At 41.9% G+C, this 57671-nt stretch carries 49 protein-coding genes (1 of these 49 running past the window's edge); 28 read left to right on the top strand and 21 right to left on the bottom strand.

Annotated features, from left to right (window positions below; translation table 11 throughout):
• Positions 1–110 carry the 5' end (the start) of an acetolactate decarboxylase gene (gene budA / locus C6Y01_RS12355; protein WP_034660225.1) on the bottom strand. The gene continues 661 nt to the left of window position 1, outside the view, so only the first 110 of its 771 coding nucleotides appear in the window; it begins with the start codon at positions 108–110; its stop codon lies off the left edge, out of view.
• Positions 111–145: 35 nt separating this feature from the next.
• On the bottom strand, positions 146–1846 hold the full coding sequence (gene alsS / locus C6Y01_RS12350) for an acetolactate synthase AlsS (protein ID WP_106038263.1): 1701 nt from the start codon (positions 1844–1846) through the stop codon (positions 146–148).
• 150 nt (positions 1847–1996) lie between these two features.
• Between alsS and alsR the strand changes: the two genes are divergently transcribed.
• Entirely contained in the window at positions 1997–2893 is an 897-nt protein-coding gene (alsR, locus tag C6Y01_RS12345; protein ID WP_034660223.1) for an acetoin biosynthesis transcriptional regulator AlsR, read from the top strand.
• 55 nt (positions 2894–2948) lie between these two features.
• A complete protein-coding gene (locus C6Y01_RS12340) occupies positions 2949–3566 on the top strand; it encodes a flavin reductase family protein (RefSeq protein ID WP_106038262.1) in 618 nt (205 codons plus the stop codon).
• A 37-nt stretch (positions 3567–3603) separates the two neighbouring features.
• On the opposite strand, the gene rbsB is transcribed toward C6Y01_RS12340, so the two are convergent.
• From rbsB to C6Y01_RS12295, 9 genes are all read right to left on the bottom strand, one after another.
• A complete protein-coding gene (gene rbsB, locus C6Y01_RS12335; protein ID WP_066031634.1) occupies positions 3604–4521 on the bottom strand; it encodes a ribose ABC transporter substrate-binding protein RbsB in 918 nt (305 codons plus the stop codon).
• A gap of 13 nt (positions 4522–4534) precedes the next feature.
• On the bottom strand, positions 4535–5488 hold the full coding sequence (gene rbsC / locus C6Y01_RS12330) for a ribose ABC transporter permease RbsC (protein WP_012011497.1): 954 nt from the start codon (positions 5486–5488) through the stop codon (positions 4535–4537).
• Between the two features lies 1 nt (position 5489).
• Positions 5490–6971, bottom strand: a complete 1482-nt coding sequence (locus C6Y01_RS12325; protein WP_034660218.1) for a sugar ABC transporter ATP-binding protein — start codon at positions 6969–6971, stop codon at positions 5490–5492.
• Positions 6972–6986: 15 nt separating this feature from the next.
• Complete coding sequence (gene rbsD / locus C6Y01_RS12320; protein WP_034660217.1) at positions 6987–7379, bottom strand: D-ribose pyranase; 393 nt, start codon at positions 7377–7379, stop codon at positions 6987–6989.
• Complete coding sequence (rbsK, locus tag C6Y01_RS12315; protein WP_106038261.1) at positions 7376–8254, bottom strand: ribokinase; 879 nt, start codon at positions 8252–8254, stop codon at positions 7376–7378. The genes rbsD and rbsK overlap by 4 nt, the downstream gene beginning before the upstream one ends.
• Complete coding sequence (locus C6Y01_RS12310) at positions 8251–9237, bottom strand: LacI family DNA-binding transcriptional regulator (protein WP_034660215.1); 987 nt, start codon at positions 9235–9237, stop codon at positions 8251–8253. The genes rbsK and C6Y01_RS12310 overlap by 4 nt, the downstream gene beginning before the upstream one ends.
• Before the next feature lie 117 nt (positions 9238–9354).
• Entirely contained in the window at positions 9355–10497 is a 1143-nt protein-coding gene (locus C6Y01_RS12305; protein ID WP_106038260.1) for a Ger(x)C family spore germination protein, read from the bottom strand.
• Positions 10487–11584 (bottom strand): GerAB/ArcD/ProY family transporter, encoded by a 1098-nt coding sequence (locus C6Y01_RS12300; protein WP_034660213.1) that lies wholly within the window; start codon positions 11582–11584, stop codon positions 10487–10489. The genes C6Y01_RS12305 and C6Y01_RS12300 overlap by 11 nt, the downstream gene beginning before the upstream one ends.
• A complete protein-coding gene (locus C6Y01_RS12295) occupies positions 11574–13055 on the bottom strand; it encodes a spore germination protein (protein WP_106038259.1) in 1482 nt (493 codons plus the stop codon). The genes C6Y01_RS12300 and C6Y01_RS12295 overlap by 11 nt, the downstream gene beginning before the upstream one ends.
• A gap of 747 nt (positions 13056–13802) precedes the next feature.
• Between C6Y01_RS12295 and pgsB the strand changes: the two genes are divergently transcribed.
• From pgsB to C6Y01_RS12270, 5 genes are all read left to right on the top strand, one after another.
• The gene (gene pgsB, locus C6Y01_RS12285; protein WP_034660210.1) at positions 13803–14984 is read left to right on the top strand and encodes a poly-gamma-glutamate synthase PgsB; all 1182 of its coding nucleotides are present in this window, start codon (positions 13803–13805) and stop codon (positions 14982–14984) included.
• A gap of 15 nt (positions 14985–14999) precedes the next feature.
• Positions 15000–15449, top strand: coding sequence for a poly-gamma-glutamate biosynthesis protein PgsC (pgsC, locus tag C6Y01_RS12280; RefSeq protein ID WP_012011488.1), 450 nt, complete (start codon positions 15000–15002; stop codon positions 15447–15449).
• An 18-nt stretch (positions 15450–15467) separates the two neighbouring features.
• Entirely contained in the window at positions 15468–16634 is a 1167-nt protein-coding gene (locus tag C6Y01_RS12275; RefSeq protein WP_034660209.1) for a CapA family protein, read from the top strand.
• Positions 16631–16801: an extrachromosomal elements maintenance protein EdmS gene (gene edmS, locus C6Y01_RS18960; protein ID WP_003213661.1), complete on the top strand. Its 171-nt coding sequence runs from the start codon at positions 16631–16633 to the stop codon at positions 16799–16801. Before C6Y01_RS12275 ends, edmS begins: the two co-directional genes overlap by 4 nt.
• Before the next feature lie 106 nt (positions 16802–16907).
• The gene (locus C6Y01_RS12270; RefSeq protein WP_034660208.1) at positions 16908–18131 is read left to right on the top strand and encodes a C40 family peptidase; all 1224 of its coding nucleotides are present in this window, start codon (positions 16908–16910) and stop codon (positions 18129–18131) included.
• A 56-nt stretch (positions 18132–18187) separates the two neighbouring features.
• Here C6Y01_RS12270 and C6Y01_RS12265 read toward each other — a convergent pair whose 3' ends face one another.
• Entirely contained in the window at positions 18188–19069 is an 882-nt protein-coding gene (locus C6Y01_RS12265; RefSeq protein ID WP_189318701.1) for a Cof-type HAD-IIB family hydrolase, read from the bottom strand.
• A gap of 256 nt (positions 19070–19325) precedes the next feature.
• Positions 19326–20291, bottom strand: coding sequence for an LCP family protein (locus C6Y01_RS12255; RefSeq protein ID WP_034660205.1), 966 nt, complete (start codon positions 20289–20291; stop codon positions 19326–19328).
• Positions 20292–20562: 271 nt separating this feature from the next.
• On the opposite strand from C6Y01_RS12255, the gene C6Y01_RS12250 reads away from it, so the two are divergent.
• Complete coding sequence (locus tag C6Y01_RS12250; RefSeq protein ID WP_095285705.1) at positions 20563–21927, top strand: sugar porter family MFS transporter; 1365 nt, start codon at positions 20563–20565, stop codon at positions 21925–21927.
• Between the two features lie 137 nt (positions 21928–22064).
• Complete coding sequence (locus C6Y01_RS12245; protein ID WP_106038351.1) at positions 22065–23462, top strand: bifunctional glycosyltransferase family 2 protein/class I SAM-dependent methyltransferase; 1398 nt, start codon at positions 22065–22067, stop codon at positions 23460–23462.
• Positions 23463–23474: 12 nt separating this feature from the next.
• On the opposite strand, the gene C6Y01_RS12240 is transcribed toward C6Y01_RS12245, so the two are convergent.
• The 5 genes from C6Y01_RS12240 to kduI all read right to left on the bottom strand — a co-directional run bounded on the left by C6Y01_RS12240 (position 23475) and on the right by kduI (position 28898).
• Positions 23475–24620 carry a Ger(x)C family spore germination protein gene (locus C6Y01_RS12240; RefSeq protein WP_034660201.1) on the bottom strand — a complete coding sequence of 382 codons (1146 nt, stop codon included), beginning with the start codon at positions 24618–24620 and terminating at the stop codon, positions 23475–23477.
• Positions 24617–25717 (bottom strand): GerAB/ArcD/ProY family transporter, encoded by a 1101-nt coding sequence (locus tag C6Y01_RS12235; RefSeq protein ID WP_034660200.1) that lies wholly within the window; start codon positions 25715–25717, stop codon positions 24617–24619. The genes C6Y01_RS12240 and C6Y01_RS12235 overlap by 4 nt, the downstream gene beginning before the upstream one ends.
• Before the next feature lie 3 nt (positions 25718–25720).
• Positions 25721–27187, bottom strand: a complete 1467-nt coding sequence (locus tag C6Y01_RS12230; protein ID WP_034660198.1) for a spore germination protein — start codon at positions 27185–27187, stop codon at positions 25721–25723.
• 105 nt (positions 27188–27292) lie between these two features.
• Positions 27293–28066: a 2-dehydro-3-deoxy-D-gluconate 5-dehydrogenase KduD gene (gene kduD / locus C6Y01_RS12225; protein WP_106038255.1), complete on the bottom strand. Its 774-nt coding sequence runs from the start codon at positions 28064–28066 to the stop codon at positions 27293–27295.
• 4 nt (positions 28067–28070) lie between these two features.
• Positions 28071–28898, bottom strand: a complete 828-nt coding sequence (gene kduI / locus C6Y01_RS12220; RefSeq protein WP_066031644.1) for a 5-dehydro-4-deoxy-D-glucuronate isomerase — start codon at positions 28896–28898, stop codon at positions 28071–28073.
• A 262-nt stretch (positions 28899–29160) separates the two neighbouring features.
• Here kduI and C6Y01_RS12215 point away from each other — a divergent pair, with 262 nt between their 5' ends.
• The 12 genes from C6Y01_RS12215 (at position 29161) to C6Y01_RS12160 (ending at position 43403) form a co-directional block, all read left to right on the top strand.
• Positions 29161–30171, top strand: a complete 1011-nt coding sequence (locus C6Y01_RS12215; protein ID WP_095285707.1) for a LacI family DNA-binding transcriptional regulator — start codon at positions 29161–29163, stop codon at positions 30169–30171.
• A gap of 85 nt (positions 30172–30256) precedes the next feature.
• Positions 30257–31273 carry a sugar kinase gene (locus tag C6Y01_RS12210; protein ID WP_034660193.1) on the top strand — a complete coding sequence of 339 codons (1017 nt, stop codon included), beginning with the start codon at positions 30257–30259 and terminating at the stop codon, positions 31271–31273.
• Positions 31245–31844, top strand: coding sequence for a bifunctional 4-hydroxy-2-oxoglutarate aldolase/2-dehydro-3-deoxy-phosphogluconate aldolase (locus tag C6Y01_RS12205; protein WP_034660192.1), 600 nt, complete (start codon positions 31245–31247; stop codon positions 31842–31844). Before C6Y01_RS12210 ends, C6Y01_RS12205 begins: the two co-directional genes overlap by 29 nt.
• 118 nt (positions 31845–31962) lie before the next feature.
• On the top strand, positions 31963–32418 hold the full coding sequence (locus C6Y01_RS12200) for a GNAT family N-acetyltransferase (protein ID WP_034660191.1): 456 nt from the start codon (positions 31963–31965) through the stop codon (positions 32416–32418).
• A gap of 91 nt (positions 32419–32509) precedes the next feature.
• Positions 32510–33487 carry a sugar-binding protein gene (locus tag C6Y01_RS12195; RefSeq protein ID WP_106038350.1) on the top strand — a complete coding sequence of 326 codons (978 nt, stop codon included), beginning with the start codon at positions 32510–32512 and terminating at the stop codon, positions 33485–33487.
• Positions 33484–34926, top strand: a complete 1443-nt coding sequence (locus C6Y01_RS12190) for a sensor histidine kinase (RefSeq protein WP_095285709.1) — start codon at positions 33484–33486, stop codon at positions 34924–34926. Before C6Y01_RS12195 ends, C6Y01_RS12190 begins: the two co-directional genes overlap by 4 nt.
• Positions 34920–36338, top strand: coding sequence for a response regulator transcription factor (locus C6Y01_RS12185; RefSeq protein ID WP_095285710.1), 1419 nt, complete (start codon positions 34920–34922; stop codon positions 36336–36338). Before C6Y01_RS12190 ends, C6Y01_RS12185 begins: the two co-directional genes overlap by 7 nt.
• A 101-nt stretch (positions 36339–36439) precedes the next feature.
• The gene (locus C6Y01_RS12180; protein WP_106038254.1) at positions 36440–37705 is read left to right on the top strand and encodes an ABC transporter substrate-binding protein; all 1266 of its coding nucleotides are present in this window, start codon (positions 36440–36442) and stop codon (positions 37703–37705) included.
• Positions 37706–37760: 55 nt separating this feature from the next.
• Positions 37761–38732 (top strand): carbohydrate ABC transporter permease, encoded by a 972-nt coding sequence (locus tag C6Y01_RS12175; protein WP_170938414.1) that lies wholly within the window; start codon positions 37761–37763, stop codon positions 38730–38732.
• On the top strand, positions 38729–39550 hold the full coding sequence (locus tag C6Y01_RS12170) for a carbohydrate ABC transporter permease (protein WP_106038253.1): 822 nt from the start codon (positions 38729–38731) through the stop codon (positions 39548–39550). Before C6Y01_RS12175 ends, C6Y01_RS12170 begins: the two co-directional genes overlap by 4 nt.
• Positions 39551–39696: 146 nt before the next feature.
• The gene (gene manA / locus C6Y01_RS12165; protein WP_034660184.1) at positions 39697–40647 is read left to right on the top strand and encodes a mannose-6-phosphate isomerase, class I; all 951 of its coding nucleotides are present in this window, start codon (positions 39697–39699) and stop codon (positions 40645–40647) included.
• A gap of 125 nt (positions 40648–40772) precedes the next feature.
• Positions 40773–43403: a glucosaminidase domain-containing protein gene (locus C6Y01_RS12160; RefSeq protein WP_106038252.1), complete on the top strand. Its 2631-nt coding sequence runs from the start codon at positions 40773–40775 to the stop codon at positions 43401–43403.
• 17 nt (positions 43404–43420) lie between these two features.
• Here the strand turns inward: C6Y01_RS12160 and C6Y01_RS12155 are convergent, their stop codons facing one another.
• Together C6Y01_RS12155 and C6Y01_RS12150 are read right to left on the bottom strand one after the other, a co-directional pair.
• Positions 43421–44608 (bottom strand): CDP-glycerol glycerophosphotransferase family protein, encoded by a 1188-nt coding sequence (locus C6Y01_RS12155; protein WP_095285714.1) that lies wholly within the window; start codon positions 44606–44608, stop codon positions 43421–43423.
• A gap of 11 nt (positions 44609–44619) precedes the next feature.
• Positions 44620–45390, bottom strand: a complete 771-nt coding sequence (locus tag C6Y01_RS12150) for a WecB/TagA/CpsF family glycosyltransferase (protein ID WP_106038251.1) — start codon at positions 45388–45390, stop codon at positions 44620–44622.
• 371 nt (positions 45391–45761) lie between these two features.
• Between C6Y01_RS12150 and tagD the strand changes: the two genes are divergently transcribed.
• The 6 genes from tagD to tagH all read left to right on the top strand — a co-directional run bounded on the left by tagD (position 45762) and on the right by tagH (position 55198).
• Positions 45762–46151 (top strand): glycerol-3-phosphate cytidylyltransferase, encoded by a 390-nt coding sequence (gene tagD, locus C6Y01_RS12145; protein ID WP_008343212.1) that lies wholly within the window; start codon positions 45762–45764, stop codon positions 46149–46151.
• A 97-nt stretch (positions 46152–46248) separates the two neighbouring features.
• Entirely contained in the window at positions 46249–47715 is a 1467-nt protein-coding gene (locus tag C6Y01_RS12140) for an alpha-glucosyltransferase N-terminal domain-containing protein (protein ID WP_095285716.1), read from the top strand.
• 48 nt (positions 47716–47763) lie between these two features.
• Positions 47764–50025: a CDP-glycerol glycerophosphotransferase family protein gene (locus C6Y01_RS12135; protein ID WP_106038250.1), complete on the top strand. Its 2262-nt coding sequence runs from the start codon at positions 47764–47766 to the stop codon at positions 50023–50025.
• Positions 50026–50207: 182 nt separating this feature from the next.
• Positions 50208–52574 carry a CDP-glycerol glycerophosphotransferase family protein gene (locus tag C6Y01_RS12130; protein ID WP_106038249.1) on the top strand — a complete coding sequence of 789 codons (2367 nt, stop codon included), beginning with the start codon at positions 50208–50210 and terminating at the stop codon, positions 52572–52574.
• A gap of 172 nt (positions 52575–52746) precedes the next feature.
• Entirely contained in the window at positions 52747–53574 is an 828-nt protein-coding gene (locus C6Y01_RS12125) for an ABC transporter permease (RefSeq protein WP_060597419.1), read from the top strand.
• Between the two features lie 19 nt (positions 53575–53593).
• A complete protein-coding gene (gene tagH, locus C6Y01_RS12120; protein WP_106038248.1) occupies positions 53594–55198 on the top strand; it encodes a teichoic acids export ABC transporter ATP-binding subunit TagH in 1605 nt (534 codons plus the stop codon).
• Positions 55199–55224: 26 nt separating this feature from the next.
• Here the strand turns inward: tagH and galU are convergent, their stop codons facing one another.
• Positions 55225–56106 carry a UTP--glucose-1-phosphate uridylyltransferase GalU gene (galU, locus tag C6Y01_RS12115; RefSeq protein ID WP_034660174.1) on the bottom strand — a complete coding sequence of 294 codons (882 nt, stop codon included), beginning with the start codon at positions 56104–56106 and terminating at the stop codon, positions 55225–55227.
• A 269-nt stretch (positions 56107–56375) separates the two neighbouring features.
• Here galU and wecB point away from each other — a divergent pair, with 269 nt between their 5' ends.
• On the top strand, positions 56376–57515 hold the full coding sequence (gene wecB / locus C6Y01_RS12110; RefSeq protein ID WP_095285720.1) for a non-hydrolyzing UDP-N-acetylglucosamine 2-epimerase: 1140 nt from the start codon (positions 56376–56378) through the stop codon (positions 57513–57515).
• Positions 57516–57671: the final 156 nt, after the last annotated feature.

The raw sequence follows: 57671 nt of genomic DNA, 5'->3' as shown, positions 1-57671 counted from the left end.
TCATATACGGCTTCCAGCAAAGAGGTCATCGTCGATACTTGATAAACCTCTTGCTGTTTGTCATGTTGTCTTGTGTCGTTCTGTTGATTCATTGGGTGCATCATACCCATATCCGCTCACTCCTTTGATGTAATGTATGGACATCTTATCTGACGTTCAATGTGTGTTTTTCACGAAAGACTTCTGGCCATTTTTGACTGGCGAGGTCTGGGTTGTCTTGATAGTCAATCGGAATATCAATAATAACGGGTCCTTCTATGTTTATACCCTTTTGAAGGACAGTTGAAAGCTCTTCAGGTGAGTTAACCCGTAATCCAGTCGCTCCAAAGCTTTCCGCATATTTCACTAAGTCGATCTGTCCGAATTCAACGCAGGATGTGCGGTCATATTTCATTTCCTGCTGAAACGCCACCATGTCGTATGTGCTGTCATTCCAAACAAGGTGAACGAGATTTGTTTTCATGCGGACGGCTGTTTCAAGCTCCATTGCAGAGAAGAGAAAACCGCCATCACCTGAGACCGAAATGATCTTTTCATCTGGATTCAGTATGGAAGCCGCAATTGCCCATGGTAAGGCGACGCCTAATGTTTGCATTCCGTTGCTCACCAGGAATGTGTTCGGCTCATAGACGCGGAAGTGACGCGACATCCAAATCGCGTGAGATCCGATATCACACGTGACCTTCGTGTCATCAGGAATTAGGCGTCTTAATGTATGAATGACATTCAGCGGGTGAGATAGATGACTGTCTCTTTCTGGTGCTTTTTCAATGTCGCTTAACAGCTCCTGTAATTCAGTGACTAAATCAATTTGTTCTTTGCATAGAGAAAGTGGAACACTGTCATGGGCTAGATGTTTAACGGTTTCAGCTATATTGCCTACAAGCTCAAGCGCTGGCTCATAAAAATGATCAATATCTGCCTGCATGTCATCCACATGGATGATCTGGCGCTGCTGCGGCTGAATATTCCAATGCTTCGGATCATATTCGATTGGATCAAAGCCGATGGTCAAAAGGACATCTGCTTGTTCAATGAGTAGATCCCCCGGCTGATTCCGGAATAAGCCGATTCTGCCTGCATATTGAGACTCAAGCTCTCTTGAGAGAACGCCGGCTCCTTGGTACGTTTCGACAAATGGAATCCCAAGTGTTTTCAATAATGTTCTAGTGGCGTTTGCAGCAGCTGGACGACTTGCTTTCATTCCCACAATCGCAACAGGTAAGTGTGCATTTTGAATTTTGGCGATGGCCGAACTGATGAGAGCATCCGGTGCAGGACCTAGTTCTGGAGAAGGGTGAGCAGACACTGGTGTTTGTGTGGTGTGTTCTGTCACGACATCTTGTGGAAAGCTGATAAATGCTGCTCCAGCCTGCCCCTTTTGTGCCGCGCGAAAAGCATTTGTTAAGGCTTCAGGTATATTATGAACGTCTTGTACTTCAACACTGTATTTTGTGACTGGTTTGAATAATGCCGCATTGTCGAGTGATTGATGTGTTCGTTTCAGCCGATCCGCACGAATGACGTTTCCAGCGATTGCGACAACAGGGTCACCTTCTGTATTGGCTGTTAATAGACCTGTTGCTAAATTAGATGCGCCAGGACCTGATGTGACGAGACAAACACCTGGTTTGCCGGTTAAGCGGCCGACAGCGGCTGCCATAAAGGCTGCATTTTGTTCGTGTCTGCATAGGACAAGTTCTGGACCTCTGTCTTTTAATACATCAAATACGGCATCAATTTTTGCACCTGGAATCGCAAAAACATGGGTCACACCTTGAGCAATCAGCGTATCGACAATCAATTCTGCTCCTCGTCTTGTTAGGGGTTGTGCTTGAGAATTCATTTACCCCGCACTCCTTTCGGCAAGTAAAATTTTTTATGAAAATATATTTTCATGATATGATTTACTATACATTTCAAAAAGAAAATTTTCCAATATATGTTTAACGTGGTTTTAATATGTTTCACGAATAAGTGTGCGAGGAGTGAAAGGATGGAACTGAGACATTTGCAGTATTTTGTCACAGTAGCGGAGGAGCTGCATTTTGGCAGAGCAGCCGCACGGTTGAATATGACACAGCCTCCACTTAGTCAGCAAATTAAGCAGTTTGAAGAAGAATTGGGGTTTCCTTTGTTTCACCGGTCGAAGCGAGTGGTGGAGTTAACAGCTGCTGGAAAGGTCTTTTTACATGAGGTGCGTGGTGTGCTGCATCAGCTTGATAAAGCCGTTGATCATGCCCGGCATACAGCAAGAGGAGAGCTGGGGAAAATCATCATAGGGTTTGTTGGAACAGCGACGTATGATATTCTGCCGCCAGTTGTACGCGAATTCAGAGAGCTGTATCCCTCTGTCAGTATTGAGCTGAAGCAGCTTTCTGTTCCGCAGCAGCTAGGGGCGCTTTTAAATGGGGAGATTGATATCGGTTTTTTACATCCTACATCTCCGCATGAAGAACTTGTCAGCCGTTTGATGAAGCAAAGTGAATGTATTTTTGCGATTCCGAAAAATCATCCGCTGGCGAAAAAAGAGGCGGTCACGATCGAAGATATCCGTCATGAACCGATCATTTCTTTATCAAAGGAATCATGGCCGTCCCTTTATCAACACTTTGTCCTGCTATGTGAAAAGTACGGATTTTCTCCGAATATTGTGCAGGAAGCAGCGGAATATCAAATGGTTATTGGCCTTGTCACAGCTGGTATCGGTATTGCGGTCATTCCAAAATCAGCCCGGCGTTTATTTAATCTAGATGTTGTGTATCGGTCCATTGAAGGTGAACAGCTTCTGGCGGAATGGACGATTTCCTATAGACGAGAGAATCATAATCCTGCTTTATTTCATCTTGTCCACCATATCCTGCATCGCACCGAGCCGGAATCAGAGGCATAGAAAAAGGGGTATGGTATGATATGATGTCGTTACACTAAAAGGAGGCGTGTCTGAATTGATTACGTTGCAAATGGATCAGCTGTCACGAAAAGAAGCATATAAATTATTATCTGGCTCTATTGTTCCAAGACCGATTGCGTTTATGACAAGTCTGTCTAAAGACGATGTCGTCAATGCCGCACCATTTAGTTTCTTTAATGTCATCAGCGGACATCCGCCGCTCATCGCAGTTTCGATCGGACGGCGTCAAGGAGAGATGAAAGATACAGCAAAACATATCATCGACAGGGAAGAATTTGTTGTCCATGTGAGTGATGAAGCGATGATTGAAGACATTAATGAAACAGCTGCTACTTTGCCAGAGGAAGAGAGTGAGCTGAATCGCACCGGTCTTCATCAAGTGAAGAGCAGTGTGGTCTCAGTGCCGGGAATCAAGGAAGCACGCATTCGCTTTGAATGTCAGCTGGAAAAACATCTGACCTTTCAAAATGATGAAGGGGAGATCACAGTCGATCATATCATTGGTCGGGTTGTGTGTGCGCATTTAGATCAGGCAGTTTATGATGCGGAAAAAGGATATGTTTCTTCTCATGAATTGAAGCCAATCGCACGTTTAGCGGGAAATGATTATGCCCATTTAGGGACGTCATTTGTGCTGAAAAGACCAGAATAATAGGAAAAACCCCCGAGAGCTATCGGGGGTTTTGTGTTTATTTTTTCTGTTCTAGTTTCAGTGGAGCTGCGATGTTCTTTTCTACTTTTTTCCCTTTTAGGACGTCGTTTGCAGCGCCGACTGCCATTTTTCCGATCAGCTCTGGCTGCTGGGCGACTGTGGCAGATAGTTTTCCTGCTTTGATCGAGTTGAGTGCATCTTCGTTTCCGTCAAAGCCAACGACGAGAATGTCTTTTCCAGAGCTTTGAATCGCCTCTAGAGCGCCAAGTGCCATTTCATCATTATGGGCAAAAACGGCTTTGATGTCAGGGTTTCCTTGAAGGAGGTTTTCCATGACATTCAGTCCTTTTGTCCGGTCGAAGTCAGCCGCTTGTTTTGCTGTCACTTTTAGATCTTTATCCGCTATTTGATGGAATCCTTTTCCGCGCTCACGTGTAGCAGAAGCGCCTGGTACACCTTCTAGTTCAGCGACTTTTGCTCCTTTACCGACCTTGTCGATGATAAAGTTAGCTGCCATTTCGCCGCCTTTGACGTTATCTGAGGCGACCAGTGCTTCTACCTTACCGCTTTCTGCTGAACGGTCTAATGTGATGACAGGAATATCTGAAGCATTCGCTGATTCGACAGCGGTTGAGATAGCAGATGAATCCGCTGGGTTGATGAGTAATGCGTCGACTCCTTGCTGAATTAAATCTTCTACGTCACTGGTTTGTTTAGCTGAATCATTTTGTGCATCTGCAATGACCACTTCGATGCCGAGCTTTTTCGCTTCTTTCGTCACACCATTTTTGAGAGAAACGAAAAATGGATTATTTAAGGTCGAGATCGAGAGCCCGATTTTGATGTCTTTTTTCTTTCCATCTTTTGTTGATTTGGCCCACTCTGGCGGTTCTAGCGAGCAGGCAGAAAGCATGAATAATGAGAGAGTCAGAATGAGAATGAGATATTTTTTCATAGCAGCTGCCTCCTTAAGCAGATTTCTTTCTGTCTAGTAGGACTGCAATCAAGATGACAATCCCTTTCACAACAGATTGATAGAATGATGATACACCAAGTAAGTTCATACCATTGTTCAAGACACCGATGATGAGCACCCCGATCAGTGTGCCGACAATTCGCCCTCTTCCGCCAGACAGGCTTGTCCCGCCAAGTACAACAGCAGCAATCGCATCAAGCTCATAGGATGTGCCAGCTGTTGGCTGAGCTGAGTTTAGGCGAGAGGTCAAAATGGCACCCGCTAAAGCAGACATGAAACCTGCCAATGAATAGATCATAATTTTTACGCGTGGTACTTTGATTCCTGAAATAAGCGCAGCTTTTTCATTTCCGCCGATGGCATACGTTCTTCTGCCGAAAGGTGTTTTATGAAGCAGCACCCAAAGTACGATAAAGGTGAGAAGCATCGTGATTGCTGGAACAGGAATGCCTAAGAAATACCCGCGGCCGAATAACTGAAAGGCATAGTTAGAACCGAGTCCTGTAATCGGGTTTCCGTCTGTATAAACAAGTGTTAATCCTCTGAAAATGGTCATCGTGGCAAGTGTTGCGATAAAAGGAGCCATTTTTCCTTTTGTGATTAAAAGACCGTTGACCATCCCAAGAATAGCGCCGATGATACTGCCAACGATAATAGCTAAAATCGGGTCCATACCAGACACGATAAATCCGGCAGTCAGCGCACTAGAAAGTGCTAAAATGGCACCGACAGACAAATCAATTCCTCCGGTTAAAATAACAAACGTCATTCCAAAGGCAATGAGGGCATTAATGGAGATTTGTCTCAGTAAGTTTAAGATGTTTAATGGCTCTAAAAAGGCTGGGTTTAAAATAGAAACAATGGCGACAAGGATGATGAGTCCTAAGAATGGCCCAAGCTTTTGCATGATGTTGTCAAATCGTCCATTTGAAGTAAGTGGTTTCATGTTACTTCCCTCCTGTAGCTAGTGTCATAATTCGTTCTTGTGTTGCGTCTGCTTTATTTAATTCTCCGCTGATGGTTCCTTCATGAATGACAAGCACTCGATCGCTCATCCCTAGAATTTCTGGGAGCTCAGAGGAGACCATTAAAATGGCAACACCTCGATCAGTCAGTTCATTCATTAACTGGTAGATTTCTCGTTTCGCTCCGACATCGACACCTCTTGTCGGTTCATCTAAAATTAAGACCTTCGGCTGGATGCCGATCCATTTGGCGATGACGACTTTTTGCTGATTTCCACCAGAGAGATTTCGAGCAGAGATTTCAGAGGAAGCCGTTTTAATCGTCAGTCTTTTGATGAGCAGGTCGACAAAATCCTGTTCGTTTTTCTTATCAATCAGTCCTTTTGGAGAGAAGCTTTCTAAGTTTGGCAGACCAATGTTTTCTCGGATGGATGCATCCAGCATGAGTCCTTCATCTTTGCGATCCTCTGTGATAAAGCCGATGCCGAGCTTGACGGCATCACTTGGTTTTTTAATGACAGCCTTTTTCCCATGGACCCAGATTTCACCTTGATCAAGAGGATCAAGACCAAACAGCGACCGCATCATTTCGGTTCTGCCAGCGCCCATTAAGCCTGCAACACCGACGATTTCTCCAGCTTTGACTGAGAAACTGATATCATGAAATTGTCCTTTTCTTGTCGCTTGCTTCACCTCAAGGACAATATCTCCTAGAGAAGGCGATCTCTCAGGGTATCGATCTGTTAATTCGCGGCCGACCATTTTTTTGACGACCTCATGGAAATTCGTTTCAGGTATGGCTTTCGTATCGACTGTTTTCCCATCGCGCATGATGGTAATCCGGTCACAGATCGCAAAGATTTCCTCCATACGGTGAGAAATATAGACAATGGATACGCCTTCTTTTTTGAGAGATTCAATGACCTGAAAGAGCTTTTCAATCTCACGGTCTGTTAAAGCTGCTGTTGGCTCATCCATGATGATCACCTTCGCATCAGTCATTAATGCCTTTGCAATCTCAATCATCTGTTTTTGTCCAACAGAGCAGCTGCCTGCCTCTTGATCAAGCGAGAGGTTCACAGACAATCGGTCCAGCTGGCTTTGGGCAAGAACCTTCATTTTCTTTGTGTCTAGCAATCCAAACTTCGTATAGATTTCTTTCCCGATGAATAGGTTTTCCAAGACGGTCATATCCGGCCATATGTTGAGCTCCTGATGAATAAAGGCGATGCCGTGTTGTTCCGCTTCCTTCGGATTTTTGAAAGCGGTTTCTTTTCCATCGATATGAATCGTTCCTTGATCTAATGAATAAAGACCTGTGAGCAGGTTCATTAAAGTTGATTTTCCTGCGCCATTTTCGCCCATGAGCGCGTGGACCTCACCTGTGACGAGGTCAAAGGAGACCCCGGAAAGAACGTTGTTTTTTCCAAAGGCCTTATGGATGTTATGCATCTCAATGTTCATATCTGGCTCCTCCTTTTAAAAGATGACACCGGCATGAAGAATGCAGTTTGCGTATGGGGTGGCTTCACCCGTGCGAATGACTGCTTTTGCCTGTTTGGTCATGTTTTTGAACGTCTCGTGGTCTACATCATGTAATGGCTGTGAGAACGCTCTCTTTAGAAATAGATGATCTCGCTCATTGGCTTCTTTGATTTCACTAGCCACAGTAATGTGTTCAACCGCCATTTCCTGAAGAAGGAGGGAGGTGACCTCCTGAAAGGACGGTGTGCCGATTGATAACGCCAGGTCGATTTTGACTGGACCTTCTGGAATAGGAAGACCGCAGTCTGCGATGACGATTGTATCTGTATGACCAAGGTCAGCAAGTACCTTGGCGATATGACTGTTTAAGATGCCGTTTTTTTTCATTTCTTTTTCTCCAGTTCTTCTCTTGTTGGCATGCCGCCTTGTGCACCGAACTTTGTGACAGACATTGATGCTGCAAGGTTGGCATAGGCAAGTGCGTCATAGAGAGATTTGCCCTCTGTTAAGGCTACAGCCAAGGCTCCGTTAAAGGTATCGCCTGCTCCTGTTGTATCAACTGCTTCAACAGGAAAGCCTGGAACTAGCACTTCTTTCAATCCGTCAAAAAATCGAACCCCATTTTTCCCTTCTGTGATGAGTAATTTGTTAGGGTATTGACGCAAGGCATCTTCAATTGGGAGTCCATCAAACATGAGAACAGCTTCGTGCTCATTCGGTGTAATATACGCAGCCTGGTCTAAAACCTGCTGCGATACTTTGCGGGCAGGTGCAGGGTTTAAAATCACAGGGATTTCTTTGTCGCTGCAAATGGCGCATACAGCTTCGACTGTTTCGTCAGGTATTTCCTGCTGAATGAGAACTATCCCAATATCATCTATTGTAGAAAGTGCCTCTCTAACATAGTCAGGAGTGACCTCGTCATTTGCTCCTTTGACCACGACAATGCTGTTATCACCTTCTGCTAAAATGATATGAGCGGTGCCGCTTTCCATTTCGGTAACCGGTTTCATATATGGGGTGCGGACCCCTTGATCTTGTAGATTGCTGACAATATCCTGACCATAAGCGTCATCACCGACCCGGCCGACCATGTATACATCTGCACCGAGTCTGGCACTTGCGACTGCTTGATTGGCGCCTTTTCCCCCTGGGACGGTTTTAAATGATTCGCCTAACACCGTTTCACCGGCATTTGGCCGTTTATCCGATGTGACGACTAAATCCATAGAACAGCTTCCTACTACGACAATATGACTCATTGTGAATCCACCTTTCTTGTGGTCTCTCGTTCAATAAAAGAGACGGGCATTTGGATAACTGGTTGATCTATAGGTTGTTTCTGAATCGCTTTGATTAACAGCTGTGCCGCTTCTTTTCCCATCTCATAGGCAGGCTGCCTAATCGTAGATAAGGAAGGGAAGAGCAGCTCGCTTTGCGGAATATCATCAAACCCAATGATTTGAACATCATCTGGAATGGCTTTTCCGATCCGAAGCGCTTCGTGTATGACCGCTGTTGCGACGATGTCATTGCTGGCAATGATGCCATCTGTTTCAGGGTACAGCTGGAAAAGAGCCTTGGCGCTCTTGCGGGCTTCTTGAAAGGAAAATGAAGCATTAGACATCACATGAAAGTCGACTCCTTTTTCCGTCAGTACATCGAGTGCGCCCTTGAATCGCTGCCTCGCTGTTTGAAGGTGGGCAGGTCCTTTTAGCAGTGTGATCTGCCGGCTGCCGCGTCTGATTAATTCCATTGCGGCCATTTTCCCGCCAGCTGCAGCATCTGCAAACACAGAAGGTGCATGTGGAACGGTTCGATCTAAGAACACAACCGGTAATTCTTCATCATTGTATATATCTGATTCAGGTTCGTTTGTGACAGCGATGACACCGACCACTTGATTTTGTTTAAAGGTTTGTAAATAGGCCATTTCCTTCTCTCGATCTTCATCACTGTTTCCGAATAATAACCGAAAACCATGCGCATGAATTTCGTCCTCAACGCCTCTAGCGAGCTGAGGGAAGAAGGGATTCGTAATATCAGGTAAAATCAAACCGATTAAGCGTGATTCTCTTTTGAAAAGGGATCTAGCCACTTCATTGGGAAAGTAGTTCAGCTCCTGCATCGCTTGTGTCACGCGGGTTTTCGTATCTGTATGGACATATCCAGTATCGTTAAGCACGCGTGAAACAGTGGCAACAGACACTTGTGCAGCTTTTGCAACATCTTTAATTGTAGCCAATGGAGTGCCTCCCTTCGTGAATGTGTAACCGTTTACACAGATAGATTATCATGAAAGCATTAAAATGACAATCTTAAAAAAATAAAAAAATAAAAGAAAGATGCTATCTTCCTTTTATTAACTAGTAATCCCTGTTTCTGTAATGTTCACTTTGATTTTTGGGATGATTTTTACATTTGGATAATCAGTTTTCCAATTCATTTTTACATATTCATCATAATTTTTAACGCGATACTTTCTTCCAAGACTTAACACGTCGGAGTTTGATTTCTGCAAAACAGAGATTACTTTTTCTGCTTCCTTTGTGAAAATAGCTGATAATCGTTTGTTTAGTTCATCGATCTTTTTCGTACTATCTAAATTGTCTTTCGGATATTCAACGACAGCTGTTTTGAATTCGAAATCTAGCCCAATTGTCACGTTTCGATGATCAGAATTGAGAATGCGAATATCTCGTTTTAAGTCGGTGACTTGGATGGTAATATAGTTATTTCCCTTCAACTCCATATCATTTCTGATCTTTTTAGTGAAATTTGCATATTTCCCGATTTTATTATTCATGAGATTGAGAAGCATGGCATCTTGACCATAAAGCTCACCAGTTTTTTTCTCATTATCGAATAAAGCCACACCTGCTACTTTGATTAGTTGTTTAGACTGATCAAATACAATTAAAGGCAGGGTAAAGTCTTCTCCTGTTTGGAGCATCTTTGAGCGTATGCTTTGAATATTTCCAGCGGTCACTTGTGAACCTTTTGATGCAGTTGTAATGAGATTGTTTAAATAGTCACTGACAATGAGCTGTTCTTTTAGTAATTTGTTGATCACATCAATACTTGAACCGCCTTTCACAACGGCTAAATTGGCAAGCAAAGGACTTTTCGGATCGCGATAGAACATGTCTAAGTAGGGAAGAAGTTGATTTTGAGAGAATTCATCACCGATCAGTAAAATCCTCATTTTTGACATATCAATCTTTTGGTCAACCATTCGGCCGAAGTCTGTTCCCGCTTTACGTAAAGTTGGAGCATTGGTTGTCAGTACAGTGGTTGAATAAGTACTTGAACTTCCTTGCTGCATACTTTGAGACTGTTGTACTTTTCGGTAGGTAATCGATACTTTTGCGTTATCATCTTCCCCTTGATCAATGGCGGAAGTAAGGACAAGGGAGATGTTTTTTAATAGGTTTTGATCCCAGCAGCCAGGCATCATGGTGAGAGACACGCACATGAGGAGAGTCAGGACATATTTATGACGCATGTGATTTCACCTTCTTTTTACGTTGTTTGATAAAGATAATGATCGCCATGAATGCTGGAAGTGTGTAAATGAACGAATACTGAGCAATCGTTGTAAAATCATTGAAACGCTGAATGCGAAAGTTATCGACTGCCAAAAAACAGCTAGACGCATATATCAGAATGGCGAAACAATAAACATATTTTTTGTGATCCTTTTTCTTCAGTAAACTGGAAATGCCATTTGCACAAAAGTACAGATAGTTACTCAATGTGGCAAGAATTATAAACACCCAGAAGCTAAGAAAAATTAAATCTGTCCGCTCAATGATACCGAAGGAAATGGTTTTTAATAAGTAAAGAACAGGGTTGGGAATCACATCAAGCTCAATTGGACTAAAAAACATAAAACAAATCAATGTAATAAATAGGTAGTAAAGCGTCGTGCATATATTTGAAATGGTCATGATTTTATACCGTTCCTTAATAGTGCCTTTCATAAAGGGAGAAAGAATAAGGATCATCTCAAATCCATTCATCGATAGGACGACGTCCTTCAGCCCAAGCTGAAACTGAGAAATGTCTGTTTGAAAAAAAGGCATCAGATAATCGATATTGGTCCCTTTTAATGAATAGAACATCAGCAAGGAAAGCAAAAGGAGAAGGGGAGTTAAGATAAAGTTAAACCTGACAATAGCTGTAATTTGCTCCTTCGCAATATAAACAATGGAAGTAATGAGTAATAGATTGATGACCCAGTTTGGCGTCAGCGGCAGAACCCACATACCAATAATTCTGGTGAAAATGGATAAAACGACAATACAGACGGAGGCAAAATACAGTATATACAGTGCAATCAGTAATTTCCCAATCCATTGACCAAATACATCAATTAATGCTTGGAAGAATGATGTTTCTGGATATTTATGAATGATGTAAATGAAAATGGTATTGATGATTTGGATAAAAAAACAGGCGACAATGATCGCCATCCAGCCATCGTGTCCCATGTCTTTCATCAAAAAGTGGGGGAGCGATAAAATACCGACACCAATTTGAGATTGAATGAGAAAAAAGACAGCTTGAGGTGGAGATATTTTATTTTTCATTTTTCTTTTTCCATCCTCTCAAATGTTCAATTTGCTTTTTCTTTTGCGGATTTAAATAAACAGGGCGATTTTTGTACATCCACATTGGGAGGCGAATTACAGTATCTTTTAAATCCTGCCAGTTAAATGGAGCAACAGGTGATAAGTATGGCACCCCTAGTGATTCAAGGCGGCATAAATTCATGAGAATGATGGATAATCCAAATGAAATGCCAATAAAACCAAACATTGATGCCATGAACATGAGCGGGAAACGCAGCATCCTAATCGTGGCCGTCATTTCAAATGACGGAAGTACAAATGAAGCGACAGCGGTCACAGCGACTACAATGACAAGAACATTTGAGATGAGTCCTGCTTGTACAACAGCATCCCCAATGACCAAACCACCTACGATACCAATGGTTTGACCAATTGGTCTAGGCAGACGCACCCCTGCCTCACGAATGAGTTCAATGGTAATTTCCATCAGCATCGCTTCAATCAATGGAGGAAAGGGAATTCCAATAATAGAGTTCTTCATCGTAATAGCTAGTTCATCTGGGACAACCTCATAATGAAACCCAATAACAGCAATATAAAAAGATGGCAATATGACTGCGATGATACAGGCAAGATATCGAAGCATACGGATAAACGTTGCTGGTATCCAGCGGCTATTATAATCATCTGGTGATTGAAAGAAGCTAAAGAAGGTGACAGGAAGAATGATGGCCATCGGACTGCCATCCATCATCACCACAATTCGCCCTTCAAGGATTGCAGATCTCACCTTATCAGGGCGCTCTGTATCAATAAGCTGCGGGAAAATAGAAAATGAATCATCCTCAATCGCCTCAACAATAGAGCCAGGACTTAGCAGCGTGTCTACTTTAATAGAAGAAATCCGTTTGTTTACCTCTTCTACCTTTTCTTGATTAGCGATATCAGATATATAAACAGTCGCAAGCTTTGTTTTTGATTTTGTACCGATCTTATGATACTGAATGGCGAGCTTTCGATCATTTAAATGCGAACGCAGTAAGTAGATGTTGGTATCAAGACTTTCAACAAATCCGTCATGTGCTCCAGCAATAATACTTTCAGATGAAGGTTCAGAAATAGAGCGCAGCGGCGGCTGACCGACAGAAAACAATTTGATCTGTGAGGAATTTTCATCAAGAAACGCAATGCTTCCAGCAATAATACTGTCAGTGATCAGCGTCAAGTCACCTGTTTCGAGTGTGCTGAGAGATTTCGTATATTCCTGCTTTCCAGGAGGACCTAACAAGTTGCCGATAATGAAATCATTTAGTTTGCCTTCATCTACTCTTGTTTTAATAAAAAACAGGACAGATTTCGTTTCATTCACCATTAACTCTCGGTATTCAAAATCCCCGCTTTGCTGAAATGTCTTTTTCAGAATCCGGATTTTTTCCTCGAAGCTGCCTGATAAAAAATGCAAGCGTGTTTGCTCATTGGAGTTTGGCATCTTTAGCCTCCTCTCACAGTTTTTTTAACCATAGTGTAAGCGGAGAAGCTGATTTTATTCGTCATCTTTGGGGAAAGCATGACATGAATTGACAACTTTCAACTAAAATCATATTAAAAATGTTAAGAAATGATGAATCTTGATAAAAACAAATGAATAATGTTTCATTGTTTAGGTCATAAGGAGCGAATATCGTAAAAAGCAGGTATTTCGAAATGATCAATAGTTTACATCTTATCCCAATTTTTTGTGACCCATAAATAAGCATATGACTTGATTTTTTTAGAGGTGACCTTTGTCATAGGTCAACGCGTAGCATTCTGACCGATGAGAATGACTTTCTAACCTGTTCCTTCAAAAATCGAAAACATTCCAAAACACGCACTATTCATTTAAAGCGCTGATATGACTGATGTTATAGAGTTTAAAGGGCTATAAAACATTGATTCAAAATACATCTTAATAATTGTCAAAAAATTTAGGGAGAAAAGGACAAAAGATTTTCCGATGCTTGATGGTAACGCTTTCTCTTGATTGAAGCCGAAATTCATATCGATTTTTGTCCGCCTTTTGGCCTTTTCATTTAAAGAAGAGCTAGGCAAATCCGCCTTCTGATTAGAGGAATTTGGCATACGAGGAAGTGAAAGATTATGTTACATAATACCGATTGTGATTTTATGCTGAACCTATATACTGTTGATTGAATTTACATATCACACTCATAAAAAAAGGAGATGTAGATAAGCGATGTGGTTAATCGTTATAGCCTGTGTCATCATGTTAGGGATTGGCTTTATTGAAAAGAAGCGTCACCAGAAAAATATCGATGCCTTGCCGGTGCGCGTCAATATTAATGGTATTCGCGGAAAGTCTACCGTTACAAGATTGACAACCGGTATCTTAATGGAGGCAGGTTATAAAACTGTCGGCAAAACAACGGGAACAGATGCAAGAATGATTTATTGGGATACGCCAGAGGAGAAACCGATTAAAAGGAAACCGCAAGGACCGAATATCGGTGAGCAGAAGGAAGTTATGAGAGAAACCGTTGAAAGAGGAGCAAATGCCATCGTCAGTGAATGTATGGCAGTAAATCCAGATTACCAAATTATCTTTCAGGAAGAGCTGCTTCAAGCGAATATTGGCGTGATCGTAAACGTTCTTGAAGATCATATGGACGTAATGGGGCCGACACTTGATGAAATAGCAGAAGCCTTTACAGCGACAATTCCTTACAATGGACACTTGGTTATTACGGATAGTGAATATACGGAATTCTTTAAAGAGATTGCGAAAAAACGCAACACAGAAGTCATTGTTGCAGATAATTCCAAGATTTCTGATGAGTATTTACGGAAATTTGAGTACATGGTCTTCCCAGATAATGCCTCACTTGCACTTGGTGTTGCACAGGCATTAGGAATTGATGAAGATACGGCATTCAGAGGAATGTTAAATGCGCCACCTGATCCAGGAGCGATGAGAATTCTTCCATTAATGGACGCGAAAACACCTGGACACTTTGTAAATGGTTTTGCGGCAAATGACGCATCATCTACATTGAACATTTGGAAGCGTGTGAAAGAGATTGGATATCCAACAGATGAACCGATTATTATCATGAACTGCCGTGCGGATCGTGTAGATAGAACGATCCAGTTTGCGGAGGATGTACTTCCTTATATTGAAGCAAGTGATCTTGTCTTGATTGGTGAAACAACAGATCCAATTGTGAAGGCATATGAGGATGGGAAAATTCCGGCTGACCACTTACACAACCTTGAATATCAATCTACAGAAGAAATTATGAATATGCTTGAGAAAAAGCTTCATAATCGAGTGGTTTATGGAGTCGGCAATATTCATGGTGCCGCTGAACCGTTAATCGAAAAAATTCAAGAATACAAAATTAAGCAGCTTGTCAGCTAGGAGGAAATATAGAAAATGTTCGGATCAGATCTTTATATCTCGTTAATTTTAGGTGTTCTACTTAGTTTAATCTTTGCAGAAAAAACAGGAATCGTACCAGCTGGACTTGTTGTCCCAGGTTATCTGGCGCTTGTATTTAACCAGCCAGTCTTTATTTTAGTCGTCTTATCTGTCAGCTTGCTTACGTATGTCATCGTTCGCTTTGGTCTATCGAAATTTATGATTTTATACGGACGCAGAAAGTTTGCTGCGATGCTGATTACAGGGATCGCCTTAAAGCTTGTATTTGATTTCTTCTATCCAGTGGTTCCATTTGAAATAGCAGAATTCCGCGGAATCGGTATTATCGTTCCTGGATTGATTGCAAATACGATTCAAAAGCAAGGTCTTACGATTACCCTTGGAAGCACGTTACTTCTAAGTGGTGCAACATTTGCCATCATGTATGTTTACTATCTATTTTAAGATAAGGTGTGTCCAATGATGAATAAAAAATTGAGCTTTCAGGAAAAGCTGCTGAAAATCACAAAGAACCAAAAGAAAAAGACGAATAAACACGTACTGATTGCTTTACCGATTGTCATTGCTTGTACATTTCTATTTACGTTTATCGGGAAAGCACAAGTGCCAACTGTACAAAAGAATCCAGAAAACATCCTGACCGCTTCGTTTGTCGGTGACATTATGTTTGGAAGAAACGTAGAGAAAGTAACAGACCGTTATGGAAAACAGCATCTCTTTCGTTACGCCAAGCCATATTTTGATGTGTCAGATTATGTGACTGGTAACTTTGAGCATCCAGTCGCATCAGATAAAGAACAAGCGGCACAAAAGAATATTCATTTGAAAACAGACGAAGATTCTGTCAAAGCATTGAAGGATTTGAATTTCTCTGTATTAAACTTTGCGAATAACCATGCGGCAGACTATGGTGAAAAAGGGCTGAACAACACGATTGATGCCTTTGAACATGCTGGCATGGATTATACAGGCGCAGGCCGTAACCTTCAGGATGCGAAGCAGAACATTTCGTACAAAGAAGTAAATGGTGTCAAAATCGCTACACTTGGTTTTACTGATGTGTATGGGAAAGATTTTAAAGCAACGAATCGCCAGGCGGGTATCTTGCCAGCCGATCCATCTATCTTTATTCCGATGATCTCGCAGGCTGCTGAAAAGGCAGATATCGTCGTTGTTCATGCTCACTGGGGACAGGAGTACAACAATGAGGTAAACGATAGACAAAGAGAATTGGCAAGAGCGATGTCAAAAGCTGGTGCTGATATCATTATCGGTGCTCATCCGCACGTTCTTGAGCCAATGGAAGTCTATAACGGTACGGCGATCTTCTATAGCTTAGGGAACTTTATTTTTGACCAAGGCTGGTCAAGAACACGTGATTCTGCACTTGTTCAGTATCATCTGAATGAAGATGGAAAAGCGACATTTGAAGTTGTCCCAATGTACATCAAGGAAGCAACACCTGCTCCGGTTAAAGCAGGATCTTTTGAATCAAAATCCATTATCCGTATGCTGACAAATGGTACGAATGCGGATTGGAAAGAAAAAGACGGACACATTTTCTTTGAAGTAGATCACGCTGATAAAGTTAAACACTTAAAAGAAAACGGAGGGAAAGAGAAGAAATGAAATTCCTAAAAGCAAGCTGGCCGTTTGTTGCGTTAATTTTAGTCTTTGTCTTTATGTCTGCTTTTAAATTTAGTGACAGCCTCACAGATCATGAAAAACAAAAGATCTCGGTTGAAATGCAGAAAATCGAACAGCAAAAGCAGTCAAAAACGGAAGCAAGTAAATAATTTTAAAGAGCATAGAGGGCGCGCATTGCGTGCTCTTTTTTGTCGAAAAAAGGTGTAAAATGAAAGGTGTCATGCCGAAACTATAGAAGAAAGGAGGGGAAAGATCATGAAATGGAAAGAAATATTGATTGGTGGGTGTGCGCTCGTAGGGCTGATGTTCATGTCTCAATCAGAAGTATCTGCTCAAACAGCGTCTCCTTTGGAGCAAGCGGAAAAGCTGATCGGAACACCTTATCATAAAGGAGGAACCGATCCAAAAACGGGCTTTGACGCATCTGGATTGATTCAATATGTGTACAAGACATCAGGAGCATTTGATTTGCCGCGGAAGGTGATCGACCAGTATCAGATTGGGGAAAAGGTATCATGGGACAAAGCGCAGCCCGGTGACCTTGTATATTTCCGCAGCATTGAAGAAACAAAGGATATCCCGACACATGTGGCGTTGTACGCTGGTAACGATCAGATCATCCACATCACGCTCAGTCAAGGTGTGGTGAAAACAGATGTCAGCAAAAGCAAATACTGGACAGACCGATTTTATGCAGTCAAACGACTGCCCGGTACACCGGAAATCTCTGATGACCGTCTTGTGAAAGATGCGATGAAATATTTAGGTATTCCTTATGTATTTGGTGCAGCAGACCCTAAGGTTGGCTTTGATTGTTCAGGCTTTTTACAATATTTATTTGAAAAATCACTAGGGATTTATTTACCTCGAAGTGCTGAACAGCAGTGGATAGTTGGAGAAAAAGTGGCATTAGCGGATATACGTCCAGGGGATTTTGTCTTTTTTAGCAACACATATAAGCGAGGTATTTCTCATGTAGGGATGTATATTGGGGGCGATCGTTTTATTCATGCGAGCCGTTCGGAAAGTGTCACGATTTCTTATTTGTCTGAATCGTATTGGCGCGAGAAATGGACAGGTGCGAAACGATTAACGGACCTGAAATTATCAAAAGAAGATCCGGTTGTATCAAAAGCGGCAACGTATATTGGGGAAGTCCCTTATGTCAAAGGCGGGACGAATCCAGAAGAGGGATTTGACACAGCAGGGTTCACACAATACGTGTATCGAGAAGTGCTTGGTATTGATCTGCCTCGCTATGCGTCAGGTCAAGTCAAGACAGGTACGCCTGTGAAACGTTCGGAGCTGAAGCCAGGAGATCTCGTTTTCTTTAGTGGAACGTCATTGGTGCCGGCGATTTATGCAGGGTCAAATCAAGTCATTCATGTGACCGTCTCAAATGGTGTCGTGCTTACGAATATGAAAACAAGTACGTACTGGAAGGATAAGTATGAGACGGCTGTTAGAATCAAAAAATAAAGAAAAAGCCCGATCCACGCTCGTATCGGACTTCTAGACTTCTCTCTAGGCGCTGATCAGACTAGCGTCTTTTTTTCGTGGAATTGATTTTGTAAAAGCAGATCAATAAAGTAAGCAACACCGTCTTCATGATTGCCTTTTGTGATGTAGGTGCTCTTTTCTTTAATAACATCTACGGCATTTCCCATTGCAATGCGGTGGCTTGCTTCCTCAAACATGGATAGATCGTTGGGGCTGTCGCCAATCGCATAAATATGTGAGCGGTCTACGCCATAATGAGCTGCGAGCTTTTTGAGAGCATGTCCTTTCCCAGACTCTTTTGGCAGTACCTCAATGATATGTTTTCCAGAAGAGGTCAATGAAAGCTCAGGCATTTCCGCTAGAAGATTTCGTGCTTCCTGTAGTTTGTTCATATCAAATGAGAAGCAGAGTAATTTATAGGTCGCTTCATTCGACTCAAAAATCTGGCGAATATCATCTACTGGTTTGATGCCAAATTGTTTGAATTGAGTCATCGCTCCTTCCCATAAATCAGCTACATCCTCATTTGAGTTCGCACTTTTGATGACATCAAATTCTGCTTTCAGCTTCTCTTTTCCATCAAAAGGAGAGAGGAGCGCATCGTCCGTATAGACCTCAAAGTAAATGTTTCGTTCTACTAATGCCTTAGCCGCTTGTTTTCCTGCTTCTTGGTCAAGTGTGATACGGCTGAAAAGTTCGTATCCTTCGGTATGAACGGTTCCGCCGTTTGCTGCAATAATGGGGATGTCCAAATCGCCAAGCAGTTCCTTTACATCAAAAGTCGCCCGCCCTGTACAGATGGTGACAATATATCCCGCTTCCTTCGCACGAATCAATGCCTCCCGGTTTTGAACAGATATTTCACTTTTTGTATTTAAAAGTGTACCGTCTAAATCAATCGCAATCATTTTTTTCATCGCTGTCAAATCCTCCTTCATGCATGCAATAGCCTTTTTAAAGTATGTACGATTTCCTTCATTCTCATGAGCAATGGGATGCTTGTTCCTCTCTATCAAGGCTAAACAAAAATGATCGAATGATCAAGGGAATAAGCCAAAGGGTTAAAATCTACATCATCGTCTACACGCTGAAAAGAAGACAAAGAGCTAAAATAAAAACCATTTTAGCCCTTTGTCAACAAACAGAAAGCGCCCCCTTAGGGACGCTTTCTGTTTATGATAATTCAAGCTGTTTCTTCAATTCAGTCTTCACTTCGTTTAGCTGGTTTTGATCCAATTGGTAATAATAAACCCCGTTTGGCTGGTAATCAGAGCCTTTTAGCTGAATGGTATCAACCGATTTCAATGACGTCAGAAGCGGGAACAGCCCGACTAGCTCTTTCATTGAAAGATTGGTTGAGACATTCTCACCAAGTGTATCAATGATATTGTCATATGACGGAATAGACGTTAACGATTTTGATTTATCAAAAATGGCTTTTAATACTTCCATTTGACGCTGTCCGCGCATTAAATCACTATCTGCCTTTCTTGTTCTCACATATGCGAGAGCTTGATCACCGTCTAGTGTATGAGTTCCTGTTTGAAGCTGTACCTTGCCCTTTGTATCTTTTAGAACCTGTTTGACCACATATTCATCCTTGACGTTAATAGAGACTCCGTTTAGTTCATTGACGATCTCTTTAAATGCTTTGAAATTACTTTGGATCACAAAATCAACCGGAATATCTAGTAAATCTTCGACTGTACTCAAGGTTAAATCTGCACCGCCAAATGCGTGTGCATGTGTAATTTTGTCATAGCCATGCCCTGGAATATTCACATATGAGTCCCTTGGAATGCTTAATAATTTCACGGTTTTATTTGTACGATTGACTGTTGCTAAGACCATTGCGTCGCTTCGTGCCTGTTTCACTGTTTCGCCCGGTCTGCTGTCAATGCCAAGCAGCAAGACAGAAAAGCTGTCTTTCCCAGGATCGAATGCTTCAATCCTTTTGACAGATTGAGCGCCGCGATCTAAAGATACTTGCGCTTTTTTGGCAGCGCTTGTCACTTTATAGTAGGCATAGCCTGTGACAGAAGCGGTTGTCAGTAAAAGAATACCGACTATAAATAGAGTGACTTTCACCCATGGCTTTAAACGCTTTTTTCCTTTGCGTTTGCTTCTTGATTGATCCATATATTTTAAACCCTCGCTATGATTTTTATAGTAAAGATGTCCTTCTTTTTGCTTACAAACTAAAACAAATATACCTTAAAACGGGATATAGTGCGACATTTTTTTCACTAACGCTTAATTGACGTTTTCTTATCTTAAAAAGTTTCAATGATACGCAAATGAAATATATTTGTCATAAAACATCGAAATGTTTGAAATGACAGGAAGTGAGGAAAATGATTTTCCAAAGAGAAACATCCAGTACATACAGAACAAAAGAGGGGTTATGAACATGAAAAATCGGAATGGATGGCTTTATTTCTTCGGCGCACTTGGCGGCGCCTTATATGGCTATGATACAGGTGTCATTTCTGGCGCCATCTTATTTATGAAAGAGGATTTAGGGTTAAACGCGTTTACAGAGGGACTTGTTGTCAGCTCGATTTTAATCGGGGCGATGCTCGGTTCCTCTCTTTCTGGAAAGCTGACAGACCAATTCGGGCGGAAAAAAGCCATCATCGCCGCAGCGATTTTGTTTATTATCGGCGGATTTGGTACAGCCCTTGCTCCGAATACGGAAGTGATGGTCTTATTCCGAATTGTACTAGGGCTTGCTGTCGGTTGCTCGACAACGATTGTTCCCTTATATTTATCTGAACTTGCTCCAAAGGAATCTCGAGGTGCACTGTCCTCATTAAACCAGCTCATGATCACATTTGGTATTCTTCTCGCCTATATTGTGAACTACGCTTTAGCGGATGCAGAGGCATGGCGCCTGATGCTTGGAATTGCGGTCGTGCCTTCTGTGCTTTTATTATGTGGGATTTTGTTTATGCCGGAAAGTCCCCGCTGGCTGTTTGTCCATGGACAGGCAGACCGTGCGAAAGAGATATTATCTAAACTCAGAAAGAGTAAGCAAGAAGTTGAAGAAGAAATTTCAGATATTCAACAGGCAGAAAGTGAAGAAAAAGGCGGTTTTAAGGAATTATTTGAGCCATGGGTACGCCCAGCATTAATTGCTGGTGTCGGTCTTGCCTTTCTGCAGCAGTTTATCGGAACCAATACAATTATTTACTATGCACCAAAAACATTCACAAGCGTTGGCTTTGGTAATTCAGCGGCAATTTTAGGAACCGTCGGAATTGGGGCAGTGAATGTCGTCATGACGTTTGTGGCGATTAAAATCATTGACCGTGTAGGGCGTAAAGCGCTGCTCTTATTTGGAAATGCTGGCATGGTCCTAAGTTTAATTGTCCTGTCAGTGGTCAATCGATTTTTCGAGGGGTCAACAGCTGCAGGATGGACAACCATTATTTGTTTAGGACTCTTCATCGTCATCTTTGCTGTCAGCTGGGGTCCAGTCGTTTGGGTGATGCTTCCGGAGCTGTTCCCGGTACATGTAAGAGGAATCGGTACAGGCGTCTCTACTTTCCTCCTTCATACAGGGAATTTAATCATCTCGCTTACATTCCCAGCTCTATTAAGCGCGATGGGTATCAGTAATCTTTTTCTCATTTACGCGGTCATCGGCGTAGGCGCCTTCTTGTTTGTGAAATATATGGTGACTGAAACGAAAGGGAAAAGTCTTGAAGAAATTGAAGAAGATTTAAAAAAGAGGAACCGTGCCGTCACAGGTGAGGAAGGAAAAACGGTGTGAACAACGACCAGCTGCCCGCATGCAGCTGGTTTTTCTTTGTTAAACAAACGTTTAATCAAGAAAGGACAATCTCTCATCTTCTGAACGTGCTGCATATGACATACATATGGAACAGGCGAGCGAAAGGTGGAAATGAGATGAAAGGGAAAACGAGCATTGTCATGCTGACGTACAATGAACTGCATTTAACGAAAAAATGTATCGACAGCATCAAGCACCATACCCGAAGTGACCAATATGAACTCATCATCGTTGATAATGCGTCAACCGACGGTACGAAGGAATATGTGAGAGAACTGAAAGATGTGATTTTCATTGAAAACACAGAGAATCAAGGCTTTGCAAAGGGATGTAATCAAGGAGCGAAAAAAGCGACAGGAGATAGCATTCTCTTTTTAAATAACGACACGATCGTAACGGAAAACTGGCTTTCTCCATTAAAAGAGGCGTTATTTGCATCAGAACGTATTGGGATGGTAGGACCAGTCTCCAATTATGTGAGCGGTCCTCAAATGGTCGAGCCATCGTATACAGATGTGAAGGAGCTCTCAGTATTTGCGAAGAATTATACGGCTGCGAAAAAAGGTCAGAGAACTTATGTACATCGACTTGTGGGGTTTTGTCTGCTTGTGAAAAGAGAGCTCATTGAAGAGGTGGGGTTATTTGATGAGCGGTTCGTGTATGGATCTTTTGAGGATGACGATCTTTGTTTGAGATCCTTGCTAAAGGGATATCAGCTGCAAATCGTCCACGATTCATTTGTGCATCATCACGGTCATGCAACCTTTCGTGCGAATCAAGAAACGAACATCTCTACACTGTTTGCTGAGAACAGGCTTCGGTTTTTAGATAAATGGGGCATTGATCTCAATCTGATGACCCCCCATCCGTACTTTGCGGCTTTGCTGCCTGAAGACGCTGTATGTGTGCTTGATGTGGGATGCGGTGCAGGGGCCACAGGGCTTGAACTAATGAATCGGCAGTCTGTTGAAATGTACGGGGTAGAGAAAGATCCATTAAAAGCAGCCATTGCAAAGGCATATTATGAAGAAGTCATCGAGGCAAAAGCAGATGAATACCCGTGGTTAGAGAAAAAAGCTTTTTTTGATGCGATTATTTTTTCTGATGTTTTAGAGCATGTGTCAGATCCTTGGCACATCATTGAACAAGCGCACGCATCTTTAAAACCGGGCGGTGTGGTCATTTGCTGCCTGCCAAACATGATGCATGCGGAGGTGCTTCTCCCGTTAATGACAGGGGATTTTACGTATCAAGATGCAGGGATTTTAGACCGAGGCCACCTGAGGTTCTTCACACTAAACACGATGCGTGCACTTTTCCCAGACTATTTGTTTGAACGGGTGATCGAGCAGCGGATCAATGTTCAGATTGATCAAAACGTCCAATTGTTTTTTGACGAGGTGGCGAGAGTAGGAGCGTCACTTGGCTTTCAAACAAAAGCGTTGTCTGATCAAGTGACTCTATATCAGCTTTTAATTGTCGTGCGTAAAAAAGGCGGCTCCCCTTCGGGATAACCGCCTTTTGCATTACCATTTGAAGCTTTTTGTTGCGCCTTCTGCCCCAAAGTTTAAAATGCTGACTTTGACATCATATTCGATATCCGCTTCTTGAAAGAGCGTATCCCACTCGTTTCGATGCTTTTCCCAATAGTCAGGGTATTTAATACGGAAATGCTTGCTTAAAAAGATAGGATCAACGCCTACTTCATTTTGCATATGACTCACTGCTTTTTGAATGTGTCCTTTAATTTTCTTAGAGAAAATCTGCTCAAATCGTTTGATGTACTGCTCATCGTATGAATTTTCAGGAGGGTATTGATCCTCTGATAATTTTCCATTTGTTTGTATGCAAATTTTAAAGGAAATTTTCCCATTGTTCAGATAGGGTTCAACCTTGGTTTTTGATTTCTTAATTTCATACGTGATCGGAAAGTCTTTGTAGGTGGCAGGTACAACACCGCCTGATATCCGGTCCATCACCCAGTTTAAAGATTGGACATCCTTCGAAGGGATGAAGCCAATCAGTTTTCGTGTTTTTCCATCTATAATTCCTGCCCCATCATAAATAAGTTCACCGTTTATCGCATCTACACTTTGTACAAGGAAGCTAATGCCCATCTGAAAGTAATCGGACGCCCGGCCAATACGTGTTGGCAGCAAAATTTTCCCATTAAAGCTTCGGTTTTTAGATGTTTCAAAGATATTCTCAACCGGAACCTTTTGCTGAGATTTCAATTTTTGGTTGATCACTTTTGACGCATCATTTCGTGACACGAGAAGATAGCTGCTTCGCCTAACCTCATCATCTCGTATAAAGTGATTGAGCGTTCCTTGAATATCGTGATGCTCTGCTTGATTTTTGCCGAACAAGAAGATTTTCAGATGATCACTATAGATCGGCGGGTCCTTTAAGGCGACATTACTGACAGCCTCCAGCACATTTTTCCCTTTTGAGACGACATTCACATAGCCAGGAGAATCGGCTTCTTGTGTTCCGCCTGTTTTCGGTACAAGGTTTTGGTAGGTCAGCTTAACTCCATTCTCATCTTCCTCATCAATACCAACACCGCGTACAAACGATAGTTTTTCAATATCCTTTAAATCCCAGCACCCTGATGATAAAAGGATAAGACAGCAGGATAAAAAGATGAACAATACACGCCTTCCTCTCATGCAGAACGACCTCCCCATTTTTTACGTATCATCAGCAGAACAGCTGTAATAAAAGGAATGGCTAAAACCGCGAACAATGCGTAGCCGAGTAAAGTAGAGTAGTAAAAAACTTCATTGATATTTCTCGGAAATAAAGAGAGGGCAGAGGTAATCAAAAACAGCAGCCAAAGCAGTCTCGTTACATTGGTCGTCTTAAAGACTGTGTGGCACCCTTTAATGGCAAATTGGAAAAAGCCAAGCATACAAATGAACTGCTGGCAAGTCCAGATCGTCAGTAAAAAAATATCAAACCGTTCAATGAAGACCCCTTCAAGTTCTAGTGCTTGAATGAGGGAGACAGTGGGCCAGGTGAGGGATTTCGTTTCTCCAACGGTCATGGAACCAATCACAATAAAGAGCGTGAGAGAATAGATAAGTGAGGTAATTCCGACCCCGATCGCAGCGGCCCATTTCGCCTTCGACCATTTGTCTTTATAAATGAGTGGTACAACAAACAAAATGACCTCAAAGCCTGTAAATTGAATAAATGTTTGAGAGAACAAATTACTGAAATCTTTAAACCCGTTCGCCATCACCGGGCGTAAGTAATCAAAATCGAATATTTTCAAACTAAACAGCATGAGCCCAATATAAATGATCATCGTCATCGGATATATGTATGTCACCATTTTCACTATTGGAAAGATACCACTTTTCAAATGATAGATCGCCACAAGAAGAAAAATCATCACAATCACTGCCATAGGAGTCGATTCCAGCAGGAAAAATTGGACCACTTCCCCGAGGACACGCGCTTCAAAGCCGACAATGCCTAGTAAATAAGCGATCAGCATTAAATTAAAGATCGTGCCAAAGAATGCACCGGCTCCTTTTTTATTTGACTCAAAAATGGTGTCCGGCGCATTTTTTTCAGCAATCCATCCTAACAAAAAAGCAACGAAAGCAAAGATGACTCCCTGTATTAATACAATGATCCAGCCATCAGGGAACCCTGAATTGGCAGAACTGCGTGGAATGGTTAAAATTCCAGCGCCTATCATTGTAGAGCTGCACAGAATGGTGACTTGTAACAATGATAGCTTCTCAGCTCTGTACATCGTTTAATCTCCTTGTCTTTTGAGATTTTTTATTTTTGCTGTTTTCGGTCTCGATTTAAATAGCCCAATTGGTAAACGTACGTACGTATCCTTTAAATCTGAAAACGGTGAAGATAAAACAGGTGTGAAATAGTCAAAACCAAAGGTCTTTAATTGCATCAGGTGACAAAGCACAAATAAATAACACATGATCAAGCCGTATAACCCAAGCATCGCTGAACTGAAAATGGCCATAAAACGCAAGATGCGCAGCGGGAAACTAAAGTCATACGAAGGGGCAGTGAAATCGGCCAATGCGGTCAGCGACACGATAATCACCATTAACGCACTGACGATATTGGCTTGGACAGCCGCCTGACCAATGATGACGCCGCCAATGAGCCCAATCGTCTGCCCGATGGCTCTAGGAAGCCGAAGTCCAGCTTCTCGCAGCAGCTCAATCGTAAAAGACATAAGAATCGCCTCGACAACAGGAGGAAACGGAACATTCTGCCTGCTGCCTGCAATGGTGAGTGCCATTCGTGTTGGTAATAAACCGGGGTGATATGAGACAAGAGCGATGTAGAGCCCTGGTAAAAAAATCGTTAACAGTACGGCAAAATAACGGAGTAGGCGCAAAAGAGTCGCACTTGTCCATCTTTGGTAATAATCCTCCGGTGATTGCATCAAGGCTGTAAGTGTCATAGGCATGATGAGGGCAAAAGGTGTGCCGTCGAGCAAAATGGAGACTTTGCCTTCAAGCACGGATGCGATCACCCTGTCTGGACGTTCTGTATTTTGAATCTGCGGAAAAATGGAGATATGGCTGTCCTCAATCAGCTGTTCAATATAGCCGGTTTCAGGGATGTCATCCATTTTGATTTCGGTCATGCGTGATAAAATATCTTCTACTAATTTGGGATCAACAATATCACGAACGTACACAAGGGCAGCAGACTTTTTATTGCGAGTACCTACATTTATCTTTTGAATGACAAGGTTAGGGTCGTTTGCCCGCTCACGGATTAAAGCTGTGTTTTTTTCAAGATTTTCAATAAAACCGATCCGCGGCCCTCTTACAAGGACTTCCGATTGCGGCTCTTCTACTTCTCTAAATTGAAAAAGGTTCGTTTGGAGCGCAAGTGCTTGCGTTGCTCCATTTACAAATAAAATAGCCCTGCCGTTATATAACTGCTCGATGGCAAGGTTCATATCTTCCAGCACGTCATTTTGAATGCCAAAGAACGTTTTAGACAGGGACGGAAGCGTAGTAGAATCAACCTCGGTGATGTCCAGTTCCTTTTGCATGGGTGAAATGATTTGCTTGGAAAGCATCTCAAATTCTGTGAGTCCTTCAACGTACATGAGACATGCAGAGATAGCAGAAGGGCCAAATGAAAATGAGTGGAACACGATATCATCACTTTTCCCGGCAAAGCTTTTGACACGCTTGATGACGGACGCTATATCTTGTTCAATACGACTTTTCATAATACCTCACCCTCATGTCATGTTTTTTATAGAGTGACTCGATAGGAGGAGAATTATGCAAATAGAAAAAAGAGAATCCCTGCAAATAGGAATTCTCTCGTGTGTTTATCTGGCAAGCCAGCCGCCATCAACAGCTAAAATATGACCGTTCATATAATCAGAGGCTGGTGAGCTAAGGAAAACAGCAGCGCCGGCTAGATCCTCGGGCTTACCCCAGCGCCCGGCGGGGATTCGTTTGAGTATCTCTTCATTTCGATTTCCATCGTCTCGAATGGCTTGCGTGTTATTGGTCGCAATGTAACCAGGAGCGATCGCATTCACTTGTATATGCTGGTTCGCCCATTCGTTTGCAAAGGCCTTCGTCAGCCCTGCGACTGCGTGTTTACTTGCTGTATAAGCGGGGACAAAGACGCCGCCTTGAAACGAAAGAAGGGAGGCGATATTGACGATTTTCCCTTGCCTGTTTTTCAGCATCTGCTGTCCAACCCTTTGGGTGAGGAAAAAGAGACTATTGATATTCACATCCATGACCGTATGCCAATCTTCCTCTGAATAATGAGCGGCCTGCTCTCTTTTAATGGTGCCAGCATTATTGATTAAAATATCGATCGTATGCTTTTGTAACATGGCATCGACAGCCTGCTTTGCCGTTTGAGGGTCGGAAAAGTCAACCTGAACCGCATGAAATGAGTGGCCCGCCTGTTCGACTAGCGCTTTCGTTTCCTCAAGCGGTGTGTGGTGGTATGTGCCGATAATATCTGCGCCTGATCTGGCAAGCGCCACAGCAATGCCCTGCCCAATGCCGGTTCCAGGACCTGTCACAAGGGCTGTTTTGCCTTCAAGAGAAAAGAGGGACGCTACATAGGATGCTGACGTCATCACATTACCTCAGCTGGTCCATTGGGACAAAGTCCATATCTTTGAACGTATAGTTCTCGCCTGCCATCGCCCAAATAAATGAATAATTCGCTGTACCTGATCCTGAATGAATGGACCAGGCAGGAGAAATGACCGCTTCCTCATTGGCGACAACGAGATGTCTTGTTTCAGATGGCTCTCCCATAAAATGAAAGACACGAGCATCCTCTTCGATATCAAGATATAAGTACACTTCCATACGCCGATCATGAATATGAGCGGGCATCGTGTTCCATGTGTTATTTGTTTCCAGCTGAGTGATTCCCATCATGAGCTGACAGCTTTGGATACCGTTTGCGTGGATGACTTGATACAGGTTTCGTACGTTTGAAGCAGACGCTTCCCCTAAGTGATTTGGTGTTAATTCAGCGATGGCTGCTTTTTGTGTAGGGTACGCTTGATGAGCCGTGGCTGATACAAGATAGAACTTGGCCTCTTCGCCTGATGAACTAGCAAACTGTACATCTTCGTGTCCAAGCCCAATATATAAGAAATCTTTATGCTCCAGCACAAAAGCCTCACCATCGACAGTAACCGTTCCTTGTCCGCCGACATTCACAATGCCGATCTCTCGTCTTTCAAGGAAATATTCCGTACGTAAAAAGTCTCCGGCATCTAATTTGAGCGGCTCTGCTGCCGGCATGACTCCGCCAATCACCACGCGATCCTCATGCGAATAGTAGAGCTTTAATTCACCACTGACGAATAGCGTAGGAATATGAAAATGACGACGAAGTTCCTCTGTTGTAAAACGTTTGACCTGCTCAGGGTGTACAGCATAACGATTTTCCATTTGAGATAAGCCTCCCTTTCCATCTGAAACAAAATATTGATGTTTTATTTGGTATCGGTTTCAAGGAAAATTCTAGAGGAAAAAGAGAACGCCGTCAACCGTTATTTTGAAATCGTTTTCTTTTTATTTATTTAGATGATTTTTTGCCCTCTTCATGCAAAAAAATCTTCTGGAATGCATGAAATTATGATATGCTCTTTTTAAGTTATTTGAAATCGGTTTCGAAACAAATGAGAAGATATCGATTGTGGGAGTTTTTTGAATGAAAGAGAAAAAGCAAACGAAAGTCACCATCAACGAAGTGGCCGCTTATGCAGGTGTTTCAAAATCAACTGTATCTAGATATATCAATGGCAGAACAAATGAAATTTCTGCTGATAAGGTAAAAAAAATCAAGAAAGCCATTGAGGAACTCCATTATCGTCCGAGTCAGCTCGCTCAAGGATTGAAAGTAAGAAAAAGCAAGGTCATTGGGTTTATTGTAGCCGACATTACGAATCCATTCTCTGTAGCGACACTTCGCGGTGTCGAAGAAATTTGTGATGAATATGGATACAGCATCATGGTGTGCAACACAGATAACCGTCCAGAAAAAGAACGAGAAATGCTCCTCAAGCTGAATGCGCATTATATTGAAGGGCTCATCATCAATACGACAGGCCAGAACAATGACATTCTGCAGGATTTTAAGAAAAACGGTGTACCGATTGTCCTTGTTGACCGGAAGTTACCTGAACTAAAAGTCGACACAGTGACAACGAATAACCGTGATATCACGATCCGGCTGCTTCAACAAATGTATGAGAAAGGCTATGAGCACATCGCCTTCTTTACTGAGCCGGTCGATGGAATCAGTCCTCGTGAAGAACGAAAAGAAGCATATGAACAGACAGCTATGAGTAAACATAAGCCGTCCATTATTGCAGAAATTGATTTGAAGAAAAAGGAGCAATTGCGAGAAGAGCTTGTCCGTTTTGTACAACTAAACCAACAGAAAAAAGCGATTTTAGCAGCCAATGGATTACTCATGCTGAAGCTGATAAGTGAACTTGTAGAGCTTGGGATAAAGATTCCAGAGGAGATAGGCATTGCAGGGTTTGATGATACAGAATGGTATAAGCTGATTGGGCCTGGAATTACAACGGTTGCCCAGCCATCTCATGAAATGGGGAAAGCCGCAATGCAAAAAATCAAGACACGGCTTGAAGGGGATGAAAGTGCGCCCCAAACCATTCAGCTTGATGGAGAAATCATCGTAAGAAAATCTTTATAAACGATAGAAGAGAAGAGTATACATACGTGCATGCTCTCTCTTTTTCAGCTGATTTGAAACCGGTACCAAGAGAGGGGAGAAATGAGTGAAAGCATTGGATGCGGTCACATTTGGGGAATCAATGGCGATGTTTTACGCAAAAGAAGCCGGAGAGCTTCATCAAGTGCAGACATTTCAAAAGGCGCTTGCTGGTGCCGAAAGTAACGTGGCAGTCGGTTTGGCAAGGCTTGGCTTTGATGTGGGATGGATGAGCAAAGTCGGAGCAGATTCACTTGGCACATTTATTTTAGAAGAGCTTCAAAAAGAAGGGGTCGATACAAGTGCAGTGATCCGTTCAAATGATGGGTCTCAAACAGGGATTTTACTTAAATCAAAAGTGATGGATGGAGACCCTGACGTCACGTATTATCGTAAAGGCTCTGCTGCGAGCACAATGAGTCCAAGCGACTTTCCCGCCAGCTATTTCAAACAGGCAGGACACCTCCATATGACAGGCATTCCGCCTGCATTATCCAGTGAAATGAGAGCGTTTTCTTTTTGTGCTCTTCAAAAAATGAAAGAAGCAGGCAAAACCATTTCATTTGATCCAAACCTTCGGCTGCAGTTATGGGAAGAGGAGGAAGATATGATCCATACGGTGAATCAAATGGCTTTTCAAGTGGATTGGTTTTTTCCGGGGCTTGCAGAAGGGCAAAGGCTCACAGGCTGTCACGAGCCGGAAGAGATTGCCGATGTTTATTTGCAAAAAGGCGTCAAGCTTGTGGTCATAAAGCTCGGTGCAGAAGGTGCCTTTTATAAAAGTGCAGCCAGCCAGGGGATTGTGAGTGGATTTTATGTGCCAGATGTCGTTGATACAGTCGGTGCCGGTGATGGATTTGCCGTGGGGGTCATCAGCGGCTTATTGGACGGTTTATCATATGAAAAATCTGTGACAAGAGGCAATGCTGTAGGAGCTCTTGCGGTGATGTCTCCTGGCGATAAAGACGGACTGCCTACTCGGGAAGAGCTTCAGGCTTTTATGAAAGAAGCCAAACGATATCACAGACGAGAATATATGAAGGGAGATGAAGGATATGGGCAAGTCAGCAAGTTTGAGCGTTAAAGAGCAGCTCGCGGCTTGTAAGCTGATCGCAGTGGTGAGAGCGGGGAGTGAAGCAGAAGGCATTGAGACCATTGAGCGTTTAAAGAAAAAAGGCGTTCGAGCCATTGAAGTGACGTATACCACGCCTAATGCTGAACACATCATCGCGTCCTTTCAGCATGAGCAAGATCTGATTGTAGGAGCAGGCACAATCACAACCCTTGAGCAGGCACAATCAGCCATTGACGCAGGCTCACAATTTATTGTCAGTCCAGGATATCTCCCTGTGATCGGAGAGCATCTCTCATTTCACGACACACTCTATGTACCAGGTGTCCTCACCCCAAGTGAAATCATGCAGGCAAAAGCAGATGGCTACTGCTTGCTCAAGCTTTTTCCAAGCGGTTCCTTCGGTTTATCCTATATGAAAAACTTACAAGGTCCGTTTCCAGAGATTGAATTTATTCCAACGGGCGGTATTCATCCAGCCGATGTGCCAAAATGGCTGAAAGCAGGTGCAGTGGCAGTAGGAGTCGGAAGTCAGCTTGAAAGCAGTACAGCAGAAGAGTTACAAGCGGTACTTTCTTCATAAATAGTTGATATCAAAAGAACAACTGGCGGTTGGATGCCGGTTGTTTGTTCGTTTATCTGACATAACAGCAGGTGAATGCTGACTCTTCACGTACAATGATCGTGAAGGAGTGATAGACATGTACATTCAACAAGATACACTCACGGATGGACAAATAGAGCAGCTGATTACCGCTCATATAGAAGAAATGAAAGAGCATTCCCCGCCAGAAAGCATTCATGCCCTTCCGTTAGCTGATTTGAAAAAGCAAGATGTCACAGTGTGGAGTGTGCGGGAAGGAGAGGAGCTTCTTGGCTGCGGAGCGTTAAAGGAGCTGTCAAGTGATCACGGCGAAATCAAATCAATGAGGACCGCAGCTCTCCATATGCGAAAAGGTGTAGCAAGGTATATGCTGAACCATCTTCTCCAAGAGGCGAAAAGGCGCGGATATTCACGTGTCAGCTTAGAGACAGGTGCGATGTCTTTCTTTGAGCCAGCAAGAAAACTATATGAGAGTGTTGGTTTTTATATTTGCCCGCCTTTCGATTCATATCAAGAAGATCCAAACAGTTTATTTATGACAAAGGAATTATAGAGGTCGAGAGAGTATGCTTATAAGCAGCTCTTTTTTTATGCGCAATATTTGAAAGGGGGAGGATGTGGTGAAAAGATTAAAGTGGATCGGGATGGGCGCCTTTCTCACTTTTTGTGTCGTATCTGTTATTTTTTTAACATTATTAGGTCAAGATTTATTTAAAATTGAAAGCGCTTCCGAAAAAGCGTCATCAACCTATCAATATCACTTTGTCCTTGTACCGGAGGAACTTGATAATGAATATTGGCAGCTGGTACAAAGGGGAGCTGCTGATGCGGCAGCCGTTCATCGCGTGTATCTAGAATATTTGGGTCCGAAGCAAGCAGATATAGACGATCATCTGAAAACCATTGATATGGCGATCGCAGGGCATGTCGATGGCATTATGACGCAGGGACTTGATGCGAAAAAATACAAACCGCTTTTTCAGAAGGCGAGGGAAAAAGGCATTGATGTTGTCACCGTCGATACGGATGCAGAGGGGAGCAAGCGTCAAGTGTATGTAGGCACGGACAATTATTATTCAGGCTTTATCGCAGGACAGGCACTCATCGCAGATACAAAAGGCGAACAGTATGTAGGAATTGTCACAGGCAGGCTTGATGCCGTTCATCAAAAGCAGCGTGTCAAAGGATTTCGAGATGCCGTCGCCGCTGAAAAACGTATTCATATTGCTGGAATAGAAGAATCAGCCATTACGAAGTCAGGGGCCTCCGGTGCCGCGTATAAACTATTAAACGATCATGCGAAGCTCACCGCATTTTACGGCACGAGTGCATTAGATGGTGCAGGCATCATTCAAGCAACAGCACAATATCGATCGTCCACAGATTTTTATGTGCTCGCATTTGACACATTGCCAGATACGATTCAGGCGCTCGATGATGGAAAGATTGATGCAGTGGTTGTTCAGCATCCTTATGAAATGGGCTATCAAGCAGTGAAATCGCTTGTACGTTTGCAGAAAGGTGAAAAAGAAGAACCACTCCAGTACACAGGAACGAGTGTGATTCGGCGCGAGGATCTGCCTCTGCAGCAAACAGACAGAAAGCAGGGTGTGCAGCCATGAGAAGGATTCGAAGTAAGCTGTTATTGGCATTTTTAATCCTTGTGCTCCTTGGCAACGTGGCCGCTTTTTTCGTCTATTGGAGCAGCTCGAACATCACATCAGAATATAGCAGAAGCTTTCGTTCCTTTCTCCTGCTCAATGATATATCGACAGAGGCAAAAACGATGTATGAAAAGGTCAATGCGTATGCGATTGAAAAGGATCGGCAGTTTGCCAAAGAATATCTGGCCTCAAAACAGAAAATGAAATCCTATGATCAGGCATTGCGAAAGGATGCGGGGCTTCATGCGGCGATTCCTTCTATTGAAAAATACCAATATATGATGCGGACGCTCATCAATGAAAGTGATGCGACCATGACACATGTAAAAGAAGGGAAAATCAAAGAATATGCAGCAAGTGTAAAGGAGGTGAGAACCGTCTCCTCCTACATACAAGAGCAAACGATGACCCTGCTTGATGATGAATTGTCTGAGTATCAAGTACTCTATCAATCTCTGCAAAAAAGACACCAAACCTATGCACTCTTTACCTTATGTTTGTTTACGCTGTCCATTGGGGTCGCATTATGGATGGCGTATATGATTGCTGGAGGGATATCAAGGCCGATCGTCCATCTGTCTCGAAGCGTAAAGGAAGTATCAGAAGGGAATTTTGATGGAGCGGACTTGCATGTCACCTCAAAGGATGAAATTTCTGTATTAAATGAGGCCTTTCAGCGAATGCGTCAAGAGATGAAAATGATGATTGAAGAGATGAAACAAAAGGCAGCCTTAGATCAAAAAATCAAAGACATGAAGCTGAAAACGCTGCAAAACCAAATGAATCCACATTTTTTATTTAATACATTAAACATCGTCTCACGCATGGCTTACTTAGAATCAGCGGATGCCACATCGAGGTTGATCCAATCCGTTTCCACGCTGATGCGGTATTCGCTGTCAGCTCTGAGTGCATCTGTTACGTTGGAGCAAGAAGTAAAAGTGGTCAAAGAATATTTTCATATACAAGAAACAAGATTTGCCGATCGTATTACATGCAAAACGACCATAGATGAATCATGTTTATCTGTACATATCCCAAGTCTCACCTTACAGCCGCTTGTCGAAAATGCCTTTATTCATGGCGTTGAACCAAAGGAGGAAGACGGGCTTGTCGAACTCTCGATCTATCAAGAAGGCGGCTATGTGATGATTCGGATTCGGGACAATGGGATGGGGATCAATGAACAAGAGATAAGGAGATTGCTATCAGAAAAAGAAGAGGAAAGTCCAAACACCTTAAGTAAAGGGCACTCGACAGGGATCGGTCTTCGAAATGTGATGTCAAGGCTGCATTTGTTTTACGGGGTAAAAGATGCCCTGCAAATTGACTCAAAGCCAAACGAAGGCACCACCATTCAATTGGCTATTCCGATGAAGGAGGGATCGGCATGCTGAACGTGCTGATTGTGGATGATGAAAAAATAGAACGACTAGCGATGCGGAAATTCATGACCGATTGGCTTCCAGAGTGTCATATATCAGGAGAAGCTGAAAATGGAAAGAAGGCGGTTGAATTCGTGCGAACTGAGCCCGTTCATCTTGTGCTCATGGATATTCAGATGCCTGGAATGGACGGATTGACAGCGATCAAGCAGATCAAAGCGAGCAGTCCTCATACAAAATTCATTATGCTGACAGCGTACGATACGTTCGATTATGCCAAGCAAGCGATGCAGGAAGGGGTGAAGCAATATCTCGTTAAACCGGCTGACAAAGATGAAACCATCGCCGCCATTCGAACGGTTGCGGCAGAGATTCAGCAGGAGGCGTCTCAGCGGCAGGCGGTGGCGGCCGGTCAGCAGTCAAAGTGGCTCGAAGCTCATGTCATAAATGGTCAGTCTTATACCTCCATGGAGTTTCAACAAATGTTTCACGAATATGAAGCAGGTCTTGTCATCGCTGTTCAGCGGACAATCGGGGATCAGCTGTTGATTGATTTACAGACATCTCCCCTTTTTCATACGGTACCGATTCAGGTGAGTGGTGAGCTGTTTACATGCCTCATTTATCGCCACCAAGCGCCTGGTCAGTTAAAGGCAGATGTGCTGCATGCGATTCGAACTGCCACAACAAACGATCAGCCTTCACCTGTCGTTGGCATGGGACACCCGGTCTCAAACCCGCTTTATCTTCAGAAAAGTGCAGCAGAGGCGAAGCTTTCCTATTATCAGCGGAAAAAGAGTCCCGGCGTTGTTCGTTATGGTTTTTACCAAACAGAAGAACAGTCCCATCCATTGATCCATCTGCCGGAGCTTGCAGACGATATGATGCAGGCACTGGAAGAAGGGAGAAGAGAGGATGCGCTGGCTTTATTCGATGCCTTTGAACTGGAGGGAGCGACCATCTCACAACTAAAAGAGCTGCTGATTTTATTTAAATCACGGCTCCGAGCAGACTGGCCAATATTAACGATCAGCACCGCAGCTGAATGCCGTGAGTGCTGTGAACATTTATTTGATGTGTATGAAGCGAGAACCCAGACCGTGAATGACATTGAGCGGGCAAAACGCTACATCAAAACGCATTTTTGTGAACAGATCACGCTTGAGCAGACTGCCGCCTATGTTGATTTAAGTCCAACCTATTTCACAAAGCGCTTTAAAGACGAGACAGGGCTGACATTTAAAGAGTATGTGACAACCTGCCGGCTGGATAAAATCAAAAAGCTTCTCAAAGACAGCTCGCTTAGTTTAAAAGAAATTACCTATCAGGCAGGATATACAGACCCCAATTACGTCAGCCGTGTGTTTAAGAAGATGGTCGGCTGTTCACCGAAGGAATATCGAAAACAAACCGTAAAAAAGTGAAGAATTTCATAAAAAAGTGAAGAAGTTTGCTGAAAAAAAGCGAGGATCTGCCATTATACTTATTTTGATAACGCTTACAAAATAGGGATGGGGGATCAATCATGAAGTTCAAATTAGGTTTTACGCTGTTAGCGCTCTGTATGCTTATCGTCACTGCCTGTAGTTCATCGACCAACTCAGATGCAAAAAAAGAGGGCCGAGCAGAGAAACTAGACATTTTCTCTTGGTGGACTGGAGCAGGTGAGGAGGACGGACTGAAAGCACTCATTCAATTGTTTGAAGAGAAAAATAAAGACATCCCAATTGAAAATGCAGCCGTCGCAGGTGGTGCTGGTACAAATGCAAAGGCTGTTCTGACTAGCCGGATGCAAGGGAATGACCCGCCAGCTACGTTCCAAGTACATGGCGGAGCGGAGCTGAATGAGAGCTGGGTCGCAGCAGGCAAAATGGAGCCGCTGGATGATCTATATGAAAAAGAAGGCTGGAAGGACAAATTTCCGGAATCACTCATCGACCTTGTCAGCAAAGATGGGAAAATCTATTCAGTACCAGTGAATATTCACCGAGGCAATGTGCTTTGGTATAACAAGAAGGTATTTGATGATGCAGGCTTAGAGCCGCCAACGACCTTTGATGAATTTTTCAAAACAGCAGATGCCTTAAAGAAAAAAGGCATTACACCGCTTGCACTTGGTGATAAAGAGCCTTGGGCAGCGACGCATTTGTTTGAGAGTGTGCTGCTCGGCGTTTTAGGCGCTGACGGATATCAAAAACTTTGGGCTGGCGACATGAAAATGGATGACGCAAAAGTGAAGGAAGCGGCAGACATCTTTGGACGTATGCTTGAATATGTCAATGATGACCACAGCTCACGTAACTGGCAGGATGCCTCGCAGCTCGTGGCAAAAGGAGAAGCAGCAATGAATGTCATGGGCGACTGGGCGAAGGGGTACTTTGTGAATGATCTCGATCTGAAGGTGAATGAAGACTTTGGATACGCGGCGACTCCTGGAACAGAGGGAAGCTTTATGGTGATCACCGATACATTCGGACTGCCAAAGGGCGTGAAACAGCCAGAAAACGTGAAGAAATTCTTATCTGTTTTAGGATCTGTCGAAGGACAGGATGCATTTAATCCGCTGAAGGGGTCGATACCGGCACGTGTAGATGCAGATGTCTCAAAATATGATGAATACGGAAAATCGGCGATGAAAGCATTTAAAGAATCAAAGCTGGCGCCGTCTCTCGCACATGGTTCAGCTGCTGAAGAAGGGTTTGTGACAAAAGCGAATCAAGCCGTAAATATCTTCGTCACGCAAAAAGACAGCAGCCAGTTTGTTTCATCTTTAAAAGATTCAATGAAATAAAGACGAGGAGGCGGCGGCTAAGCACCGCCTCTTTTTTGAAAAGGAGTGTAGCTTCATGCGCATGGACACATCGCCGATCACAAAAGCAGCAACACCTAAAGTCAAACGTGTTCGGAAAAAATGGAATGGGGATCAGCTGCTTGCGCTGCTATTTTTAGCCCCGTCGGCTGTTTTATTATTCATCTTTGTTTACGGCTTTATTGGCTGGACAGGGTATGTGTCATTATCAAACTGGACCTCGCTTGTTCCGAATTTCTCTTTTGCAGGTCTTCAAAACTATATCATGCTGTTTCAAGATTTCCGCTTTCAGTCAGATCTTCGAAATACGGTCTTTTTTACTCTATTCTTTATTGGAGCCGTCATTGCCTCTGGACTTGCACTTGCGATTTTACTAGATCAGAAGATCAAGGGTGAATCTCTATTTCGGAATTTATTTTTCTTTCCGATGGCCCTTTCCTTCGTTGTGACAGGGGTCGTCTGGCAATGGGTTTTAAACCCGTCCACTGGGGTGAATCTGTTTTTAAAAACGCTTGGTATCCAGCCTAAGTGGTACACGGATACGAACATTTTAGCCGGATTTGTCTGGGGGAAAATTGAGTTTGGTGTCCCTGCCGCAATGATTGCAGTCGTGATTGCAGCTGTTTGGCAGATGACTGGCTTCTCTCTAGCGATGTATTTGGCGGGTTTGAGAGGAATTCCAGAGGAAGTAAGAGAGGCTGCTAGAATGGATGGCGCAACTGAATGGCAGATTTACCGGAAGATTATTTTTCCTCTATTAAAACCGATTACTGCAAGTGTCATTATCATCATGGCTCATATTTCGTTAAAGATTTTCGATTTGATTTACTCGATGACAGGACCGGGTGCAAACTTTGTCACAGATGTTCCTGGCGTTTACATGTTTGAAATGACCTTTAGAGGAAACCATTATGCAGGCGGTGCCGCCATTGCGATTGTTATGCTGATCTCTGTTGCGGTCTTTATCGTGCCGTATCTCCTGTCGAGCCGGAAGGGGGCGTCATCATGACAGCTAGATGGTTTGTCCGTCCAGTCCTTTATGCTTTATTGATTTTGTGCAGTCTTTTTTTTCTGATGCCAGTCTATGTCATGCTCGTCACAAGCTTGAAGCCATTAGGTGAAGTGACCCTTGAGAAAATGTGGGCGCTGCCATCAACACTCGATTTTTCAAGCTATCAAATCGCATTTGAAAAGCTAGCGCCCAATTTAATGAATTCACTTTATCTTGTCATTCCGGCTACCTTATTGTCAGCTGTACTAGGAGCGATGAATGGCTATGTCCTATCAAAATGGCGTTTCAAAGGGTCAGAAGTGGTCTTTACGCTGATGCTGTTTGGGATGTTTATTCCATATCAAAGTATCCTCATACCACTCATTCAATTTTTGCGTGAAATCGGATTGTATAATTCGATTCCAGGTCTGGTGCTTGTCCATGTCGTATATGGACTCCCGATCACAACGCTCATGTTCCGAAACTTCTATGTGGGCATCCCTGATGAAATGATTGAATCGGCAAAAATGGATGGCGCAGGGTTTATCGGGATTTTCAGACATATGATTCTTCCGCTTTCGATCACAGGGTTTGTTGTGGTCGCCATTTGGCAGTTCACAAATGTGTGGAATGAGTTCTTATTTGCAGTCACGATGACCACTGCGGAGCATCAGCCGGTGATGGTCGCCTTGCAAAATCTATCAGGCAGTCAAATTGTGCAATGGAACGTCCAAATGGCAGGGGCGATATTGGCCGCACTGCCGACACTTTTGGTCTATATTCTGCTCGGAAAATACTTTGTCAAAGGGCTTCTCGCAGGCTCTGTCAAAGGATGAAATATTTTTGTGTTATCGTTTTCATTTGGTGTACTGAAAGGATTGACTTCTCTTTAGATAGCGTCATAATAAAAGTTGAGACTTGCTAGTTTTCATCAAGCTTGGCAAGGATTATCAAAGGGTAGCAAAGGGAGGAGTCATCCTGAATGAAGCAGTCACCAATTTTTTTACTGCCTGAATTGAAGGAGAGAATATGGGGAGGTACAGCCTTAAGGGATCAATTTGGCTATGATATTCCTTCTGATCAAACGGGAGAATGCTGGGCAATTTCTGCTCATCCAAACGGACCAAGTGTCGTGCAAGACGGTCCATATAAAGGGAAAACGCTGATCGAACTATGGGACAATCACAGAGAATTGTTCGGGGGAATAGAAGGCGATCGATTCCCGCTGTTAACCAAAATTTTAGATGCAAACCAAGACTTGTCCGTTCAAGTTCATCCGGATGATGATTATGCGGAAAGACATGAAAATGGCGAGCTTGGAAAAACAGAGTGCTGGTATATCATTGACTGCAAAGAAGGAGCAGAAATGATCTATGGGCACAATGCAAGAACAAGAACTGAGCTTGTGACCATGATGAACAGCGGAGATTGGGAAGGTCTTTTGCGTCGTGTGAAGATTAAGCCTGGTGATTTTTATTATGTGCCAAGCGGAACCATTCATGCGCTCTGCGAAGGAACGCTTGTCCTTGAAACGCAGCAAAGCTCAGATACAACCTATCGGGTATATGATTATGAACGAAAAGATCAGGATGGCAATGAACGTGAACTTCATTTTGTGCAAGCCATTGATGTCACAACGGTTCCTCATGTAGACGGTTATACAGATGAATCAGTTGAAACACGCCGTGGGCTGACCATTCGAACTTTTGTTGAAGCAGAGTATTTCTCTGTGTATAAATGGGAAATTGATCAAACAGTAGAGCTTTCGCAAGATTATCCGTTTTTGCTGTGCAGTGTAATTCATGGAGAAGGGTCTTTAACGCATGATGGACATACATATCCACTGCCTAAAGGAACTCATTTTATCCTGCCGGCTGAAACAGGGAGCTTCTCAATTGAAGGAACTTGTGAACTGATTGTGTCGCATATATAAAGGAAAAGAGGACTTCGAAGGGGTCCTCTATTTTTCTATTGCATAAATGACTTGAAAGAGTACTTGTTTTTGTCGATAAAGAGATTAGTAGACTATTATGCAAAGTTAAGAGAGGGACAGGGAACGTGAAAAAAACCATCAAGATTATGTTACTCGCAGCTGCCTTTGGTATGACAGTACAGACGGGCAAAGAAGCGCAAGCAGCCTCCTATGTCGATCAATCCATTTATACGATGAACACCTCAAAGGTATTTACAGCAGAATCAGAAGTGAAAAAAGCAGTGGAAACATTGAAGAAGGACAAAAAGTGGACAGCCACTTATCAAACCTCAGGAAACACGTCGACCTATCAGCTCACTGCCTCAGGATATGAGTCGCAAACAGCAGCGAGTGCAAGTGCAGCTGCATTAAAAAAAGAGACGGGCATGAGCGGTACGGTGTCTCCAGTAGGTGACCGCCTTCCTTTACAAAAGGTCGTATCTGACCCAGTCAATGATGAAGCTCAGGCAAAAAAGCTCTCGCTCGAGCTAACGAAAACATCAGGGCTCAATAGCACCTATGAAGTTATCAATCAAAGCAGACCTTCTTATCAGGTCATATCAGGAACCATTGATTCTGAAACGAAAGTCAAAAATATTCAAACCGAATTACAAAAGCAGGCCGGTGTCACCAGTACATACCAAACTGAAAACAAAGCTGGCACTGTGTATCAGCTGATTTCAGGCGGTATCGTTGGACAAAGTAAAGCGAATACCATCCTGCAAGGCTTTCAAAAGGAGTCTGGTTTAAAAGCAGTGCTTCAAACGGTGACAGCAGGCAAGCCATATTACATCGTCACATCAGCTGCACAAGCCAGCCAGTCAAAAGCACAGACGCTCCTTACCCAGCTGCAAAGAGAAGCAAAGATCAGCGGGAAGATTCAAAAGACAGGCGCTTTAAAAAATGTTTATCGCTTGGAATCAGGCTATTTCAAAGACAACAAACAAGCATCCTCAGCTGCGGCTCAGATCAAGAAACAAACCGGCGCTGCAGGGACTGTGCAGCGAGTGGGAAAAACAAAAAATTATATCGTGAAACTCAATCAACTGAACGATACAGCATACGGAAAAACGGTAGCCTTTTTCAAGAAAAAGAAATGGCGCTACACATCCAAAAAGATCTCTTCTACACAGCCATATCAAGTAGTGACTGGAAACCTATTAGGAGATGATCAAGCGAAAAAAGCAGCGGCTTTCTTCCAAAAGAAAAAGGTATATACGACAACGAAAAAAACAGGTAAGGTATCTGACAGCACGTATCGACTTGTCGTCAATCAATCAGCAGACCAAGCGAAAATGAATAAAGGTGCCGCATATTTAAAAACGCAGAAGGTGACAAGCAGCATCACAACAGGTAAGGGACAAGCTGTCAGCAAAACGTATAGTCTCAAAACAACACCTGTATATGAGCAAAGTAAAGTCAAACAGGCTCAAGAGATTATCAAGAAAAATGGCGTTGCCAGCAGTACAAAAACGCTGACAGAAGCGGTTAAGCAATACCGGATCACGACAGAGCCGACGGTGAATCAGACAAAACTGAATCAAGCGCTAAGCTATTTAACGAAACAAAAAATGAAAGCAGCTGCACAAAAAACAGGTACAACTGATTATGGTCAATATCAGATTAAAACTGGTGTTATTTCCACAGCTGCATTGCGCGACCAAGGCCTGGCATTTTTCAAAAAACGGAATGAACCAGCTGCTTATAAAACAACAACGAAACCAACCTACAAAATCAACATTACGCAGCAATTCACAGGATTACCAACTGTAAATGCGGCGATTGCCTTTGTGAAAAGCCAATATGGCTGGACAGCCACAGCTGTAAAAATCAAAAATGGCCCAATGGTCATGCAAACGAACTACAACCTCACTGTCAATGAGATGGTGAACAAGCAAATGAAGGTGTCACCGCAGACAGACGGTGCAGCCTATGTCTATGCAGCATATGTAGACCCGGCGACGTCAACTGTGAATACAGACGGCTTAAATGTTCGTTCTACACCTGATTCGAGCTCTGCGAGCAACATCGTGGCGCAGTTGAACAAAGGAACAAAAGTAAGACAGCTTGGGAAAGAAGGAAACTGGATCAAGATCAGCTTGGGCTGGAGAAATGCAAGTTCAGCAGAGGTGCAAAAATACGTAGACCCAGCCAATATTGCTGAGGGCACTCAATCTTATTTTCAATTTCTGAAACTCTCTGAAGCTGCGAATCTCAATCCGGCAGAAGTCAATTCCAAGATTCTAGCAGGTAAAGGGATTCTTGCAGGTAAAGGACAAGCCTTTATTACGGCAGCGAAAACGTATCATATCAACGAAATTTATCTCATTTCTCATGCGTTGCTTGAAACGGGTAACGGAAGTTCGATTTTAGCGAATGGTACGATGTTTAATGGGAAGAAAGTATATAACATGTATGGCATTGGCGCATACGACAGCAATCCGAATTACCTCGGTGCAAAGTATGCGTATGAACAGCAATGGTTCACGCCAGAGGCAGCGATTATTGGCGGGGCAAAATTCATTGGCAACAGCTATATTAATCACGCCACATACAAGCAAGATACGATTTATAAAATGCGCTGGTCTAGTGCAGCGACTCATCAATATGCAACAGATATTGGCTGGGCTTATAAGCAAGTCACTCGTATGTATAGCTTGTATAACTTACTTGATAACTATACGCTGTATTACGACATCCCGGTTTATAACAAATAAAAAAACGTCCGTGCTTCCTAATGAGAAGCCGGACGTTTTTTGTGTAAGAGCTGCTGTTCAATAAATGATAGGAGCTGCTGACTAGACTCGCCCTTTGAATATTGGTTCCATTCCTCAGCGAAGGTTTTGATTCGTTCTCTGTGATCTGATTCGTTTAGATGAAGCAGCTCCTTCAAGAGCATGTCTTGAGTGACGCAAGCCTTTCCAGGAATGATGTCCTCATACCGATCGACTAAGCCGCGTTTCGCTCGATAAGTGTCTAAGTCATAAGTGAAGAACAAAACAGGCTTTTCAAGCAGCGCATATTCAAACACAATCGACGAATAATCTGTCATCAGTACATCGCAAGTACAAAGCAATGGATAGAGCGGCTGATCGGACACATCAAATATCCATTCACCGTCTGTTTCCGCCTTTGCTAAATGTTTGACCGAAGGATGAAGCTTGACGAGCAGAATATAGTCTCCATTTAGCTCTGTTTGCAATTGCTCTTTTGAAAAAGGCAGGACAAGATCGTCCATTGCAAAGTCTCGATAGGTCGGTGCATAAAGCAGGAGCTTTTTCCCTTTAGGAAAATCATTCGGCCTCAAGGAAGGCAGGCACTGATCATAGTACACATCCGTCATCGGTACACCTGTTGGTAAAAAACGTTCATCATTGACCCCAAACGAAGACTTAAAAATCTCGCGCATGTGATCTGAGCCTGTAACGATATAATCGAAAGACGCATAGACTCGTTTGAAGCGTTTGATATCACGGGGACTTCGTTCCGAATTTGATGCATCTTCAAGACCGAATTTTTTCAACGCCCCATTGGCATGCCATACTTGAATACATGTGGTAGAAGGGCGTTTTCTGAGTACACTTGTCATGAGAAAGTAATTATCTGTCACGACAACCTTGCTTTTAAACATCGTATAAATACATTGAATGAGATGGAGAGGATTTTTTTCATGAAAATAGCGAAATGACAGATGAGACCCGTCCTTTTCTATCGCAGAAGCATGCTTCGTATAGAGGACAGTAAGCTTCATCGTCATGTTCGCCTGTTGTTGATAAGTATCAATGAGAGCAGCTGCATTCTCTTGAAATGAAACAAGCAGCGTCACCTGGTTTTCACGCGGTTTCACGCCGCTCATCAGCCATCCAATTAAAGAAACGAAAGCTGCATAGCATGAAATGATCATTGAGCGTATATTCATCATTGGTCAGTCTCTCACAGCTGCTTCGTCTGATCCTTTACTTGCTCAGGATAGTAACGTTTTTTCCCTTTGTTTTCTTTCAATACGGCAAAAGCGTATTTAGGAATGTTCAGCATTCGTTTCCATCTCCACGGATTCACAATCAGTCTGTACAGCCATTCTGTATTTGTCTTAATCATCCATCGTGGTGCACGCTTCACCGTTCCGCTAAATACATCAAAGCTTCCGCCTAAACCGATGCAAACAGCCTGCGGGAATAAATGACGGTATTCATAAATAAAGTTCTCCTGATTTGGATAACCTAAAGCAACGAACACCATATCTGCTTTCGAGCGGGCGATTTGCTTCGCTACGAAACGTTTATCGGCTTGATAGCCGTCACAGCTGCCCGCGATGACCACATTTGGATATTCCGTATCAATTCGCTGTTTAACAGCCTCAAGCACTTCTTTTTTCGCCCCATATAAAAAGATACTTTTAGACTGCTTGTTTGCTAGATCAAGCATAGACATGAAGACATCAAAGCCAGCAATTCTTGACTTCAGCGGACTTTGTGTCAAACGTGACATCAAGACGACGCCTACACCATCCGGCAGAACATAATCCGCAGCAGAGACGACTTGATGGTACGCATGATCCTTCATAACAGCATAGCCAATCTCTGGATTGACAGTCGCAATCATGGCGCCTCTTCTTTGAGAAATATGATGGTGATTCATATAGCTGATAAATTCATCTAGGTCGCCGTTTACATAAGAAAGGTTAGAGACCACTTCTGTTTGCATTGTTTAGACCTCCTTTTTCATCTTGTTATCTATGAACGTTCATTGTAAATTCATTCTTCGTCTACTCATCATTTTATCACAGATGCTCCATGAAATATTAACAATAACTTTACAAACCTTTAAATTTCATGACATTTTCATCAATTCATAAGGAGGATGCTGCGAGAAACATTGATTCTTCGGACTTTCCCTTCTCCGCCCAATAAATTGGAAATAGTTTGTCTTTACATCTGCTTAACGTTTGATGGGCGCTGTGATATAATGAGGTTCCGAAGAGCGAAAAAATACGAACGATGATAATAGGATTACGGATAAACATTACTGCATGAAAGCAGTTGAATAAGGAATGAAGAAAGGAGTTCATGTTTGCAATGAAGAAAGTTATTACTTACGGTACATTTGATTTATTACACTGGGGGCACATTAAGCTGCTCGAACGTGCAAAGCAGCTTGGAGATTACTTAGTGGTGGCCATTTCGACAGATGAGTTTAACTTACAAAAATCAAAAAAGGCTTATCATAGCTACGAGCATCGAAAGCTGATTCTTGAAACGATTCGTTATGTAGACGAAGTCATTCCAGAAAACAGCTGGGATCAAAAAGTCCGTGACGTGCAGGAGCACGATATTGATGTGTTTGTCATGGGAGATGACTGGGAAGGTAAATTCGATTTCTTAAAAGAGCATTGCGAAGTCGTGTACTTGAAGAGAACAGAAGGCATCTCGACAACACAAATTAAGGAAGAAATTGCTGGACTTTAATAGATCGAAAAAAAGTACTTCTTATCTTTTGGTGAGAAGTACTTTTTCATGTAAAATACAATGAGCAAGTTATCATTATTTTTAAGGAGAGCTTCCTTTGTTTCAAAATTGGATGAAGAAAAAAGTTGAACACACATTGGATCAACCTCAACAACATGAAACAATGACATCAGTTGACATGCCTGATATGGACTACTACTTTATCATGGGTGATGTACCAAAACAGGATGAGAGCTCAACGAAGTCTTTAAAAGCGAGATTAAAGCCATTGGCTGACAAACATAAACGTAATGCCATTTTAACTTTGAATTATGATGCAAATGTGAAAGAACATATTCATAGCATGGAGGAGACCTTTCTTCGCCAAGTTGACATCTTGAATGTATTTGAACACTATATTCTACCAGAAAGCGGAAGTAAAAGACGTTACTCGGAATTTATCATCGGTACATCATTTCATTCGATCAATGAAGCAGTGATGCCAGTAGATGAATCAATGATACAGGTGACGAGATATGAACTGCCTTCTTCCCCTATTTGTTATATTGATCAATATAATGAAGAGCAGCAATTAGTGAAGAGGGAAGAATACAATTGGCAGGGCGTTTTGTGCAGAGTACAAAGCTTTGTTCCTCATACAGGTGCTCTATACTTGGAGGAACTAATCAATGACGATGGCGGCATTTATATGGAGATCATCTACTCAGGAGATGCAAAAAAGAATCCAGTTCGGCATATTAATTGGTATAAAAAAACAGGAATTCAAACTTTTACAAAGAAAACGGATATAAAGCAACTATGGTTATCCAGTATTCAAACACAAAATGACCGTTTGAAACTAATGATCACAGAAGACCGGGATCAGGACCGCCACCTGTTTAAAATCGATCAGCCTGAAACAACGTATTACGCTGCATTTGTACATGACGCACATTATGAAGAAGATCCGCATCAACTCTATTCTCATTACGGAGAATTATTTAAACGAATAAGAAAACAGCAAGTGGATGCCGTCTTCTTTGGAGATACTAAGCATAAGGTAGATGTTGAGAAGGTATTGGGAGAACAAACCTATTTTTATCTTGTGCCTTCTGATGAAATGTCTCTTTGGAATACAGCACTTCATCATATGCTCGAAAATCGTGAGCGAAAAGATGAACTGAGAAGGATCGTGGACCGTACGAAATGGGTTTTGCGTGATCTAAGCTCTGAACATCATGTTCTTCATCTTCAGCTTGAGTTGAAGGACGAAATGAGCCATGCGGATCATGTGCAAATCGATTTCGCAGGATATGATCGAGGCAATGGAGCTGAAATCATATCTCAAACAATCGATGAAAACCATCAAGTCAGCTTTCCAATTGGTCATTTTCAAACAAAGAAAAACATTGAAACCAACCAAACAAAATACGTTGATTTTTACATTCGTTTTAAAACAGAAGAACTTCAGGAAGTTTTGCAGCGTCTAGAAGTAGAGGGAGAGCTGCTCACCAATAAACCATCGTCAATCGATGGGTGGTCGTATCAAACGAAACAAGGAAACTATTCTTGGAAAGTGAAATAACGTGACAACACAACGGTAAGATTTCTGAACAGAGGAGATTAACGATTAATGATTGAAGAGGGAATTCATAAGAAGAGTGTCGTTGAAGGGTTAAAAAATCATCATGAGAAACTAGAAATGCTTATTCGCATCGACGATGACATGCCATTAAAAGATAGAGAATTTTATTTGTTTATGAGGGAAAGGGTATCAAAACAAGAGCTTTTCCTTCCGCTTGTTCATCAAGAAGAGAATCTATTCAAGTTCGTATTGAGTGAATCATCGCTGCCGCTTGCATTAGAGCAGGGCCAGACATATAACCTGTATGTCACAGACTATCTCAGCGCAAACAAAGAAGAGGATGAAGACGATCTTGAGGACTCAGCCTATGATTCTGATACAGAAGAAGAGGAAGACGAATTAAAAGAAACGGATAACGCCGAAGTAGAAGAGAAGACGCCATACTATAAACGCCGTTTAAAAATGGAAATAGACAAGCCAGAGCTGACTTTTTTAGAAAATAAAGATGCGATGCTGTATGTCATCCCGTATCGTACGGATAAAGGGAATGCATCGTTTAAAATCAAGCGTGAGCTAAAGGTTGTGAAGTTCAATCATATCGAGCTCAACAAAGAATGTACGTTATCTTTAACTGGGTATACAGGCGTTCTCAGTGCAGAGCATCCTTATGAGATCAAAGAAGTAAAGCTTCTATTGAAGAGAAATGGTGAAGAACCAATTGAGCATCGCTTTCCGGTAAATATGACCCCAATAAAAGATGAAGTGGTCAAATACCGTGATGATCAACAAGTACCACAGCTTTATCAATTTCTAGCAGAAGTTCCTTTAAAGGAATTGACCTATTCGTTAAACAACCGCCTTGTATATCGCTTCTATCTTGAATTTATTTGTGATGTAGATGGAGTAGAGGAGACGTTAACGACCGCTTCTTTAGTGCTTGGAGATCGCTCGAACAAACTCAAAGGACTTGTTCAAATTCATAAACGAAACGATGTACCGATTCGATATGAGGTGTATCGAAAGAAAAAAAGACAAACGCTTGGCATTCGAATTAATGATTATACAATGAAAACACGAGCGAAGTACTACGTCAAAAGCAAGTGGAAGAAGTTCAAAAAGAAAATCGGCAAAATAAAAAAAGTCCGTAACCGCCTTGTAACAAGGACCTTCCAAACGACCTTTCAGCTGGCAAGTAAGCTGTCTGTGAAAAAGAAAACGGTTGTTTTTGAAAGCTTTAATGGAAAACAATTCAGCTGTAATCCGCGTGGGATCTATGAGTATATGAAAGAAAATCATCCTGAATATACGTTGATCTGGAGTGTGAAAAAAGGGCATGAAGCACCGTTCAAGGAAAAGGACATCTACTATATCAACCGTCTATCATTGAAATGGATTTTTGCGATGGCAAGAGCCGAGTATTGGGTCGTCAACAGCCGTTTGCCGCTATGGATTCCAAAACCAGAGCATACAACATACTTGCAGACATGGCACGGTACGCCGTTAAAACGACTTGCGATGGATATGGACGAGGTGCATATGCCTGGAACAAACACGAAGAAATACAAAAAGAATTTCACGAAAGAAGCATCGAATTGGGACTATCTCATTTCTCCAAATGCTTACTCGACTGAAATCTTTACACGTGCATTCCAATTTCAAAAGACCATGATTGAGTCAGGATATCCGAGAAATGACTTCCTTCATAATCAAAACAATGAAGAAACGATGAGAGTACTCAAACAAAAAATGAACTTGCCGCTTGATAAAAAATTGATCTTATACGCACCGACATGGAGAGACGATCAATTTTATAAAAAAGGGCAGTACAAATTTGATTTAGACCTTGATCTGCATGAGCTAAGAGCCGCTATCGGAGACGAATATATCATCATTTTGCGTATGCACTATCTAGTCGCTGAAAACTTTGATTTAGGACCATATGAAGGCTTTGCCTATGACTTCTCTCATTACGAAGACATTAGAGACCTGTATATGATATCTGATCTGCTCATCACTGACTACTCATCTGTGTTCTTTGATTATGCAAACCTTAAACGTCCGATGCTGTTCTATGTGCCAGACATCGAAACATATCGTGACAAGCTGAGAGGCTTCTACTTCGACTTTGAACAAGAAGCACCTGGACCTCTTGTGAAAGAAACAGCCAGCGTCATTGACTGGGTAAGAGAAACAGAACAGCCAACCTTTACACTACCGGCTTCATTCGCACCGTTTTATGAAAAATTCTGCTATCTAGAGAGCGGGGAGTCTTCGAAGCGTGTGGCGGAAGTAGTGTTTTCTGAAAAATAGTTTAAAAAGTACCGTTCTTCGCCTTTTGAACGGTACTTTTTTGTGTTTTTCATACCATTGTACACATATTTAAAAGTTATGGTAAAAATAAAAAAACATAGAAATTTAACATTAAACATGCTAAATTTAGATAAGATTATCCGGTAATGTAAATTTGCTGAAAATAATATAGAGGTGCTTCAATGTACAAACTTTATCATAATTTTTTAGAAATTCTTAATTTAGATGAACACAAGTTAGTTTTATATATTGATAACATAGAGAAATTGTGCACTTATGAATTTAAAGAGCTAAATGTAAATGAATCAAAGTGGATTTGCGAAATTAATGTAAAGGATCAGATGATTTTTGAATCCACAATAGACAATTCTAATGAAATGATCTATCTCTATGCTAAGGATCATAACTTATATATTGTCAAAGAAAGCTCAGACATGATCCAGCCAGATCAAGTACTTCCCATTGAAATTAATAATCAATTTGATGATATCTATGTCAAGAAATTAGGGTTAGATCGCTATGGCTTATACAGCGGCGAAGAGGAACTGTTATTATTTTCAGGGCTGCTGAATGTAGATGAGATCAATCGGAATTATAAAATAGATTTGCCCATTAAAAAGGTAGGTAGACGATTTGTGGATATCTCCTTTATTAAATACAGTGCTTTCCACTTTGTTATTACCTATGATTGTCAGAATAAGGAACTAAATGTAAGGAAAATTTTGTTTGATGTGATGCAGGAACATAAAGATATTGAAGTGACTGTGAATAATCGTAATCAAATCAAAATTTTAAATAAAGTGACGGATCAAAAGAAAATCGTCAACTTTAGACTCGTTCCTAGATATCAGCCGCTTAAAGTTTTTGGTAAAGATACCTTGGAGCAGTTCAAAGATGACAATATTCTCAATATCTTGGTGATTAATAAACAAAGATATTACATCTATGTCAGAACGAATGGCGTTTACTTAGTAAGAGGAAACCCATATCTCGTTACAAAACATACGTCGAGATTACGCATCTTTAGTTTGTTTAATAGTTTTTATGTTTATGGAAGATTGACGCATTATGCGTATAATTCAGATCAAAAATATGAATATCTTTACATTAGAAATTCTGAGCACCAGCTGGCGAAATTTATAAGACCATTTAGGAAGATTAAATTCTTGAAAAGATACGGTTTCTTTAAAATTTCGTTAAATGATCTTGATTTAGACAGCAGAATCCACAATAACTTGTTCGTAGGAAATGATCACCGAATTATCCATAGTTTAAGGTTGAAAAAAAAGGATAAAAAGGTCAAAACATATATCACGAAAAAGAATGGGGACAAGCTTCAAGTACTAAGAACAAATCTATTTGGGAATGTGACATCGACCATTATTCCTTATTCACAGGAATATTCTTTATTTAGTAAAGTGAAAATAAAAATAGCGAGTATCCTATCATCATTCTATAAAGACAAAAATTATGGTGTGAATTTGTTTTTTGAGAAAAAGAGTGATAAAGCAGATGAATCAGCTATTAGAGTGTATAACTACGTACAAGACAATTGTCAAACAGGCTCAAAAAATTACTTTATTCTTAATAAGAAATCAAGCGCATATCCAGCATTGAAAGCGAAATATGGAAAGGGGATCATACCGAAATATAGTCTCAGACATTATTTAAGTATCTTTAATGCCAGTTATTTTATATCAAGTGAATTATCTAACCATGTTCTGAATGATAGATTATATATTGATCATCTCAGAGAGAGAATCATGAGTGTTCCACTCGTCTTTTTACAGCATGGAATTATGTTTGCTAAACCGGTTGATAATCCAATGGCCTTTGGATTCCATAAAGACAAGAACCAATATAATATTTATAAATCAGTCATCAGCTCTGAACTAGAGGCTGGTGAATTCTACAAAATGAAATATGATCGTGAGGATTTGATTTTGACAGGACTAGCAACCTTTGATCATGCCAAATTAGTAGACGGTGCAGATAAGATCGCCTTTATGCCAACTTACCGATATTGGGAAGAGGGTCTTATTTATACGAATAGAATTGAAGAAACATCTTACTATAAAGTTCTGATCAAAATCATCAAAAGCTTTGAAGAAGCAGGTCTTCTTGATCGTCTGTTAATTGTACCGCATAACAAATTTTCGCAGTACGTTTATCAAAACCTGCCTCAGTATAAACATCTTATTTCTGATAACCCATCGGAAGCGCTAAAAGTGTCAAAAGTGTTTATCACTGATTATTCTTCTGCTATTTATGATGCACAATATAGAGGTGCCTATCCTATTTTTTATTGGGAAGAAAAAGATTACTTGATTAGACAGTATAAGGCGATTCCTCCTGTAAACGATGAAAATGCACCAGGACCGATAGCATATAATACACAAGAGCTGATTCGGATTGTTAAACATGCGATCGATCGTCAGTATGTTGTGGAAGATGAATATAAAGAAAAATATCTGAAAATCAACAGCTTTAACGATAATCAGAATACGAAAAGAATTACGGATTTCTTAAAAGAACATCAAATTATCTAATATGTTAGGACCCCCTGAATCAACGATTGAAAGGATTCAGGGGTTTTTTGTCTTCTAGTTTGACGTGCATGACTTTTGTTATAAGGTGAAATGTGCATCGTTATCTGTTACAATTATGAGCGGTGCTTTTTAAAAAAGTAATCCCAAAAACTTATATCTAAGGAAGATTAGAATGAACGCAATGTTGACGATATTAAAGGAGCAAATTAGCTCATTTCCGCTGATTATGCGACTTGCTGTTTATGAAACAAAATCAAAATATCAGATGAATTATTTAGGTGTTTTATGGCAGTTTTTAAATCCATTGATTCAAATGCTGGCTTACTGGTTTGTTTTTGGTCTGGGAATTCGCGGAGGACAGCCAATTGTCATTGGAGGGATGGAAGTTCCATTTATCATCTGGATGCTTGCCGGATTAATCCCTTGGTTCTTCATTAGTCCGACGATACTTGATGGATCAAACAGTGTGTTTAAACGCATTAATATGGTATCGAAAATGAACTTTCCGATTAGTGCGCTGCCGTCTGTAGTGATAATGTCCAACTTGTTCAGCTACTTTGTCATGATGGGTGTCTATCTGATTGTGCTCATTTCCTATGGCATATATCCTGATGCGCACTGGCTGCAATATATATACTATCTTATTTGTATGATCGCGTTTATGTTTTCGTTTAGTTTGTTTAATTCCACGATTAGCGTACTCGTGAGAGACTATCAATTTCTTTTACAATCAGTGACACGTTTACTTTTCTTTTTGCTGCCGATTTTTTGGAATATCTCAGAGAAGCTCACTGGAGACAAAGCTTGGATCGGGGATATATTAAGATTGAATCCTCTTTTCTACATTATTGATGGTTTTAGAAATAGCTTGTTAAAGGGAGAATGGTTCTTCCATGATGTGAAATATACGCTTTATTTTTGGCTGATCACGCTTCTTCTTTTAACAGTCGGTTCATTGCTTCATATGAAATTTAGGGATAAATTTGTCGATTTTCTTTAAAAAGTAAGGAGATTATACGATGAAACTAAAAGTTTCGTTTCGAAACGTATCCAAGCAATACGTCCTATATAAAAAACAGTCAGATAAGATTAAAGGGCTGTTTTTTCCTAATAAAAATGAAAAAGGTTTCTTTGCTGTTCGTGATGTGTCCTTTGATGTATATGAAGGCGAGACGATTGGTTTTGTAGGGATCAACGGATCTGGAAAATCAACGATGTCAAACCTTCTAGCGAAAATCATTCCACCGACAAGTGGTGAAATTGATATGGACGGACAGCCTTCGTTAATTGCCATTGCGGCAGGGCTGAACAACCAATTAAGCGGGAAGGACAACATTCGCCTCAAGTGCTTAATGATGGGGCTGACGAATAAAGAGATAGACGAGCTTTATGAAAAAATCGTAGAGTTTGCGGATATTGGTGACTTTATTGATCAGCCTGTAAAGAGCTACTCAAGCGGAATGAAATCACGCCTTGGCTTCGCCATTTCAGCGCATATCGATCCAGATATCTTGATTATTGATGAAGCATTGTCTGTTGGTGACCAAACCTTCTATCAAAAATGCGTGGATCGAATCACAGAATTCAAAGAACAAGGGAAGACGATCTTTTTTGTCAGCCATTCCATTAGCCAAATTCAAAAAATCTGTGACCGGGTGGCTTGGATGCATTATGGTGAGCTTCGTATGTTTGATGATACGAAGAAGGTCGTGAAAGAGTATAAGGAGTTTGTTGAATGGTTTAACAAGCTTTCTAAAAAAGAAAAAAAAGAATATCAATTGAAACACAAAGAAGGGCGTAAAGGCGTACAAAAAAAGACAGAAAAGATGTCTCGATATGATGAGAACGGAAAACGACGTTCATTTTTTGGACCAGCCTTTCAAGTGACGATAATAGCTGTTTTAACTATTTTACTTGCCTTATCGATGTTTTCGGATCGCCCGCTTCGTACACTGGCGACGTTTGGCGCCATCCCATCAGATAAGACAGAATCGCTTCAGTCAAAGAACCCGCTATCGAAAGGGGCGCCTGATATGAAAAAGGTGGATCGACAGGCAATTGTCACGGCAGATCCACTCACGGTGTACAAAGATCAAGCCATGAAAAAGAAGGCAGATGTCACTTTGCCATTTGGACAAGAGGTACAAGCTGTCGCTGAAAATAAACAAACCGTTCAAATCAAAACAGCATCAGAGACGTATTTTGTCAAAGCTGATGGGCTTCAACATGCAGAAGAATTAAAGTCATTATCCATTGGACCAGGTCAGTTCAATTCCTATGTATCGCCCGCATCTGCAGGCTCGTATGAGTATTTACTTTCTTTCCTTGGAAAAGAAGAATCTGTGCTTAAGCAAAGAATGCAAACGCTGAGCTCGATCAAAAGTAATCAAGGCGGAATGATTGAACGATTGACCACAGAGAAAGCCGACTATGTCATTCAAAATGGTCAAGCGAATACGATGGTATTCCGTGAGATCATGTCAATCTCTCCTTCAACACTTGGGCTGACAGAACAGAACGTTTGGATGAATGAGAAACAAACGAAATTCGCAGTGAAGGGCGAAAACAACTTGTTTGTCATTGATAATGAACAGCATACACTGACGATTTCAGTGATCAAATAAAAAGCTGCCGATCCCGGCAGCTTTTTTTAATTCACTTCTTCTTTTTCGAGAAGCTGTTTCATAAATGGAATGAGTTTCTTTTTCAGATCCTCATCTTGAAGGGCGAACTCTAGAGTCGTCTCGATGAAGCCTTGCTTTTCACCGACATCGTATCGTTTTCCTTCGAAATCATAGGCGAATACGCGCTGAATGTCATTCAGCTTTTGGATGGCATCTGTCAGTTGAATTTCTCCGCCTGCACCAATTTCTTGCTGATCAAGGTACATAAAGATCTCTGGTGTGAAAATGTATCGCCCTAAGATGGCGAGATTGGATGGTGCTGTTCCTTGCGGCGGCTTTTCAACAAAGTTTTTCACTTGGTAGCGGCGTCCTTCTTGTGTCAGAGGGTCGATGATTCCGTAGCGATGCGTATCGCTGTCTGCCACCTGCTGAACACCGATCACAGAGGAAAGCGTTTTTTCGTATTCATCCATCAGCTGGCGAAGTCCAGGTGTTTCGGCTTGAACAATGTCATCACCTAATAAAACGGCGAAAGGTTCATCACCGATAAAGTTGCGTGCGCACCAAACGGCGTGTCCAAGTCCTTTAGGTTCCTTTTGACGTATGTAATGAATGTCAGCAATGTTAGAGGATTTTCTCACCTTTTCTAAAAGCTCGCTCTTCCCTTTTTCCTCCAGGTTGCGCTCTAGCTCTGGTGCAAAATCAAAATGATCCTCAATGGCTCTTTTCCCTTTTCCAGTGACGATAATAATGTCTTCAATTCCTGATTCAACAGCTTCTTCAATAATATATTGAATGGTTGGTTTATCAACGATTGGCAGCATTTCTTTAGGCATAGCTTTTGTTGCAGGGAGGAAACGTGTCCCAAGACCTGCTGCTGGTATAATGGCTTTACGTACTTTTTTCAATGAACTTTGCACCTTCCTTACATAGATAACCGATTTAATCATTCAATGTTTGTTCTTGGTCGTCTGTTTAAAGTGTAACTTACAAATCATAGGAAAGACAAATGATTTCACTAAAATGAATTTTAGATAATTCATATTTTATATGTTAAATGTAAAGGAAAGAGAAATTTAACGTTAATTCAATGTAAATTTCTTTTTTTATATCATTAAATTTATCCTCCAAATTGTGTATAATTGAAAGTACTATACTAGGAAAGAGGATTAAACAAGTGAAAAAACTAAATGTAATGACTATTTTCGGTACTAGACCTGAAGCGATCAAAATGGCACCACTTGTCCTTGAATTAAATAAACATCCACAGATAAATTCAATTGTCACTGTAACAGCCCAGCATAGAGAAATGCTTGATCAAGTTCTTGAGGCTTTTTCGATTACGCCAGATCATGATTTAAACATCATGAAGCAGCGCCAGACATTATCTGAAATTACATCAAATGCACTGTTAAAGCTAGATCAATTATTCCTAGAAGAAAAACCTGATATTGTCCTTGTCCATGGTGACACAACAACAACCTTTGCAGGAAGCTTGGCTGCATTTTATCACCAAATTTCAGTCGGTCACGTCGAAGCTGGATTGAGAACACACAATAAGTACTCGCCGTTCCCAGAGGAATTGAACCGTCAAATGACAGGCACTATTGCCGATATTCATTTTGCACCTACAGACGAAGCGAAGCAGAATCTTTTAATTGAAAATAAAAAAGAAGAGACCATTTGTGTGACAGGGAATACAGCGATTGACGCCCTGCAAACAACGGTTACTGAGCAGTATCAGCACCCTATTTTAGAGAAAATAGGCACGGATAAAATGATCTTGTTAACGGCCCATCGCAGAGAGAATCTCGGACAGCCGATGAAAAACATGTTTAGAGCCATTAGACGTGTTGTAGAAGAGTTTGAAGATGTTCAGGTCGTTTATCCTGTTCACTTAAACCCTGCTGTACGTGATGCAGCTCAGACAGAATTTAGCGGTCTCGATCGGGTACACTTAATTGAACCGCTTGAAGTCGTTGATTTCCATAACTTTGCTGCCGCTTCGCACTTTATCTTAACGGATTCTGGCGGTGTACAAGAGGAGGCGCCTTCTCTAGGGAAGCCAGTATTAGTGCTGCGTGATACAACAGAACGTCCAGAAGGCGTGAAAGCCGGCACGCTTAAGCTTGCAGGTACAGATGAAGAGACCATTTACAAAATGGCAAAAGAGCTGCTAGTAGATCAGAAAGAGTATGACAATATGTCGAAGGCGTCTAACCCTTATGGTGACGGACAAGCCTCGAGACGAATTGTCGAAGAGCTCCTCCATCGATTTGGATTAAGTGAAGAAAAACCTGCCCCATTCAAATCATAAAAAAAGAAGACTACAGTCATGTAGTCTTCTCAGGCTGTCGAGAAAATCTCGACAGCTTTATTTTTTCCTTAAACTTTCCATCTCCTCATTTTATAATAGAGAAAAACCCACTTAAGGAAGGTGTTTTTCTCATGTTCCACACTAGAAATTCTTCTC

The organism is Bacillus sp. NMCC46, assembly GCF_002998465.1.
Taxonomy (GTDB): Bacteria; Bacillota; Bacilli; order Bacillales; family Bacillaceae; genus Bacillus.
The sequence above is the reverse complement of the archived record's forward strand: the minus strand, read 5'-3'. Positions and strand labels throughout refer to the sequence as shown.

Bases quoted from the DNA above. Each gene is read 5' to 3' on its own strand.
- alsS (WP_106038263.1), bottom strand. From the start codon at position 1,846: ATGAATTCTCAAGCACAACCCCTAACAAGACGAGGAGCAGAATTGATT.
- alsR (WP_034660223.1), top strand. From the start codon at position 1,997: ATGGAACTGAGACATTTGCAGTATTTTGTCACAGTAGCGGAGGAGCTG.
- rbsB (WP_066031634.1), bottom strand. From the start codon at position 4,521: ATGAAAAAATATCTCATTCTCATTCTGACTCTCTCATTATTCATGCTT.
- rbsC (WP_012011497.1), bottom strand. From the start codon at position 5,488: ATGAAACCACTTACTTCAAATGGACGATTTGACAACATCATGCAAAAG.
- C6Y01_RS12325 (WP_034660218.1), bottom strand. From the start codon at position 6,971: ATGAACATTGAGATGCATAACATCCATAAGGCCTTTGGAAAAAACAAC.
- rbsD (WP_034660217.1), bottom strand. From the start codon at position 7,379: ATGAAAAAAAACGGCATCTTAAACAGTCATATCGCCAAGGTACTTGCT.
- rbsK (WP_106038261.1), bottom strand. From the start codon at position 8,254: ATGAGTCATATTGTCGTAGTAGGAAGCTGTTCTATGGATTTAGTCGTC.
- C6Y01_RS12305 (WP_106038260.1), bottom strand. From the start codon at position 10,497: ATGCGTCATAAATATGTCCTGACTCTCCTCATGTGCGTGTCTCTCACC.
- C6Y01_RS12300 (WP_034660213.1), bottom strand. From the start codon at position 11,584: ATGAAAAATAAAATATCTCCACCTCAAGCTGTCTTTTTTCTCATTCAA.
- C6Y01_RS12295 (WP_106038259.1), bottom strand. From the start codon at position 13,055: ATGCCAAACTCCAATGAGCAAACACGCTTGCATTTTTTATCAGGCAGC.
- pgsB (WP_034660210.1), top strand. From the start codon at position 13,803: ATGTGGTTAATCGTTATAGCCTGTGTCATCATGTTAGGGATTGGCTTT.
- pgsC (WP_012011488.1), top strand. From the start codon at position 15,000: ATGTTCGGATCAGATCTTTATATCTCGTTAATTTTAGGTGTTCTACTT.
- C6Y01_RS12275 (WP_034660209.1), top strand. From the start codon at position 15,468: ATGAATAAAAAATTGAGCTTTCAGGAAAAGCTGCTGAAAATCACAAAG.
- edmS (WP_003213661.1), top strand. From the start codon at position 16,631: ATGAAATTCCTAAAAGCAAGCTGGCCGTTTGTTGCGTTAATTTTAGTC.
- C6Y01_RS12270 (WP_034660208.1), top strand. From the start codon at position 16,908: ATGAAATGGAAAGAAATATTGATTGGTGGGTGTGCGCTCGTAGGGCTG.
- C6Y01_RS12265 (WP_189318701.1), bottom strand. From the start codon at position 19,069: ATGAAAAAAATGATTGCGATTGATTTAGACGGTACACTTTTAAATACA.
- C6Y01_RS12255 (WP_034660205.1), bottom strand. From the start codon at position 20,291: ATGGATCAATCAAGAAGCAAACGCAAAGGAAAAAAGCGTTTAAAGCCA.
- C6Y01_RS12250 (WP_095285705.1), top strand. From the start codon at position 20,563: ATGAAAAATCGGAATGGATGGCTTTATTTCTTCGGCGCACTTGGCGGC.
- C6Y01_RS12245 (WP_106038351.1), top strand. From the start codon at position 22,065: ATGAAAGGGAAAACGAGCATTGTCATGCTGACGTACAATGAACTGCAT.
- C6Y01_RS12240 (WP_034660201.1), bottom strand. From the start codon at position 24,620: ATGAGAGGAAGGCGTGTATTGTTCATCTTTTTATCCTGCTGTCTTATC.
- C6Y01_RS12235 (WP_034660200.1), bottom strand. From the start codon at position 25,717: ATGTACAGAGCTGAGAAGCTATCATTGTTACAAGTCACCATTCTGTGC.
- C6Y01_RS12230 (WP_034660198.1), bottom strand. From the start codon at position 27,187: ATGAAAAGTCGTATTGAACAAGATATAGCGTCCGTCATCAAGCGTGTC.
- kduD (WP_106038255.1), bottom strand. From the start codon at position 28,066: ATGACGTCAGCATCCTATGTAGCGTCCCTCTTTTCTCTTGAAGGCAAA.
- kduI (WP_066031644.1), bottom strand. From the start codon at position 28,898: ATGGAAAATCGTTATGCTGTACACCCTGAGCAGGTCAAACGTTTTACA.
- C6Y01_RS12215 (WP_095285707.1), top strand. From the start codon at position 29,161: ATGAAAGAGAAAAAGCAAACGAAAGTCACCATCAACGAAGTGGCCGCT.
- C6Y01_RS12205 (WP_034660192.1), top strand. From the start codon at position 31,245: ATGGGCAAGTCAGCAAGTTTGAGCGTTAAAGAGCAGCTCGCGGCTTGT.
- C6Y01_RS12200 (WP_034660191.1), top strand. From the start codon at position 31,963: ATGTACATTCAACAAGATACACTCACGGATGGACAAATAGAGCAGCTG.
- C6Y01_RS12195 (WP_106038350.1), top strand. From the start codon at position 32,510: ATGGGCGCCTTTCTCACTTTTTGTGTCGTATCTGTTATTTTTTTAACA.
- C6Y01_RS12190 (WP_095285709.1), top strand. From the start codon at position 33,484: ATGAGAAGGATTCGAAGTAAGCTGTTATTGGCATTTTTAATCCTTGTG.
- C6Y01_RS12185 (WP_095285710.1), top strand. From the start codon at position 34,920: ATGCTGAACGTGCTGATTGTGGATGATGAAAAAATAGAACGACTAGCG.
- C6Y01_RS12180 (WP_106038254.1), top strand. From the start codon at position 36,440: ATGAAGTTCAAATTAGGTTTTACGCTGTTAGCGCTCTGTATGCTTATC.
- C6Y01_RS12175 (WP_170938414.1), top strand. From the start codon at position 37,761: ATGCGCATGGACACATCGCCGATCACAAAAGCAGCAACACCTAAAGTC.
- C6Y01_RS12170 (WP_106038253.1), top strand. From the start codon at position 38,729: ATGACAGCTAGATGGTTTGTCCGTCCAGTCCTTTATGCTTTATTGATT.
- manA (WP_034660184.1), top strand. From the start codon at position 39,697: ATGAAGCAGTCACCAATTTTTTTACTGCCTGAATTGAAGGAGAGAATA.
- C6Y01_RS12155 (WP_095285714.1), bottom strand. From the start codon at position 44,608: ATGATGAATATACGCTCAATGATCATTTCATGCTATGCAGCTTTCGTT.
- C6Y01_RS12150 (WP_106038251.1), bottom strand. From the start codon at position 45,390: ATGCAAACAGAAGTGGTCTCTAACCTTTCTTATGTAAACGGCGACCTA.
- tagD (WP_008343212.1), top strand. From the start codon at position 45,762: ATGAAGAAAGTTATTACTTACGGTACATTTGATTTATTACACTGGGGG.
- C6Y01_RS12135 (WP_106038250.1), top strand. From the start codon at position 47,764: ATGATTGAAGAGGGAATTCATAAGAAGAGTGTCGTTGAAGGGTTAAAA.
- C6Y01_RS12130 (WP_106038249.1), top strand. From the start codon at position 50,208: ATGTACAAACTTTATCATAATTTTTTAGAAATTCTTAATTTAGATGAA.
- C6Y01_RS12125 (WP_060597419.1), top strand. From the start codon at position 52,747: ATGAACGCAATGTTGACGATATTAAAGGAGCAAATTAGCTCATTTCCG.
- tagH (WP_106038248.1), top strand. From the start codon at position 53,594: ATGAAACTAAAAGTTTCGTTTCGAAACGTATCCAAGCAATACGTCCTA.